The sequence below is a fragment of the Streptomyces fractus genome (assembly GCF_049844455.1).
Classification (GTDB): Bacteria; Actinomycetota; Actinomycetes; order Streptomycetales; family Streptomycetaceae; genus Streptomyces; species Streptomyces fractus.
The window spans coordinates 3,537,954-3,595,469 of the sequence record NZ_JBMYHI010000002.1 but is presented as its reverse complement, the minus strand read 5'-3'; the positions used below and the strand labels follow the sequence as shown (position 1 = coordinate 3,595,469).

Annotated in this window: 50 protein-coding genes (2 of these 50 running past the window's edge); 32 read left to right on the top strand and 18 right to left on the bottom strand. The window is 71.0% G+C overall.

Annotated elements, in window-relative coordinates; genetic code table 11:
• Nucleotides 1-962: the 5' portion of a magnesium and cobalt transport protein CorA gene (locus ACP4E5_RS17970; RefSeq protein ID WP_425829887.1), read on the bottom strand. Its footprint begins 178 nt before the window's first position; 962 of the gene's 1,140 nt are visible here — the first part of the coding sequence; its start codon is at nt 960-962; the stop codon falls past the left edge of the window.
• Between the two features lie 498 nt (nt 963-1,460).
• On the opposite strand from ACP4E5_RS17970, the gene ACP4E5_RS17965 reads away from it, so the two are divergent.
• A complete protein-coding gene (locus ACP4E5_RS17965; protein ID WP_425829885.1) occupies nt 1,461-2,051 on the top strand; it encodes a suppressor of fused domain protein in 591 nt (196 codons plus the stop codon).
• 47 nt (nt 2,052-2,098) lie between these two features.
• On the opposite strand, the gene ACP4E5_RS17960 is transcribed toward ACP4E5_RS17965, so the two are convergent.
• Nucleotides 2,099-3,364: an MFS transporter gene (locus ACP4E5_RS17960; protein ID WP_425829883.1), complete on the bottom strand. Its 1,266-nt coding sequence runs from the start codon at nt 3,362-3,364 to the stop codon at nt 2,099-2,101.
• A 202-nt stretch (nt 3,365-3,566) separates the two neighbouring features.
• On the opposite strand from ACP4E5_RS17960, the gene ACP4E5_RS17955 reads away from it, so the two are divergent.
• The 3 genes from ACP4E5_RS17955 to ACP4E5_RS17945 all read left to right on the top strand — a co-directional run bounded on the left by ACP4E5_RS17955 (nt 3,567) and on the right by ACP4E5_RS17945 (nt 5,827).
• Entirely contained in the window at nt 3,567-4,205 is a 639-nt protein-coding gene (locus tag ACP4E5_RS17955) for a DUF6758 family protein (protein WP_425829881.1), read from the top strand.
• A 94-nt stretch (nt 4,206-4,299) separates the two neighbouring features.
• Nucleotides 4,300-5,163, top strand: coding sequence for a PHP domain-containing protein (locus ACP4E5_RS17950; RefSeq protein ID WP_425841436.1), 864 nt, complete (start codon nt 4,300-4,302; stop codon nt 5,161-5,163).
• 58 nt (nt 5,164-5,221) lie between these two features.
• Complete coding sequence (locus tag ACP4E5_RS17945; protein WP_425829879.1) at nt 5,222-5,827, top strand: MarC family protein; 606 nt, start codon at nt 5,222-5,224, stop codon at nt 5,825-5,827.
• A 76-nt stretch (nt 5,828-5,903) separates the two neighbouring features.
• Here ACP4E5_RS17945 and ACP4E5_RS17940 read toward each other — a convergent pair whose 3' ends face one another.
• From ACP4E5_RS17940 to ACP4E5_RS17930, 3 genes are all read right to left on the bottom strand, one after another.
• The gene (locus ACP4E5_RS17940; RefSeq protein WP_306317966.1) at nt 5,904-6,056 is read right to left on the bottom strand and encodes a hypothetical protein; all 153 of its coding nucleotides are present in this window, start codon (nt 6,054-6,056) and stop codon (nt 5,904-5,906) included.
• A gap of 258 nt (nt 6,057-6,314) precedes the next feature.
• Nucleotides 6,315-7,190 carry an alpha/beta fold hydrolase gene (locus ACP4E5_RS17935; protein WP_425829877.1) on the bottom strand — a complete coding sequence of 292 codons (876 nt, stop codon included), beginning with the start codon at nt 7,188-7,190 and terminating at the stop codon, nt 6,315-6,317.
• 81 nt (nt 7,191-7,271) lie between these two features.
• Entirely contained in the window at nt 7,272-9,632 is a 2,361-nt protein-coding gene (locus ACP4E5_RS17930) for a DEAD/DEAH box helicase (RefSeq protein ID WP_425829875.1), read from the bottom strand.
• Nucleotides 9,633-10,156: 524 nt separating this feature from the next.
• Between ACP4E5_RS17930 and ACP4E5_RS17925 the strand changes: the two genes are divergently transcribed.
• Nucleotides 10,157-10,912 (top strand): ferritin-like fold-containing protein, encoded by a 756-nt coding sequence (locus tag ACP4E5_RS17925; protein ID WP_425829873.1) that lies wholly within the window; start codon nt 10,157-10,159, stop codon nt 10,910-10,912.
• Nucleotides 10,913-10,942: 30 nt separating this feature from the next.
• Here ACP4E5_RS17925 and ACP4E5_RS17920 read toward each other — a convergent pair whose 3' ends face one another.
• From ACP4E5_RS17920 to ACP4E5_RS17905, 4 genes are all read right to left on the bottom strand, one after another.
• Complete coding sequence (locus ACP4E5_RS17920) at nt 10,943-11,218, bottom strand: hypothetical protein (protein ID WP_425829871.1); 276 nt, start codon at nt 11,216-11,218, stop codon at nt 10,943-10,945.
• Nucleotides 11,219-11,403: 185 nt separating this feature from the next.
• Nucleotides 11,404-11,631, bottom strand: coding sequence for a DUF3107 domain-containing protein (locus ACP4E5_RS17915; protein ID WP_326013968.1), 228 nt, complete (start codon nt 11,629-11,631; stop codon nt 11,404-11,406).
• A gap of 184 nt (nt 11,632-11,815) precedes the next feature.
• Complete coding sequence (locus ACP4E5_RS17910) at nt 11,816-12,457, bottom strand: TetR/AcrR family transcriptional regulator (protein WP_422474078.1); 642 nt, start codon at nt 12,455-12,457, stop codon at nt 11,816-11,818.
• Between the two features lie 177 nt (nt 12,458-12,634).
• On the bottom strand, nt 12,635-12,853 hold the full coding sequence (locus tag ACP4E5_RS17905; RefSeq protein ID WP_425829869.1) for a hypothetical protein: 219 nt from the start codon (nt 12,851-12,853) through the stop codon (nt 12,635-12,637).
• A gap of 182 nt (nt 12,854-13,035) precedes the next feature.
• Between ACP4E5_RS17905 and ACP4E5_RS17900 the strand changes: the two genes are divergently transcribed.
• From ACP4E5_RS17900 to moeZ, 7 genes are all read left to right on the top strand, one after another.
• Nucleotides 13,036-14,085 carry an alpha/beta fold hydrolase gene (locus ACP4E5_RS17900; protein WP_425829867.1) on the top strand — a complete coding sequence of 350 codons (1,050 nt, stop codon included), beginning with the start codon at nt 13,036-13,038 and terminating at the stop codon, nt 14,083-14,085.
• A gap of 8 nt (nt 14,086-14,093) precedes the next feature.
• Nucleotides 14,094-15,578: a DUF3152 domain-containing protein gene (locus tag ACP4E5_RS17895; protein ID WP_425829865.1), complete on the top strand. Its 1,485-nt coding sequence runs from the start codon at nt 14,094-14,096 to the stop codon at nt 15,576-15,578.
• Nucleotides 15,579-15,778: 200 nt separating this feature from the next.
• On the top strand, nt 15,779-17,890 hold the full coding sequence (locus ACP4E5_RS17890; protein ID WP_425829863.1) for a DUF3492 domain-containing protein: 2,112 nt from the start codon (nt 15,779-15,781) through the stop codon (nt 17,888-17,890).
• Nucleotides 17,891-18,912: 1,022 nt separating this feature from the next.
• Complete coding sequence (locus ACP4E5_RS17885; RefSeq protein WP_425829861.1) at nt 18,913-19,962, top strand: hypothetical protein; 1,050 nt, start codon at nt 18,913-18,915, stop codon at nt 19,960-19,962.
• A 319-nt stretch (nt 19,963-20,281) separates the two neighbouring features.
• Nucleotides 20,282-21,250, top strand: coding sequence for an SDR family oxidoreductase (locus ACP4E5_RS17880; RefSeq protein ID WP_425829859.1), 969 nt, complete (start codon nt 20,282-20,284; stop codon nt 21,248-21,250).
• On the top strand, nt 21,238-21,987 hold the full coding sequence (locus ACP4E5_RS17875; RefSeq protein ID WP_425829857.1) for a spherulation-specific family 4 protein: 750 nt from the start codon (nt 21,238-21,240) through the stop codon (nt 21,985-21,987). Before ACP4E5_RS17880 ends, ACP4E5_RS17875 begins: the two co-directional genes overlap by 13 nt.
• A 63-nt stretch (nt 21,988-22,050) precedes the next feature.
• Nucleotides 22,051-23,229 carry an adenylyltransferase/sulfurtransferase MoeZ gene (gene moeZ / locus ACP4E5_RS17870; RefSeq protein WP_425829855.1) on the top strand — a complete coding sequence of 393 codons (1,179 nt, stop codon included), beginning with the start codon at nt 22,051-22,053 and terminating at the stop codon, nt 23,227-23,229.
• 88 nt (nt 23,230-23,317) lie between these two features.
• Here the strand turns inward: moeZ and ACP4E5_RS17865 are convergent, their stop codons facing one another.
• The 3 genes from ACP4E5_RS17865 to ACP4E5_RS17855 all read right to left on the bottom strand — a co-directional run bounded on the left by ACP4E5_RS17865 (nt 23,318) and on the right by ACP4E5_RS17855 (nt 29,458).
• Complete coding sequence (locus tag ACP4E5_RS17865) at nt 23,318-24,940, bottom strand: alpha/beta hydrolase (protein WP_425829853.1); 1,623 nt, start codon at nt 24,938-24,940, stop codon at nt 23,318-23,320.
• 96 nt (nt 24,941-25,036) lie between these two features.
• Nucleotides 25,037-26,581, bottom strand: a complete 1,545-nt coding sequence (locus ACP4E5_RS17860) for an alpha/beta hydrolase (RefSeq protein ID WP_425829851.1) — start codon at nt 26,579-26,581, stop codon at nt 25,037-25,039.
• A 108-nt stretch (nt 26,582-26,689) separates the two neighbouring features.
• A complete protein-coding gene (locus ACP4E5_RS17855) occupies nt 26,690-29,458 on the bottom strand; it encodes a lysylphosphatidylglycerol synthase transmembrane domain-containing protein (protein WP_425829849.1) in 2,769 nt (922 codons plus the stop codon).
• Between the two features lie 167 nt (nt 29,459-29,625).
• Between ACP4E5_RS17855 and ACP4E5_RS17850 the strand changes: the two genes are divergently transcribed.
• The 6 genes from ACP4E5_RS17850 to nudC all read left to right on the top strand — a co-directional run bounded on the left by ACP4E5_RS17850 (nt 29,626) and on the right by nudC (nt 39,698).
• Nucleotides 29,626-30,000 (top strand): MGMT family protein, encoded by a 375-nt coding sequence (locus ACP4E5_RS17850; RefSeq protein ID WP_425829847.1) that lies wholly within the window; start codon nt 29,626-29,628, stop codon nt 29,998-30,000.
• Between the two features lie 278 nt (nt 30,001-30,278).
• Nucleotides 30,279-32,810 (top strand): ATP-dependent helicase, encoded by a 2,532-nt coding sequence (locus tag ACP4E5_RS17845; RefSeq protein ID WP_425829845.1) that lies wholly within the window; start codon nt 30,279-30,281, stop codon nt 32,808-32,810.
• Complete coding sequence (locus tag ACP4E5_RS17840; protein WP_425829843.1) at nt 32,773-33,624, top strand: RecB family exonuclease; 852 nt, start codon at nt 32,773-32,775, stop codon at nt 33,622-33,624. Before ACP4E5_RS17845 ends, ACP4E5_RS17840 begins: the two co-directional genes overlap by 38 nt.
• Before the next feature lie 63 nt (nt 33,625-33,687).
• Entirely contained in the window at nt 33,688-37,242 is a 3,555-nt protein-coding gene (locus ACP4E5_RS17835) for an ATP-dependent DNA helicase (protein WP_425829841.1), read from the top strand.
• A 10-nt stretch (nt 37,243-37,252) separates the two neighbouring features.
• Nucleotides 37,253-38,665: a dipeptidase gene (locus tag ACP4E5_RS17830; RefSeq protein WP_425829839.1), complete on the top strand. Its 1,413-nt coding sequence runs from the start codon at nt 37,253-37,255 to the stop codon at nt 38,663-38,665.
• A gap of 73 nt (nt 38,666-38,738) precedes the next feature.
• Nucleotides 38,739-39,698: an NAD(+) diphosphatase gene (gene nudC / locus ACP4E5_RS17825; RefSeq protein WP_403850624.1), complete on the top strand. Its 960-nt coding sequence runs from the start codon at nt 38,739-38,741 to the stop codon at nt 39,696-39,698.
• A 17-nt stretch (nt 39,699-39,715) separates the two neighbouring features.
• Here the strand turns inward: nudC and ACP4E5_RS17820 are convergent, their stop codons facing one another.
• Nucleotides 39,716-40,936, bottom strand: coding sequence for an IS110 family RNA-guided transposase (locus ACP4E5_RS17820; protein ID WP_425826047.1), 1,221 nt, complete (start codon nt 40,934-40,936; stop codon nt 39,716-39,718).
• A gap of 311 nt (nt 40,937-41,247) precedes the next feature.
• Here ACP4E5_RS17820 and ACP4E5_RS17815 point away from each other — a divergent pair, with 311 nt between their 5' ends.
• Nucleotides 41,248-41,424, top strand: coding sequence for a hypothetical protein (locus ACP4E5_RS17815; RefSeq protein WP_425829836.1), 177 nt, complete (start codon nt 41,248-41,250; stop codon nt 41,422-41,424).
• A gap of 71 nt (nt 41,425-41,495) precedes the next feature.
• Here the strand turns inward: ACP4E5_RS17815 and ACP4E5_RS17810 are convergent, their stop codons facing one another.
• Nucleotides 41,496-41,750: a mycoredoxin gene (locus ACP4E5_RS17810; protein WP_266713842.1), complete on the bottom strand. Its 255-nt coding sequence runs from the start codon at nt 41,748-41,750 to the stop codon at nt 41,496-41,498.
• A 162-nt stretch (nt 41,751-41,912) separates the two neighbouring features.
• On the opposite strand from ACP4E5_RS17810, the gene ACP4E5_RS17805 reads away from it, so the two are divergent.
• The 5 genes from ACP4E5_RS17805 to ACP4E5_RS17785 all read left to right on the top strand — a co-directional run bounded on the left by ACP4E5_RS17805 (nt 41,913) and on the right by ACP4E5_RS17785 (nt 45,862).
• On the top strand, nt 41,913-44,156 hold the full coding sequence (locus tag ACP4E5_RS17805) for an ATP-dependent DNA helicase UvrD2 (RefSeq protein WP_425829834.1): 2,244 nt from the start codon (nt 41,913-41,915) through the stop codon (nt 44,154-44,156).
• A 163-nt stretch (nt 44,157-44,319) separates the two neighbouring features.
• Nucleotides 44,320-44,643 (top strand): hypothetical protein, encoded by a 324-nt coding sequence (locus ACP4E5_RS17800; RefSeq protein WP_425829832.1) that lies wholly within the window; start codon nt 44,320-44,322, stop codon nt 44,641-44,643.
• Between the two features lie 184 nt (nt 44,644-44,827).
• Nucleotides 44,828-45,196: a WhiB family transcriptional regulator gene (locus ACP4E5_RS17795; RefSeq protein ID WP_425829830.1), complete on the top strand. Its 369-nt coding sequence runs from the start codon at nt 44,828-44,830 to the stop codon at nt 45,194-45,196.
• Nucleotides 45,193-45,516, top strand: a complete 324-nt coding sequence (locus ACP4E5_RS17790) for a hypothetical protein (protein WP_425829828.1) — start codon at nt 45,193-45,195, stop codon at nt 45,514-45,516. Before ACP4E5_RS17795 ends, ACP4E5_RS17790 begins: the two co-directional genes overlap by 4 nt.
• 142 nt (nt 45,517-45,658) lie before the next feature.
• Nucleotides 45,659-45,862: a hypothetical protein gene (locus ACP4E5_RS17785; protein ID WP_425829826.1), complete on the top strand. Its 204-nt coding sequence runs from the start codon at nt 45,659-45,661 to the stop codon at nt 45,860-45,862.
• Here ACP4E5_RS17785 and ACP4E5_RS17780 read toward each other — a convergent pair whose 3' ends face one another.
• A complete protein-coding gene (locus tag ACP4E5_RS17780) occupies nt 45,863-47,227 on the bottom strand; it encodes an ABC1 kinase family protein (protein WP_425829824.1) in 1,365 nt (454 codons plus the stop codon).
• A gap of 67 nt (nt 47,228-47,294) precedes the next feature.
• The gene (locus ACP4E5_RS17775; RefSeq protein ID WP_425829822.1) at nt 47,295-48,461 is read right to left on the bottom strand and encodes a TOMM precursor leader peptide-binding protein; all 1,167 of its coding nucleotides are present in this window, start codon (nt 48,459-48,461) and stop codon (nt 47,295-47,297) included.
• 195 nt (nt 48,462-48,656) lie between these two features.
• Between ACP4E5_RS17775 and ACP4E5_RS17770 the strand changes: the two genes are divergently transcribed.
• The 4 genes from ACP4E5_RS17770 (at nt 48,657) to ACP4E5_RS17755 (ending at nt 52,470) form a co-directional block, all read left to right on the top strand.
• A complete protein-coding gene (locus tag ACP4E5_RS17770) occupies nt 48,657-49,256 on the top strand; it encodes a M48 metallopeptidase family protein (RefSeq protein WP_425829820.1) in 600 nt (199 codons plus the stop codon).
• Nucleotides 49,257-49,370: 114 nt separating this feature from the next.
• Complete coding sequence (locus ACP4E5_RS17765) at nt 49,371-51,008, top strand: TerD family protein (protein ID WP_425829818.1); 1,638 nt, start codon at nt 49,371-49,373, stop codon at nt 51,006-51,008.
• 11 nt (nt 51,009-51,019) lie between these two features.
• Nucleotides 51,020-51,700, top strand: a complete 681-nt coding sequence (locus tag ACP4E5_RS17760; RefSeq protein ID WP_425829816.1) for an AIM24 family protein — start codon at nt 51,020-51,022, stop codon at nt 51,698-51,700.
• Nucleotides 51,701-51,717: 17 nt separating this feature from the next.
• Entirely contained in the window at nt 51,718-52,470 is a 753-nt protein-coding gene (locus tag ACP4E5_RS17755) for an AIM24 family protein (protein WP_425829814.1), read from the top strand.
• 71 nt (nt 52,471-52,541) lie between these two features.
• Here the strand turns inward: ACP4E5_RS17755 and ACP4E5_RS17750 are convergent, their stop codons facing one another.
• Nucleotides 52,542-53,066: an NUDIX hydrolase gene (locus tag ACP4E5_RS17750; protein WP_425829812.1), complete on the bottom strand. Its 525-nt coding sequence runs from the start codon at nt 53,064-53,066 to the stop codon at nt 52,542-52,544.
• On the bottom strand, nt 53,063-54,532 hold the full coding sequence (locus ACP4E5_RS17745) for a zinc-dependent metalloprotease (protein ID WP_425829810.1): 1,470 nt from the start codon (nt 54,530-54,532) through the stop codon (nt 53,063-53,065). Before ACP4E5_RS17745 ends, ACP4E5_RS17750 begins: the two co-directional genes overlap by 4 nt.
• A 192-nt stretch (nt 54,533-54,724) precedes the next feature.
• Here ACP4E5_RS17745 and ACP4E5_RS17740 point away from each other — a divergent pair, with 192 nt between their 5' ends.
• The 4 genes from ACP4E5_RS17740 to ACP4E5_RS17725 all read left to right on the top strand — a co-directional run.
• On the top strand, nt 54,725-55,837 hold the full coding sequence (locus ACP4E5_RS17740) for an SDR family oxidoreductase (protein ID WP_425829808.1): 1,113 nt from the start codon (nt 54,725-54,727) through the stop codon (nt 55,835-55,837).
• Between the two features lie 111 nt (nt 55,838-55,948).
• Nucleotides 55,949-56,413: a molybdenum cofactor biosynthesis protein MoaE gene (locus tag ACP4E5_RS17735; protein ID WP_425829806.1), complete on the top strand. Its 465-nt coding sequence runs from the start codon at nt 55,949-55,951 to the stop codon at nt 56,411-56,413.
• A gap of 103 nt (nt 56,414-56,516) precedes the next feature.
• The gene (locus ACP4E5_RS17730; RefSeq protein WP_425829804.1) at nt 56,517-56,681 is read left to right on the top strand and encodes a hypothetical protein; all 165 of its coding nucleotides are present in this window, start codon (nt 56,517-56,519) and stop codon (nt 56,679-56,681) included.
• A 51-nt stretch (nt 56,682-56,732) separates the two neighbouring features.
• Nucleotides 56,733-57,516 carry the 5' portion of a YlbL family protein gene (locus ACP4E5_RS17725; protein WP_425829802.1) on the top strand. The gene runs 305 nt beyond the window's last position, so 784 of the gene's 1,089 nt are visible here — the first part of the coding sequence; its start codon is at nt 56,733-56,735; its stop codon lies beyond the right edge, outside the window.

Here is a 57,516-nt window from a genome sequence, read left to right as displayed (position 1 = left end):
TTGCGCATGTCCTCGTTCTGGGCGACGGAGGCCTGCGCCAGATTGGCCTGGAGGATCGAGTTCAGCAGCTCGTCGAAGCCGATGACCTGCTCCTGCACGCGCTCCAAGTGGTCGGCGACGTCCCGGAAGTACTTCTGGATGTCCGGGTCGATCAGCCGCATCGGCCGCTCGCTGAGCAGCTGCAACGGACGCCGCAGCGGGGCGACGGCCCGCTTGAACTCCAGCACCTCGCGCTTGAGTTGGTAGATCCGGCCCGCGTCCGAGCCGCGCGGGGAGCCCTTGCCGGGCTGCGAGAAGACCTCGGTCTCGACCTCGTCGATGTCGTCCTGCATCGCGTCGGCCACGGCCAGGTACCCGTCGACGACGTGGTCGGCGATCGTGTGCAGCACAGCGCTCGGGCCCTTGGCGAGCAGCTCCGGGTCGTCCTGGAGCCGGTGCCGCAGCGCACGCAGCGAGCCCTGGCCGCCGTGCCGGACCGTGATGAAGAAGTCCCGGCCGGTGAAGCACATGACCTCGCCGGACTCCACGATCTCGCTGGTGGCGGTGAGTTCGGCGTGCTCGACGTAGTGGATGGTCTTGAAGACGGTGAACAGCGTGTCGTCGTAACGCTCCAGCTTGGGCCGCTGGTGGGCGTGGACGGCGTCCTCGACGGCGAGCGGGTGCAGCCCGAACTCGGCGGCGATACCGGCGAATTCCTCCTCGGTCGGCTCGTGCAGACCGATCCAGGCGAAGCCGCCGTCGCGTCGCACCTGGTGCTTCGCCCCACCGGGCGTGAGGCACTCGGAGGACGGGACACGGACCCCGTCGCGGTACACGGCACAGTCCACGACGGCCGAGCAGGCCGCCGCGTCACGCGTGAAGTGGTCCGAGGGGAATGCGGCGCGTGCCTCATTGGCGTACGGGGCGACGCTCTTGCGCAGCGAGGGACGGACGGCGGCTCGCAGGTCGCGCATCATCGACATGGGCAGGCTCCTTCGCGGGCGGGAGTCGCCGCGCGTCGGGTGGAACCACCCGGAATGAGGACGTCCTGGTCAACCGGGAACCGGGACATGCTGCACGTCCACAAAGCGGGAAGCACCGCACCGACACTGGGCGGCTTCGCTGACTGATTCAGATCGCGACGTCCGGGGCGGGCGTCGGTGAGATCAGGGGAACGAAGTGCTCTTCCGGCAGGCGCGGCCAGCACGGGATACGGCTGACTGCGGGTGAGATGAGGCCCTGGGCCCTACAGGCCGGAAGAACCGGTAGTACTGCACGGTCGACTTCGATCCATGACAGCCCCACCTCCTCCGGCCGGTCCCCCGTGGGGGACGAGAAACGGGTCGGTTTTCCGACGGGCTCGCGGGGGCCCTCGGCGGACACGCACTGCGTGTTGTCCCGACCAGCGGCCAAGACTATCAGCCGACCGGCGAAAGCGGGCCCCGTCCTTACCCGTTGAGCGCGATGTCTATGCTCGCGGGATGGCAGAAGTTCTCGCGCTGGTGGAGGCGCGACTCAGGACAACCCTGGGTGAACCGGACGCACGCGCGGCGGTCACCTTCCTCGGCACCGACCGCATCGAGGTGTTGCGCTTCACAGACGCCGACCAGCACGTGGTGCGCTACGCCACCCTCGGCATGTCCGCGTCCCCCATGGCCGACCCCACGGCGGCCCTCGCCGACCCCGTCAAGGGGCCCCGCGCGGAGCTGGTCCTCACCGTCCGCGCCGGCCTCGCCGACACCGACAAGGTGCTGCGCCCGCTCGCGGTCCTCGCGGCCTCCCCGCAGGTCGAGGGCATCGTCGTGGCACCGGGCGCGTCGCTCGACGTGGGCGAACCGCTGTGGCCCGCCGCCCCGTTCACCTCGGCCCTCGTCGCGGAGCCGGGCGGTCTGATCGAGGACCTGGATCTGGACGAACCCCTGGACCCCGTACGGTTCCTGCCGCTGCTTCCCATGACGCCGAACGAGGCGGCGTGGAAGCGGGTGCACGGAGCCGCCGCGCTCCAGGAGAAGTGGCTGAACGGCGGAACGGACCTGCGCGACCCCCTGCGCAAGTCCGTACCCCTGGACTGAGAACCCGTCAGCCGGCCTGAGAACCGGCCGGCCGGCCCGAGAACCGGTCAGCTCGCGTAGACCGAGACGCTGTCCTCGGTGGCGTGCTTCGGCTCCAACTCCTCGGCCTCGTGGGTGAGTGCGCTCCTGCGTACCCAGACCACGACCGCGCCCAGCACCGCCGTGATCGCGGCGACCACGAACGGGATGTGGATGTTGCTCCACTCCTCGATCTTCGGCGCGAAGAACGGGGCCGCCGCGGCGGCGAACCACCGGACGAAGTTGTAGCCGGCGCTCGCCACCGGCCGCGGCGCGTCCGAGACGCCGAGCGCGAGCTCGGTGTAGACGGTGTTGTTCACGCCGATGAACGCGCCGGACAGGATCGTGCAGACGATGGCCGCGGTGTGGTTGCCGTACCCGAGGACGAGCACGTCCACGGCGAGCAGCACGAGCGAACCGCCGAGCACCTTGAGTGAGCCGAACCTGGCCTGCATGCGCGGCGCGACGATCACCGAGAACAGCGCGAGCAGCACACCCCAGGCGAAGAACACCGCGCCCGATTTGTACGGGGTCATGTTCAGCACGAACGGCGTGAAGGCCAGCACCGTGAAGAACGTGTAGTTGTAGAAGAAGGCCGAGATCGCCGCCGACGCGAGGCCGCCGTGGCCGAGCGCCTTGATGGGATCGAGGATCGAGGTCTTCTGCGCGGGCTTCGGCTGCTCCTTCAGGAACACCGTGATGCAGAGGAAGCCGACGGCCATCAGCGCTGCGGTGCCGAAGAACGGGTAGCGCCAGCTGGCGTTGCCGAGCAGGGCGCCGACGAGCGGCCCGCAGGCCATGCCGAGCCCGAGCGCGGACTCGTAGAGGAGGATCGCGGCGGCGCTGCCACCGGCGGCGGCGCCGACGATGACCGCCAGCGCGGTCGACACGAAGAGCGCGTTGCCGAGACCCCAGCCCGCGCGGAAGCCGACGAGCTCGCCGACGGAGCCCGAGGTGCCCGCGAGCGCCGCGAAGATCACCACGAGGGCGAGGCCGACGAGGAGGGTCTTCTTGCCGCCGATGCGACTGGAGACGAACCCGGTCACCAGCATGGCGATGGCGGTGATCAGGAAGTACGAGGTGAAGAGCAGGGAGACCTGGCTCGGTGTCGCTTCGAGGCCCTTGGCGATCGACGGCAGGATCGGGTCGACGAGGCCGATGCCCATGAAGGCGACGACGGATGCCCCGGCGGTCGCCCAGACCGCCTTCGGTTGACGCAGGATGCTGCCCGCACCTGCGTCGAAGGTGTCCCCTTCGGCGGGACCTCCTGTACTGCCTGTACTGCTGTGGCTCATGCCTGCTGCTCCTTCGGGTCCTTGGAGTCCTTCGAGCCGTCCGAGTCTTCCGACCGGATCGTTGGCGTATACGCATAATAAGTTAGAGCAGCTAATTAGTGCAAGCTACATCTACCTGCCCTGGTGGGGTCGCCACGGCGGTGCCCTCCGGACGGGTGATCGTCCTTGACGCGGCGCGGGACGGGGAGGACCGTGGGGCCTTATGAGGGGCGAACCCAGTTGCCCGAAGTGTGGTGGCCGGGTCAGGGCTCCCGGACTCTTTGCCGACTCCTGGCAGTGCGATGTGCACGGGACCGTGCACCCGATGCAGCCCGTGATCCCGCCCAGCGTCGAGGCGCTCGGCGTCGTGGTGCACCGCGCGCGTGTGCCGGTCTGGATGCCGTGGCCGCTGCCCGTCGGCTGGCTGTTCACCGGCGTGGCCAACGCGGGGGACGAGCGGCACGGCGGCCGTGCCACCGCCGTCGCCTGCTCGGGTCCCGGGCCGCTCGGCGGCCCCGGTGAGCTGGTGCTCGTCGCCGAGGAGCTGGGCGTCGGGCTCGGCGCGCGCTACGCGGGGATCGACGGCCCCGACCCCGGCCCGTACATGGAGGTCTCGGGGCCCCCGCAGGCCAAGGTGCTCGCCGCGGGCCGGCCCACCCCGTTGTGGCACGTCTCCGGTGCGCCGGACGACCGGGCGGTCTTCGCCGGCGAGGCGCGCGGCCTGTGGCTGTGGGCGGTCGTGTGGCCGGAGCAGACGGGGATGCTGATGTACGACGAGCTGGTGCTCACGGACCTGCGGGACGCGGGGGCCGAGGTGGATCTGCTGCCGTGCGGGGCGCTGTCGCCGCGCATCATGCCGTAAGGGTTCAGCGCCCGGTTCGGTGGTGACGGGGGTGCGGGAATCCCCGTTATCCTTGAGCGGTCCCCGTCAGCCGTCGAGCCTGGAGTACGCAGCCGTGCGCATCGATCTGCACACCCACTCCACCGCCTCCGACGGCACGGACAGCCCCGCCGAACTCGTACGGAACGCCGCCGCGTCCGGCCTGGACGTCGTCGCGCTCACCGATCACGACACCACGCGCGGGCACGCCGAAGCGTTCGCGGCCCTGCCCGAGGGGCTCACCCTCGTCACCGGCGCCGAGCTCTCCTGCCGCCTCGACGGCGTGAGCATGCACATGCTGGCCTACCTCTTCGACCCCGAGGAGCCGGCCCTGCTCGCCGAGCGCGAGCTGGTCCGCGACGACCGGGTGCCGCGCGCCAAGGGCATGATCGCCAAGCTGAACGAGCTCGGCGTCCCCGTCACCTGGGAACAGGTCGCCCGGATCGCGGGCGACGGTTCGGTCGGCCGCCCGCACGTCGCCACGGCGCTGGTCGAACTCGGCGTCGTCCCCACGGTCTCGGACGCCTTCACGGACGACTGGCTCGCCGACGGCGGGCGCGCGTACGCCCCGAAGCACGAGACCGACCCCTTCGAGGCGATCCGGCTCGTCAAGGCCGCCGGTGGCGTCACCGTGTTCGCGCACCCCGCCGCCGCCAAGCGCGGCCGCACCGTGCCCGAGTCGGCGATCGCGAAGCTGGCGGAGGCCGGGCTCGACGGCATAGAGGTCGACCACATGGACCACGACGCCGCGACCCGCGACCGCCTCCGCGGCCTCGCCGCCGACGTCGGCCTGCTGGTCACCGGGTCCTCGGACTACCACGGCAGCCGCAAGACGTGCGTGCTCGGCGAGTACACCACCGACCCCGAGGTCTACGGGGAGATCACGCGGCGTGCCACGGGCGCCTTCCCGGTGCCGGGCGCCGGCGGACGCGGCGCCTGACGCGCCCCGTAGTCACCTCGACCCACCCTTCCGCACCACTCTCGCAAGGCACCCCACCGTGTTCGACGCTGCCGTTTTCGGATCCCTTTTTCTCACGCTTTTTGTGATTATGGATCCCCCCGGAATCACCCCGATCTTCCTCGCCCTCACCGCGGGCCGCCCCGCCAAGGTCCAGAAGCGCATGGCCTTCCAGGCGGTCTGCGTCGCCTTCGGCGTCATCGCCGTGTTCGGCGTTCTGGGCAACCAGATCCTGGCCTATCTGCACGTGTCCGTCCCGGCCCTGATGATCGCGGGCGGTCTGCTGCTGCTTCTGATCGCGCTCGACCTCCTGACCGGCAAGACGGACGAGCCCAAGCAGACCAAGGACGTGAACGTCGCCCTCGTGCCGCTCGGCATGCCGTTGCTCGCCGGGCCCGGCGCGATCGTCTCCGTGATCCTCGCCGTGCAGGACGCGGACTCGGTGGGCGGCCAGATCTCCGTCTGGTCCGCGATCATCGCGATCCACGTGGTGCTGTGGCTGGTGATGCGCTACTCGCTGGTGATCATCCGCGTCATCAAGGACGGCGGTGTGGTGCTGGTGACCCGGCTCGCGGGCATGATGCTCTCCGCGATCGCGGTGCAGCAGATCATCAACGGCGTGACCCAGGTGATCCAGGGCTCCTGAGGGCGCCGGACCACAGCGAAGCCCCCGTACGCATCGTGCGTACGGGGGCTTCGAAGTGTGTGAGTCGCTTACGCCGTTACGAGGCGGACGACTCTGCCGGGCGGATGTAGAGGCGCTGCCCGATGGCGGCGGCCTGCTGAACGATCCGGTTGACGGAGGCGGCGTCCACGACGGTGCTGTCCACGGCGGTGCCGTCGACATCGTCGAGTCGCATGATTTCGAAGCGCATGGGCTTCTCCCTTCGTCTGGTGATCCTCCTGAAGGAGAACTACTGGTGCGGGGGCTTCTCAGCTTGCTCCCGCGGTACGGCCGGGCGGTTGCCCGGCCGTTAAGAGTGAATTGCGCGGCAGCGGTGTCGCGCGTTCCTGTGGGTACAACGAGTTGTCCGCTGCAAACATTCCCTACGCTAAGGAAATTTTTCGATCGGCTAATTACTCGTGCGTCAGTAGTGCCGCGAGAGGCCCGTGAGGTGCTGTTTCGTGCCGTTCTACGCCGCCGGATGCCGGTCCCAGAAGGCGGCGAGCGCGGCGGCGGTGGCCTGCGGCTGGTCGGTATTGGGGGAGTGCTCGGCCCCGGCGACGACGGTGCGCTCCGCGCCGAGGCGCGCCGCCATGTCGTCGAGGAGCGGCACGGGCCAGGTGTCGTCCCGCTCGCCCGACAGCACATGTGTCGCGAGGCCGAGCGCGGCCAGCTCGTCGACCCGGTCCGGCTCCGTGCGCAGCTGCTCCGCCGTGGCGATGAGCTGGGCCGGGCTGTTCCGCATCCAGCGGCGGCGCAGGTCCTCGCCGTCACCGCGCAGGTCGGCGGCGTCCTCCGGGGCGTCCAGACCCTGGATCGCCTCCCACACCTGGGCCATGTCGAGCGCGGCGAGGGCGTCCTGGAGCAGCTTGGCGCGCTCCTGCTGGGGGCGGGCTACGGCGGCGGGCCCCGAGGACATCAGCGTGAGCGAGGCGAACGGCGCGGGGTCCTCGATGATCGCCGCGCGCGCGACGAGCCCACCGAGCGAGTGCCCCAGCAGATGCACCCGGCCGGCTCCTGCGTCGGCTTGGAGTGCTGCCGTCTGTGCGAGTACGTCGCGTGCCAACTCGCGCTGCTGGTAAGGCCGTTCGTCGCCCTTCGGGCCTTCCGACTCGTACTGCCCGCGGCCGTCCACGGCGACGGTCCGGTAACCGGCCGCGCTCAACGGGGCGTGCAGCTCGATGAAGTCCTCCTTGCTCCCCGTGAACCCGGGAAGCAGCAGGGCGGTCCCCCGAACCGGGCCCTCGGCCGGCTCGCCGGTGAGCGCGGCGAACTCGCCACGGGCGGTGCGGAGGCGGTGCGCACGGGTGCCGGGCGGCGGGGTGAAGGTCGCGGGCCTGCTCATGCGTCGAGATTACGGGCAGCCACCGACAACGAAGGCCCGGACCCCGCGGCAGCGGGATCCGGGCCTTTCGCCGTGGACCGATCAGGCCTCGGGGGCCTCGACCTTCTTGCGCGTACGACGCGGCTTCGTCTCGGTCGCCTCGGCGGCCGGCTCGGCCTTCTTGCGCGTCCGCGCCGGCTTCGCCTCAGCGGCGTCGACGACGGGCTCGGCCTTCTTACGGGTCCGGGTCCGCGCGGCGGGCTTCGCCTCGGCAGCCTCCGCGGTGTCGACGGCGGCTTCAGCCTTCTTGCGCGTACGACGCGGCTTCGCCTCGGTCGCCACGGCCGCCTCGGCGGTCTCGACGACGGGCTCGGCCTTCTTGCGGGTGCGGGTCCGCGTGGCGGGCTTGGCCTCGGCGGCCTCCGCGGTGTCGACCGCGGCCTCCGCCTTCTTGCGCGTACGCGTACGGGCCGGCTTCGCCTCGGTCGCGTCCGCCGCCTCGGCGACGGGCTCGGCCTTCTTGCGCGTCCGCGCGGGCTTCGCCTCGGTGGCCTCGACGGTGTCGACCGCGGCCTCCACCTTCTTGCGGGTACGCGCGCGGGTGGCCGGCTTGGCCTCGGCCGCCTCCGCGGTGTCGACGGCGGCCTCCGCCTTCTTGCGGGTACGGGTCCGCGTGGCGGGCTTGGCCTCGGTCGCCTCGACGGTGTCGACGGCGGCTTCCGCGGTCTTGCGCGTACGGGTCCGCGTGGCCGGCTTGGCCTCGGCTGCCTCGGCCGTGTCGACCGCGGCTTCCGCCTTCTTGCGGGTGCGCGCGGGCTTCGCCTTCGGCTCGGCCTGCTCCGGCTCGGCGGCCGCCGGCACGGCTTCCACCGTCTCGACGACGGGCTCGGCCTTCTTGCGCGTACGACGACGCGGCTGGGCGGGGATCTCCGCCTCGACGGTCTCCACGACCGCCTCGGCGGCGGGTGCCACCGGCGCGGCCGACGGGGCGGAGCCGGCGCCACCGCGCGTACGGCGACGACGACGCGGCGTCCGCGGCTCGGCGGACTCCTCCACGGGAGCGGGAGCAGACGCGGGGGCGGAGGTGGGCGCGGGTGCGGCCGTGGCCTCCCCGGCGCCGACCGGCTCGCCACCGCGCATACGCCGACGGCGGCGCGGCGTGCGCGCCGGGCGCTCACGCTGTTCGCGCTGCTCGCGGTCCCGATCACGGTCACGGTCGCGGTCGCCCCGGCCACCACGGCCGCCGCGCGAGGACGACGCCCCACGGCCACCGGTCTCGCCCAGGTCCTCGATCTCCTCGGCCCCGAGCCCGGCGCGCGTGCGCTCCGAGCGCGGCAGAACACCCTTGGTGCCGACCGGGATGTTGAGCTCCTCGTACAGGTGCGGCGAGGAGGAGTACGTCTCGACCGGGTCGTTGAAGTCCAGGTCCAGCGCCTTGTTGATCAGCTGCCAGCGCGGGATGTCGTCCCAGTCGACCAGCGTGATCGCGATGCCCTTCTTGCCCGCGCGGCCGGTGCGGCCGATGCGGTGCAAGTAGGTCTTCTCGTCCTCGGGGGACTGGTAGTTGATGACGTGCGTCACGTCGTCGACGTCGATACCGCGCGCGGCGACATCGGTGCAGACGAGGACGTCCACCTTGCCGTTGCGGAAGGCGCGCAGCGCCTGCTCGCGAGCGCCCTGGCCCAGGTCGCCGTGGACCGCGCCGGAGGCGAAGCCGCGCTTCTGCAGCTGGTCGGCGATGTCCGCGGCCGTCCGCTTCGTCCGGCAGAAGACCATGGCGAGCCCGCGGCCCTCGGCCTGCAGGATCCTCGCGACCATCTCGGGCTTGTCCATGTTGTGCGCGCGGTACACGTGCTGCTTCGTGTTCGCGACGGTCTGGCCCTCGTCGTCCGGCGCGGTGGCGCGGATGTGCGTGGGCTGCGACATGTAGCGGCGGGCCAGGCCGATGACGGCGCCCGGCATGGTCGCCGAGAACAGCATCGTCTGACGCTTCGCCGGCAGCATGTTGATGATCCGCTCGACGTCGGGCAGGAAGCCCAGGTCGAGCATCTCGTCGGCCTCGTCGAGGACGAGCGCCTTGACGTGCGAGAGGTTCAGCTTCTTCTGGCCTGCCAGGTCGAGCAGTCGGCCGGGCGTACCGACGACGACGTCGATGCCCTTCTTGAGGGCCTCGACCTGGGGCTCGTACGCACGACCGCCATATATGGCGAGAACGCGCACGTTGCGCACCTTGCCGGCGGTCAGGAGGTCATTGGTCACCTGCTGGCACAGCTCGCGCGTCGGAACGACGACGAGGGCCTGCGGGGCGTCGGTCAGCTGCTCGGGCGTGGCCCGGCCGGCCTCGACGTCCGCGGGGACGGTGACGCGCTCCAGGAGTGGGAGGCCGAAACCGAGGGTCTTGCCCGTACCGGTCTTCGCCTGGCCGATGACGTCCGAGCCGGAAAGGGCGACGGGGAGGGTCATCTCCTGGATGGGAAAGGGATTGATGATGCCGACGGCCTCAAGGGCCTCCGCGGTCTCGGGAAGAATGCCGAGCTGACGGAAAGTCGAAGTCTGCGTAGTCAGGGTGTTGCCTCTTCTGTGAGGTGCGGCGCGAGGCGAACGCGGGGGTCGTGACCGTGCCGGTCGGTACACCGGACTCGAGCCGCGGTCTGCGGGGATCGGGTGGACCGGATGGCGCGGGACCACTGCCGACGCTCGAGCGCTCGTGCCGCTGAGGGCCCCTCCTCAGATCCGTACGCCTTGTGACGTACGACCCGGAGGGCTGTCGGGTCGGAGCCGATCGGGCCTCCGACCGGGCATCCTCATTCTTGAGGCCCGTCGCATATACGCGCGCACGCACCTTTTCGGCGCCTTGCACTCGGCGGGCTCATTACCACCATACCCCGGAAACGCGCATGTGCGTTGGCCGAATGGGTCACGTAGCCGTTGTCACACTCCTTGACCAGGGACTTCCGCGACGCGAAGAGCGGGCTATTGTGCGCTTCATGGAGACGCCTGACAACGCCACGCCGACCGCCGACGCACCCCAGTCGAACCAGGGCCTCACCGGTATCGCCGCCCAGGACTGGGCCACCGCGTCCGCGGACGAGAACTACCGCGCCGCCGTCGTCGACCTGCTGGGCGCGCTCGCGTACGGAGAGCTGGCGGCGTTCGAACGGCTCGCCGAAGACGCGAAGCTGGCGCCCACGTTGGCCGACAAGGCGGAGCTGGCCAAGATGGCGTCCGCCGAGTTCCACCACTTCGAGCAGTTGCGCGACAGGCTCTCCGCGATCGGCGTGGAGCCGACCGACGCGATGGACCCCTTCGTCGGCGCCCTCGACGGCTTCCACCGCCAGACCGCGCCGTCGGACTGGCTGGAGGGCCTGGTCAAGGCGTACGTCGGCGACGCGATCGCGTCCGACTTCTACCGGGAGGTCGCTGCCCGCCTCGACTCGGACACCCGGTCGCTCGTCCTCGCCGTGCTCGACGACACCGGCCACGCGTCGTTCGCCGTCGAGAAGGTGCGCGCCGCGATCGACGCCGACCCGCGCGTGGGCGGCCGGCTCGCGCTGTGGGCGCGGCGGCTCATGGGGGAGGCGCTGTCGCAGTCGCAGCGGGTGGTCGCGGACCGGGACGCGCTGTCGACGATGCTGGTCGGAGGCGTGGCCGACGGTTTCGACCTGGCCGAGGTCGGCAAGATGTTCTCGCGGATCACCGAGGCGCACACGAAGCGGATGGCCGCGCTCGGACTCGCCGCCTAGCGGCGCCTTCGGGTTCCGCTGTTTCGGCTGCTACGCGGACGGGGTCAGCTGCTGTCGCGCTCTGCCACGGGTGGGGCGCAGCAGCAGCGAGAGCAGGGCCACGGACATCGCGACCGCGCCCACGAGCGTGGCGATCGCGTGGTCGGGACCCAGCGCGCTGTGGGTGACGAACGCCCCGAACAGGGCGCCCGCGACGCCGGTCGGCAGCACGAGTGTGCGGGACGGCAGCCGGTGCGGCAGACGGTGACCCGCCCCGAGGGCGAGTGCCATGCCGAGCAGTGCGGAGCCGAGAGCTTCGAGAAGCATGGTGCGGATACCTCCCGCGCGGCCAGTAGGTGCACATCGGACGTAGCCGGTCTACCCCTGGCCTCCCGGACGCAACCCTCCGCGCGAGGACCGACCGCGAGTTCGCTGTGAACATGCAAAAGGCCTGATGGCGGCTGTGCCATCAGGCCTTTCACGTTCTGTCCGCGCGTCCCTTCCGGGAGGCTCTACAGCGGGCCGAAGCCCACCTTCCGCGCCGACGGTTCGCCGAGCTCGACATAGGCGAGGCGCTCGGCGGGGACGAGGACCTTGCGGCCCTTCTCGTCCTTCAGGGAGAGGAGCTGGGACTTGCCGGACAGCGCCGCGGACACCGCGCTCTCGACCTCCTCGGCGGACTGGTCGCTCTCCAGAACGATCTCGCGAGGCGTGTGCAGCACGCCGATCTTGACCTCCACGGCCTTGTCCCTCCGACGATCCGTGATGTGCGCGGAACACCGCGCCGTACCCAGCAAACATTAGCCCGGCCAGGCGAGAGTCCCGGCGCCACGGCTGCACGCCAAGAGCGAACAGCCGGACGGGAACAAAGTGCGCCGTGTGGCCGGGGTGCCCGCGCGCGGGCGCGCGCTCAGTGGCGCGCGCTCAGTTGTGCTCCGCGCCGTGCAGCGGGAAGCCCGCGATGCCGCGCCAGGCGAGCGACGTCAGCAGTTGCACCGCGGTGTCGCGCTCGACCGGGCTCGCGCTGGACAGCCAGTAGCGCGCGACGACCTGCGAGACGCCGCCGAGGCCCGTCGCGAGAAGCATGGACTCGTCCTTGGACAGGCCCGTGTCCTCGGCGATCACGTCCGAGATCGCCTCGGCGCACTGCAGGCTGACCCGGTCGACGCGCTCGCGCACCGCCGGCTCGTTCGTCAGGTCGGACTCGAAGACGAGTCGGAACGCGCCGCCCTCGTCCTCCACGTACGCGAAGTAGGCGTCCATGGTCGCCGCGACGCGCTGCTTGTTGTCCGTCGTGGAGGCGAGCGCCGTGCGGACCGACTGCAGCAGGGATTCGCAGTGCTGGTCGAGCAGCGCCAGGTAGAGCTCGAGCTTGCCGGGAAAGTGCTGGTACAGCACCGGCTTGCTGACGCCGGCCCGCTCGGCGATGTCGTCCATCGCGGCCGCGTGGTACCCCTGCGCGACAAAAACCTCCTGGGCCGCGCCCAGAAGCTGATTGCGTCGGGCACGGCGCGGCAGGCGTGTGCCCTTGGGGCGCGCTGCCTCCGTCTGCTCGATGGCTGTCACGCCGCCTCCCAAGATTGTCCGTGCGCGGTGTGCGCCGCGACGCCATCGTACTTTTGAGTAACCCTGATGTGCGCGGTGCGAGCGCAGAATTTCACGGACCGGACTTCTGTGAAAACCGCATGTAGCGAGCCCGATGTCACATCTGTGGTCACAAATGGGTGGATCGTGGCGCACCGCTCACCGGTAGTCGTCCTCGTCGATCGCGACGACGCGGGCCTGCTCCGCGCGGTCCGCCTCGTTCGCGGTGTCCGGGTCGGCCTCCGTGTCGGGCTCGTCGTCCTGCTCGGGCGCGAGGTCCGTGTACTGCTCAGCGGTGTCGGCCTCGGGGGCCTCCACGCCCGCCTCTGCGGGGCGCTGCTCTGCAAAGGTCTCGGGGTCGCTCGGGTCGACCGTCATCGGTGGCTCCCTTCCTCACCTGTCCGTGCGTGGACGGGTGCCCAGATATCGAGCGTAGGAGACACCCGATCGGGGCGCGACGCGATCTTTCTGCCCCGGTGGAGCTGCCGGGCCGTGCGGCGTTTGGATCTGTGACGGCGAACACGCGATCCACTGCGTGATCGTCTCGTAACATATGTCGCATGTCTTCGACCGAGTCGCCGCGCGTGCCAGCCGTCCTCGCCGCCGCGACGCCCACGCCGGGCGCCGTCGAAGTCGCGGAGGGGGAGCACCTGCGATCGGTCGCGCTCCCCGGGCTGACGCTGTCGGTCAGGGCCCGCCCCGGAGCGCGTCAGGGGCTGCCGCCCGCGCTGTACGTGCACGGGCTCGGCGGATCCTCGCAGAACTGGTCGGCGCTGATGCCGCTGCTCGAGGACGTCGTCGACGGGGAGGCCGTCGACCTGCCGGGATTCGGCGACTCGCCGCCGCCGGACGACGGCGACTACTCGGTGACCGGGCACGCGCGCGCGGTCGTCCGTTATCTCGACGCGCAGGACCGCGGCCCTGTGCACCTCTTCGGGAACTCGCTGGGCGGAGCCGTCGCCACGCGCGTGGCCGCGGCGCGCCCCGATCTCGTGCGCACGCTGACCCTGGTGTCGCCCGCGCTGCCGGAGATCCGGGTGCAGCGCACCGCCCTGCCGACCGGCCTGCTCGCGGTGCCCGGCGTCGCGCCGCTCTTCACGCGCCTGACGAAGGAGTGGACCCCGGAGCAGCGGGTGCGCGGCGTCATGGCTCTTTGCTACGGGGACCCGAACCGGGTCACGCCCGAGGGCTTCCGAGCGGCCGTCGAGGAAATGGAACGGCGGCTTCAGCTGCCGTACTTCTGGGACGCGATGGCCCGCTCCGCGCGCGGTGTCGTGAACGCGTACACGCTCGGCGGGCAGCACGGCCTCTGGCGGCAGGCCGAGCGGGTGCTCGCGCCGACGCAGCTCATATACGGAGGGCGTGACCTGCTGGTCTCGTACCGGATGGCGGCCCGCGCGGCGCGTGCCTTCCGGGACTCGAGGCTGCTCACGCTCCCGGACGCGGGGCACGTCGCGATGATGGAGTACCCGCGGACGGTCGCGACGGCGTTCCGGGAACTCCTCGCCGACACCGAAGCGTTGGACAAGAGGCGCGGGAGCGCCAGTAGTGTCGGTGGTGCCGTGAGTGACAAGTCCGGCACCGACGACCACACGACATTGGGGAGCTGAGGCGGCCTGTGGGACGGCATAGCCGCCGAGGATCGGCAGACGGCACAGAGGACGCCGTCGACGTACAGGTGGAGGCCGAGGCGCACGCCCCGTCGCGGCCGGGCACGGGCACCGGGCGCAGGCGAAGGGGGCCCGCCGAGGCGCCGCCCGCGCCGACCCCGCCTTCGGCGTCCGGGCGTGCTCCCTTCTCGGGGCACAGTTCCGCGCGTCCGGGGGCCGGGCCGGTGCGTGGCGGCCACCCCGAGCCGCGGGAGCCGGGCGGCGGCTGGGGCGCGTCCGTGCCGCGGGTCGCGGGCCCCGTCGCGTCGGCGCGCGGCCCCGAGCACGGTGTGACGGTTCCCGCCGATTCGGCGCTGCCGGGGCCGCGGCCCCGGCAGGAGCGACCGGATCAGGGTGCGCGGGATCAACGCGCGGCGGATCAGGGCGCGCGGGATCAGGGTGCGAGTGATCAGGACGCGCCGGTTCAAGGAGCGTCGGTTCAGGGGCATCCGCGGCAGGATTACATCGACGCGTTCGACGGCTCTACGGGTGCGGGTTTCAGCGCCTCCGCGGGTCTCGACACCCCCGCGCGTACGGATCCGTACGCGCGCGTGGCCGAGTGGGACGCCGAGCCGCCCGCGCCGCCGGAGGACCGGACGCCGGTCGAGTCCGGCGGCGGACGCGAGAAGCGTGGCAGAGGCATGACCTTCACGGGCATCGCCGCCGCGGCCGTCATCACCGTGCTCGCCGTGGTCGTCGCGGGGCAGGTCGCCGACAAGGACGGCGACTCCGCGGGTGACGCGCGGGCGCAGGCCGCCGAGGGTGGCCGCCCGAACGGTGGCTCCGCCTCGCGCACGGACCAGCGGGCCGCTCCGAAGGAGACGGCGAAGGCCGCCCCGGCGACGTACGGGCAGAAGATGGCCAAGAAGTACCCGCTCGCGGCGGATCTGAAGGCATCCGGTTCGTTCGCGACGGTCCCCGGGGCCGACAAGGCGCCGGGCAGCGGGCAGAAGTTCCGCTACCGCGTCGACGTGGAGAAGGGGCTCGGGCTCGACGGGGCGCTGTTCGCGCAGGCGGTGCAGAAGACCCTGAACGACAAGCGGAGTTGGGCCCACGACAACGCCCGCACCTTCGAGCGGGTCTCCTCCGGGAAGCCGGATTTCGTGATCACACTCGCGAGCCCCGGCACGACGGCCGACTGGTGCCAGAAGTCGGGCCTCGACACGACGCAGGACAACGTGTCGTGCGACTCCGCCGCCACCGACCGCGTGATGATCAACGCGTATCGGTGGGCCCAGGGCTCGAAGACGTACGACGACGTGCTCGGCGACACCGCCATCTACCCGTACCGGCAGATGCTCATCAACCACGAGGTCGGGCACCGTCTCGGCTTCAACCACGTGACCTGCTCGCAGGACGGCGCGCTCGCGCCGGTCATGCAGCAGCAGACGAAGTTCCTGACATCCGGCGGGATCACGTGCAAGCCCAACCCCTGGGCCTTTCCCAAGGGTTGACGCTACGTAGCTATCCGTAGCCGTTCGGTCTCATAGCGCGACCAAACGTCGCGCGTGCGGGAAAGTTACGCCCGTTCACCCCTTTTGGTGGCGTGATGGACAACCGTCCATCACGCCACCGGCATGTCCGCATACGTTCGTCCCGCTGCGAGCCGCCAACCCAACGGCGGCTCCCTGTACGGGAGATCGGGGGTGTACGCGTGCGCATCGGACTGCTGACCGAGGGTGGTTATCCGTATGTGAACGGTGAGGCCAGACTCTGGTGCGACCGGCTTGTGCGCGGGCTCGAGCAGCACGAGTTCGACATCTACGCGCTCGCCACCAGTCAGGAGCAGGAGGACGCGGGGTGGCTCGAACTGCCGCCTCAGGTCATGCGCGTGCGGACCGCGCCGATGTGGGCGGCGGCGGGCGCCGGGAGCGAGAGCGGCGCGCGCGACGGCGCGTTCGGGCGGCGGGCCCGGCGTCGCTTCGCCGCGTTGTACCGGGAGCTGGTCGAGGCCGTGGTGTCGGCCGGCGCGACGTCGGATGACATGGGGTCGAGCGAGGCGGACCGTTTCGCCAACGCGCTGTACGGGCTTGCCGAACTCGCCCGCGACGAGGGCGGTCTCGGCATCTCCCTGCGTTCCGAGGCTGCCGTACGCATCCTGGAGCGCGCCTGTCGCGCGCCGGGCGCGCTCCGAGCGGTGCGCGCCGCCCGCGTGCCCGATCTGCTCGCCTTCGCCGCGCACGTGGAGCGTGAACTGCGGCCGCTGTCGCTGGACTGGTACGAGGACGGGTCCGGGTTCGATGCAGCGGGCCACTCGTCGGGTCCGGTGGCGGGTTCGGTGTTGGGTTCGGCGTCGGAGGAGGTGTCGGGGGCTTCGGCTTCGCCGTTGGGCACGTCGTCGGGTGTGTCGTCGCGTGCGTCGGCGGGTTCGACTTCGGCTTCATCTTCGGCTTCGTCTTCGGCTTCGGCTTCAGGTTTCTCCACCGGGCTGTCCGGAGGGGGCGGGCTCGCGTCCGTCGATCTCTGCCACGCGGCCTCCGGCGGCGCGGCCGCTCTGCCCGGCCTGATCGCCAAGCGCTTCTACGGGGTGCCGCTGCTCGTCACGGAATACGGGGTGCAGCTCAGGGCCCGGTACATCGCCGCGGGCGACGCCGAGTTGAGCGCGCCGGTGCGCGCGCTCCTCGCCGCCTTCCACGGTCGGCTGGCCGCCGAGGTCTACCGGCAGGCCGCCGTGATCACCCCCGGGAACGCGCACGCGCGGCGCTGGCAGGAGCGGTGCGGTGCCGACCGCGCCAAGCTGCGCACCATTCACCCCGGCATGGAGGCCGGCCACTTCGCCGAGGTGGGTGAGCGGGAAGGGCCCGGCGACCCGGACACCCTCGTCTGGGTCGGGCGCATCGACCCCTCCAAGGACCTCATCTCCCTGCTGCACGCGTTCTCCGAGATCCGCAAGGAGGAGCCGAAGGCCCGGCTGCGCATCGTGGGAGTGCCTGAGGCGGGTTCGGGTCCGGGGGCCGCCGCGGGCGCGGGGCTTGTGGGCGGCGGCGGATGGCCGGCCGACGGATTCGTCTCCGGAAGGGCGCCCGGTGGGCACTGTGGCGGTGGGGCGGACGCCTCGGAACTCGCGGCGGACCGCGAGGCCGCGCTGTACCTCGGGCACTGCAAGGCCCTCGCCGCGCAGCTCTTCCCGGACGAGGCGGAGGGGATCCACGCAGTGGGCGAGAACCCCGTCTCCTTCGAGGAGTTGGGCTCCCCCGAGGCCCCGGACCTCGCCGATGTCTACGGATCCTGCGGTGTCGTCGTCCTGTCCAGCGTCGTCGAAGGCTTCCCGATCAGCCTGGTCGAGGCCATGTTCTGCGGGCGCGCGACGGTGTCCACGGACGCGGGCGCCGTCGTCGAGGTGATCGGTGGCACGGGGCTCGTGGTGCCGCCACGCAACCCGCGCGCGCTCGCCGAGGCGTGTGTGGCGCTGCTGCGCGACCCCGCGCGGCGCGAACGGCTCGGTGCGGCGGCTCGGGCGCGCGCCCTGGAGCTGTTCACCGTTGAGCAGAACATCACGGCATTTCACAGCATTTACCTGGAGATCGTCTCGCGCTGCCCGGTGCGCCGGGAGGTCGTCGACGACGCGGGCACCCCTTTGCCGTTCGCCTACCCGCCGGAGGCCCATGTGCCGGGCCGCTGGACCACGCAGAGCTCGGGCGACCGGGGCGGCGCGTGGCTGGCCGGACGCTCGGGCGGGGCTGCCGGGACGAGTTGGGGAGCCGGTGGTGGTGCGCGGGAGCAGTTGGCAGGGATGACGCAGGGCTGCGGGAAGGCGGACGGATGACCGGGCGTATCAGCGAACGCACGAGTGAGCGTGCCGCGTTCGGCGACACCGATACCGGGGGCGACGCCGATGCGCCCCGAGTACCGGTGAGTGCCGGGGCGTGGGGCGCGGGGTCGGCGGAGGCGCTGGGGTCGCGCGGCGGCGACGGCGAGGCGAACGACGACCCGGCCCCCACGGACCAGGCCGACATGGCGGACCTGGAAACGGGCTTCCTGCGTGACCCCGCCGCGTGGCGATCCTCTGTGTTCGGGGACGGGGACGGTGTCCGGGGCCCCGGAGGCGGCGAGGGAGCTGGCGTCGGCGATAACGGCGGTGCCGGTGCCGGTGTTCGTGCTGATGTCGCGGAGTTCTTTGGTGCCGGGGTCCGTGATGCGGGGTCCCGTGACGTGGGGTTTCGTGATGCGGGGTCCGGTGACGTTGAGCGGAGTGACGTCGAGGCCGTTGGTCTTGAGCCCAGGGACGTTGATCGCGGGGGAGTTGAGCCGCGCGGCAGCGAGTCCAGTGGTGCTGAAACGGCTGGTGCCGGAACCAGTGGCGTTGGCCTCGATGGTGCCGATTCCCGCGGCGCCGATCCCCGTGACGTCGACTCCTGTGCGGAGGCTGACCATCGTGCGGATGGTGCGCGGCTCGTCGGCCCTGCTCGTGACGAGTCCCGTGACGCCGATTCCCGCGGCGTCGACTCCTGTGCGAAGGCCGGCCACCGTGCGGATGCCGCGCGGGTCGCTGGTCCGAGCGGCGACGAATCGCGTGACGTCGATCCCCGTGGCATCGATTCCCGTGCGGAGGCTGACCATCGTGCGGACGCTGCCTGGGCCGTTGGTCCGCGCGGCGGCGATTCCCGTGACGTCGATTTCCGCGGCGACGACCCCCAGGACGCCGATTCCCGCGCGGAGGCCGAGCACCGTGCGGATGTTGCGCGGATCGTCGGTCCGCGCGGTGACGACTCCCGTGACATCGATTCCCGCAGCGCCAACTTCCGGCCCGTTCACCGCCGTTCCGGTGCCGACCCGGTCAAGGGGCTGATGCACCGGCACCGTGAACTGTGCGAGCGGGCCGTCGACCCGTTGGAGATCGCCGCAGGGCTGGAGGCCCATGGCGTTACCGACAGGACCGCCGCGCGCTTCCGCCACAAGGACGTGTTCTCGCTCGCCGAGGAGATGTACGCCCGCGCGTCGAGGGACGGCGACCCGTACGAGCCCGTCGTCGAGGTCACCCGTCCCACCACCGGCGTGCGCGGCCTGTGGGCCGCACTCGCGCTGCTGCCGGGAGCCGTCTGCGCCCTCACACTGTTCGGCCTGCACGCCACGGCGGGCCCCGCTCGGGCGGCCATCGGCCTCGTCGGCGTGCTCGCCGCCCTGGTCGCCCTGCGCGCGACGCTGCGCCACGGGCCGCTGCGCACGGTCGGCGGCCCCTCCGCCCCCTCGGCCCGGCTGTGGTCCTGCTGGTTGCTCGCGTACGCCCTCCTCGGCGACGGCCTCCTCGACGCCGCGCTCGCGGGCGGGCCCGACGAGCCCTGGGCCCCCGCGGCCGCGCCGCTGGCCGCGCTCGCCGTCGCCGTGGCACCGGCCACCTGGTGCGCCCAGCTCTTCTCGGGCGGAGCGCGGCGCCGCCTCGCCACCAGCCGCGGGCTCGCCGAGTTCGCCGCCTCCGTACGCCCGTTGCTCCTCGGGGCCGTGACCCTGTTCACGCTCGCCCTCCTCGCACTCCTCGTGCTGGCCGGGGCCGTACTCGACGAGAAGGTGGACTACGCCGGAGTGGGCGCCCTGGGCGTTCTGCTGCTGCTCGCCCGCCTCCTCGCCGCGCACCGCCGTACCCACGCCCCCGCCGTCGCGCTCGGCGCCGCCGTCGCCGTCGAAGTCCTGGCAGTCGCCACGGTCTTCGCCGCACGACTGCCCGGCTGCGACGTCCTGGGCCTGCCCGTCGAGACCGCGGTCGACGCGGTCGGCACGGGCGTCGTACCGACGGTCGCCTGCGCCGTCGCCGCCCTCGTCCTCCTCGTGCACGCCACCCGCACCCTGACCCGGGCCTCCGCCCACGCGAACGCGGACGACCCCATCGGCTGGGCGCCATGACGGCCACGACCGCGACCCCCGGTATCGCCGGCTCCGTCGAGCACACCGTGCCGCCGCGACCAGCACACGCCAGATGACCGGGACCACCCCATTTCCGCGGGGCCGACACCGCGGAGCCATCCGAAGACCCAGGGCAACCCTCATAAGGAGAACGCCAGATGACCACCCCTCCTCCCGGAGGCGCCGGATACGCCGGATACTCCGGACCTCACGGGCAGCGCGGAAGCCACGACCGGTGCGCCACGCGCGCGGCGCGCGGAGTGCACGGCGCCCTCGGAGCGCTCCGAGGGACCGGAGCGCGAACCCTGGGAGGCACCCGATGAGGGTTCTGCTGATCGGAGCCAACGGGTATCTGGGCCGCTTCGTCACCGACCGCCTGCTCGCCGACCCCGCCGTGCAGCTCACCACGCTCGGGCGGGGCGACGACGCCGACGTCCGCTTCGACCTCGCCACCGGCAGCCCTGGCGCCCTCACCCGCTTCCTGGACGCCGTCCACCCCGGAGTGGTCATCAACTGCGCCGGCGCCACCCGCGGCGGTGCCCGCGAACTCACCCGGCACAACACCGTCGCCGTCGCCACCGTCTGCGAGGCCCTTCGGCGCAGCGGCTGCGGCGCCCGCCTCGTGCAGATCGGCTGCGGCGCCGAGTACGGGCCCTCGCAGCCCGGCTCGTCCACCGCGGAGGACGCGGTACCCCGGCCCGGCGGTCCGTACGGCGTCAGCAAGCTCGCCGCCACCGAACTCGTCCTCGGCTCCGGCCTCGACGCCGTCGTCCTGCGCGTCTTCTCGCCCGCGGGCCCCGGCACCCCGGCCGGCTCCCCGCTCGGCCGGCTCGCCGAGGCGATGCGCCGCGCGATGCAGGCCGGTGACGGCGAACTGAAGCTGGGCGGACTCGGCGCACAGCGCGACTTCATCGACGTACGGGACGTGGCGCGCGCCGTGCACGCCGCATCGCTCTCCGCCGCGCAGGGCGTCATCAATATCGGCTCGGGCCGCGCCGTGCGACTGCGTGACGCCGCCGCCGTGCTCGCCCGCGTCGCCGGATTCGCCGGGTCCCTCCACGAACTCGACGGCCCCGCCGTCGGGATGCGGACATCCGTCGCCCACCCCCGCTCCGAATCCGACCACGGGATGCCACCGTCCCCGGCCGCGTATCCGTACCCCGACGGCTGCGGCAGCTGGCAGCAGGCCGACGTGCGCACGGCCCGCGACCGGCTCGGCTGGCGTCCCCGCATCAACCTCGAAGAGTCCCTCGCCGACATCTGGATGGAGGCGGCATGCCGTATCTGACCCCGACCGCGACCGGCCTGTCGAGCACCGACGTACGACTCGGCTTCGGCATCCCCGGTTTCGCGCACCCCCTCGTCGCACCCACGGAGTGGGCCGAACTCACCCGCCCCGCAACGCCTTTGCACTGGGTTGTTCTGAATGTCGCCAATGGTCCGGGATCCCGCCCCGACCAGCACTGCCTGGAGGCGGTGGGGCGACTCCGGCAGGCCGGGGTGCGTGTCCTTGGTCACTTGGACCTGACCTATGGCGCCCGAGCCTTCGGTGAACTCGTCTCCGACGCGCACCGCTTCCTCGACTGGTACCAGGTGGACGGCTTCTACTTCGACCGCTGCCCCACCGAGCGGGCCGCGCTCCCCGAGGTCAGGCGTGCCACCACGACCCTGCGCGCCCTCGTCGACGACGCGTACATCGTGTTCAACCACGGCACCCACCCGTACCCCGGATACGCCGAGAGCGCCGACCAGTTGGTGACCTTCTCCGGCCCCTGGAGCGACTATCGCTGGTCCCAGGTCGCCGAGTGGACCGCCGACTATCCGCACGAGCGGTTCTGCCACTTCGTCCACGGAATGCCCCTCGGTCACCTCGAGGAGGCGCTGCGCATCGCGCGCTGGCAGGGCGCGGGCACGATCTACTTCACCGATCGCACGGACCGGGGCGGCTCGACCGACCCCTGGGAGGGGATGCCCGGTTACTGGGACGAAATCGTCTCGCGCATCGGACGCGGTGTCTCGGAATGAAGGAGGGCGTGGCAGTGTTACAGACGGAACAACCGTACGTAGATACCGACCAACGGAGTCCCCGTGTCGCTGCCACCCCTGGTCGAGCCAGCTGCTGAGCTCACCGTAGACGAGGTCCGCAGGTACTCCCGCCACCTGATCATCCCCGATGTCGGGATGGACGGGCAGAAGCGGCTGAAGAACGCCAAGGTGCTCTGTGTGGGCGCCGGTGGCCTTGGCTCGCCGGCCCTCATGTACCTGGCCGCTGCGGGCGTGGGCACGCTCGGCATCGTGGAGTTCGACGAGGTCGACGAGTCGAACCTCCAGCGCCAGATCATCCACAGCCAGGCCGACATCGGCCGGTCCAAGGCGGAGTCCGCGAAGGACTCCGTCCTCGGGATCAACCCGTACGTGAACGTGATCCTTCACGAAGAGCGGCTTGAAGCCGAGAACGTGATGGACATCTTCAGCCAGTACGACCTGATCGTCGACGGCACGGACAACTTCGCGACGCGCTACCTCGTCAACGACGCGTGCGTGCTGCTGAACAAGCCGTACGTGTGGGGTTCCATCTACCGCTTCGACGGCCAGGCCTCGGTCTTCTGGTCCGAGCACGGGCCGTGCTACCGCTGCCTGTACCCGGAGCCCCCGCCCCCCGGCATGGTCCCCTCCTGCGCCGAGGGCGGTGTCCTGGGCGTGCTGTGCGCGTCCATCGGCTCCATCCAGGTCACCGAGGCGATCAAGGTCCTGGCCGGCGTCGGCGACCCGCTGGTCGGCCGCCTGATGATCTACGACGCCCTCGAGATGCAGTACCGCCAGGTCAAGGTCCGCAAGGACCCCGACTGCGCGGTCTGCGGCCCGAACGCGACCGTCACCGAGCTCATCGACTACGAGGCCTTCTGCGGCGTCGTGTCCGATGAGGCGCAGGAGGCCGCCGCCGGTGCCACGATCACTCCGAAGCAGCTCAAGGAGTGGATCGACGACGGCGAGAGCATCGAGATCATCGACGTCCGCGAGCCGAACGAGTACGAGATCGTCTCCATCCCGGGCGCCAAGCTGATCCCGAAGAACGAGTTCCTCATGGGCACGGCCCTGGAGAGCATGCCGCAGGACAAGAAGATCGTCTTGCATTGCAAGACGGGTGTCCGCAGTGCGGAAGTTCTCGCCGTGCTGAAGTCCGCGGGCTTCTCGGACGCCGTGCACGTCGGCGGCGGCGTCATCGGCTGGGTCAACCAGATCGAGCCGGACAAGCCGGTCTACTGAGCCTCGGCTCGGCCCCTGTGAGCTGATCGGACGGGCCTCGCGCACAGTGCGCGAGGCCCGTCCGCCGTATCGGGGCGGACGTTCGCCGTCAGGGGCACACCTTGCCGTCGCGCGGTATTCGACCCTCCAGGAGATACGCGTCGACCGTCGAGTCCACGCAGGCGCTGCCGACGCCGTACGCCCCGTGCCCTTCGCCCTTCCACGTCAGCTCGATGCCGACGCCGGCGCCCAACTCCTCGGCCATGCGGCGCGCCCCTTCGTAAGGCGTCGCCGGATCGCGGGTGTTGCCCACGACGAGAACCGGCGCCGCACCCCGCGCGCTCACATCCGGTTCGTCCCACTGGCCCGGGACCGGCCAGCCATGGCACCAACCCGCCGTGTCCCAGCCCATGTACGGCCCGAACACGGGCGAGAGCTCCCGGAACTTCGCCAGCCGCTCCTTCGTCTGACGCACCGTGGGGCGCGCCTTGTCGTCGAGGCAGGAGATCGCCCGCTGAGAGTGACTCGCGGTGCCGTAACGCCCGCTCCCGTCACGGTTGTTGTACGAGTCGGCGAGGGCGAGCAGGGTCGAACCGTCGCCCCGCTCCGCGTCCCGCAGGCCTCGCGTCAGAGCTGCCCAACTGGTCTTGCTGTACAGGGTGACCGCGATGCCGGTCGTCGCGAGTGATTCGTTCAACTCCCGGCCGCCCGGGGTCGGCAGAGGTTTCGCGTCGAGCCTCTTGAGGAGCGCGGCGATCTCGCGCGTGCCCTCCCGGGGATCCTTGGCGCGTGACCTGAAGTAGTCGTCGAGGGCCCGCTGGAATCCGCGGGCTTGGCTCTCGGCCTGCCCGACGCGTCCCGCCGTCGGATCCACGACGCCGTCCAGAGCGAGCCGGCCGACCTTGTCGGGGAACAAGTGGGCGTAGACCCCACCCAGTTCGGTGCCGTAGGAGACGCCCATGTAGTGCAACTTCTTGTCACCGAGGACCTGACGCGTCAGGTCCATGTCGCGCGCGGCCTCGATGGTCGACACATGGGCGAGCAGTGCTCCGGCCTGCCTGCCGCAGCCCTTGCCGAACGCGACGGAATCCTGGAGATACGCCGTCTCCTCCGCCGTGGTGTCAGGCGTGAGGTCGATGGACTCGGCCGCCTGCATGCCTTTGTCGCTCCGACAGCGCAGCCCGCGGCTCGCCGAGACGCCGCGCGGATCGAACCCCACCAGGTCGTACCTCTCACGCAGCTTCGCGTACTGCGGGGCGAAGGCCGGCAGCAGATCCACCCCGGAAATTCCGGGGCCGCCGAAGTTGAACAGCAGGGAGCCGATCCGGTCGCTCCGGTCGCCTCGCGCCTCGGTCCGGATGAGGGCGAGGTCGATCGTGGGGCCGGACGGCTCGGCGTAGTCGAGCGGGGCCTTGAGCGTCGCGCACTGCCAGTCGGAGCCGGGCGCGCGCGAGCCGGCCTGCGCACGGCACCGGCCCCAGTCGAGGCGCTGGTCGGTGAGTGAGGACGGGAGGGCGGGGGAGTCGCTCTCGCCCGGCGCCATGTCGGCGGGTCGTGAGGCGGATGCCGACGGTGGCTTCGGATCGCTTCTGTCGTCGCGCTCGCCCGAGCCGCCGCAGCCCGTGACCGGCCCGACCGTCAGCACGACGGCCGCGGCCAGGGCGAACGCGCGGACGCCCCTTCCCCAGCGTGCGTGTGCGCCCGCGGACGCACACGAATCCTGTGCCGCCATGGCACCTCCCCCCTCAACTGCCCCCGTTCGAAAGACAGTCAAGCCATCGTAGGAGCGCCCACGGACATCCGGCTCGGCCTGTGGACAACTCCTGGATCACTTGCAGACCGTTCCCTCGTTCGGGGGTTTCCCGCTGAGGAGGTAGGTGTTCACGGCGCCGTGCACGCACTTGTTTCCGCTGTCGTAGGCCCCGTGCCCCTGGCCGTCGTACGTCAACTCGACGCCCACGTCCCCGCCGAGCGCGTCGACCATCTTCTTCGCCCCCTCGTACGGAGTGGCCGGGTCGCCGGTGTTGCCGACGACGAGGATCGGGGCGGAGCCGGACGCGCTGACGTCCGGGTGCTCGGCGGCCCCGCCGACGGCCCAGCCGGAGCAGTTGAGCATGCCCCACGCCAGGTAGTCGCCGAACATCGAGGACGCCTCGCGGAACTCCGGCAGCTTCGCCTCGACGTCCTTCGTCGTGTAGCGGGGCTTGTCGTCGGCGCAGTTGATGGCGATGTTCGCGGCCTGCATGTTGCTGTACTTGCCGTCCTCGTTGCGCCCGTTCATCGAGTCGGACAACGCCATGAGGATCTTGCCGTCACCGTTGTAGGCCTGCTGGAGGCCCTCGGTCAGGTACTCCCAGAAGTCCTGCGAGTACAGGGCCTGCGCGACCCCGTTGGTCGCCGCGGTCTGCGTGAGGTCGCGCGGGAAGATGCCCGGGATCGGCTTCTCCTCGAGTTCGTCGAGCAACTTGGCGATCTTCGTCTTGACGTCCTGCGGAGTGTCCCCGACGGGGCAGCCATCGGCCTGGGACGTGCAGTGCTTCGCGTAGTTGTCGAGGGCGAGCTGGAACCCCTTCGCCTGGCCGAGCGCCCCCTCCTCCGGGTCCTGTGTGGGGTCGACGACGCCGTCGAACACGGCGCGGCCCAGCTTCTTGGGGAACAAGTGGGCGTAGACACCGCCCAGTTCGGTGCCGTAGGAGATACCGAAGTAGTGCAGCTTGTCGTCGCCGAGGACCTGGCGCATGAGATCCATGTCGCGGGCCGCGTCGGTGGTGCGTACGTGGGGGAGGACGGTGTCGGAGTTCTTCTCGCACGCGCCGTTGAATGTCTTGATGTTGTCGACGAGCTTCTTCTGCTCCGCGGTGTCGTCCGGCGTCGAGTCCTGCTGGAAGTACTCGTCGAGCTGCTTGTCGTCCTCGCACTTGATGCCCGCGCTGCGGCCCACCCCGCGCGGGTCGAAGCTCACGAGGTCGTAGCGAGTGCGCAGCTTGGCGTACTCGGAGCCGAAGGCCGGGAGAGTGGTGACCCCGGAGCCGCCGGGACCGCCGAAGTTGAAGATCAGCGAACCGATGCGCTTGTCCTTGTCTCCGCTCGCCTTGGCGCGGATCAACGCCAGGTCGATCGTGTCGCCCCGGGGTTCGTCCCAGTCGAGCGGCGCCTTCATGGTGGCGCACTGCCACTCGGCGCCGCCGGGAAGCGGGGAAGGCGCCTCGCCGCCGCCCTGGGACTCCGCGGGTGCCGGGCAGTCCTTCCAGCTCAGCTTCTGGGACGGAAGATCCACGTCGTCGTCCGTGTCGCTGCTGCACGCCGCGAGCGATACGGACAGCAGGGTGGCGGCGGTCAGGGCAGCGGTACGGGACCAGGACGGATTGGGCATGCGTCCATCCTGCGGCGGCGGGGTGCGGGGCGCTCGGGCTGAAGGCTGTGCGAGTGAGGTCCTCGCTACCCGTAGGACGTACACGTCGCCTGCTCCCTCAGAAGGAGCCTAGAGGGCGCCCTTCCTCGTCAGGTGGTTGAAGAACAGCCAGCCGGGGAGGACGGGCAGCCACAGTGTGAGCAGCCGGTACAGCAGGACCGCGGGCGCGGCCACCTCCTTGGGCAGGCCGACCGCGATCAGACCCACCGTCAGGGTCGCCTCGACGGCACCCACACCACCCGGCGTCGGGGCGGCCGAGCCGAGCGCGTTACCTGCGAGGAAGACCACCGCGACGCTGGCCAGGCTGATCGACGTCTGGGTCTCGTCCCCGAAGGCGCGGATCGAGGCGTCGAGGCACATCACGAAGCAGGCGGTCAGCAGCAGCATGCCGCCGATGCCGGTGAGCAGCTTCCGCGGCCGCTGGAGCACATCGAGCATGCGCGGCACGACACCCGCGAAAAGTGAGCGCACGCGCGTGACGACGAATTTCCGCAGGAACGGGATCGACGTCATGACCAGGACGAGCACCGCGACGGTCAACAGGCCCGCGATGACCGTGCGGGACGGCGACAAGGAGGGCGTCTTCTCCGTCCCTGTCAGATAACCGAAGGTCAGCAGCAGCAGGATGTGGCTGCCCATGCCGAACAGCTGCGAGGCGCCCACACTCGCCACGGCGAGCCCCGGACGTACCCCCGAACGCTGCAGAAAACGCGTGTTGAGCGCCACGCCACCGACCGCCGCGGGCGCCACGATCTTCACGAAGGAGCCGGCGACCTGGGCCGCGACGGCCCGCATGAAGGGAACACGTTCCGGCACGAAGCCGAGCAGGCTCATCGCGGCGGCCACGTAGCTGAGCGCGGAGAACAGCACCGCGAGGCCGACCCAGCCCCACTCGGCCTCGCCCACGATCGCCCCGAAGTCGATGTGGGTGAGCTGCGACAGCAGGAAGTACGCGCCGATCGCACCGGCGATGAAACTGATCAGCGTGCGCGGCCTGATGCGCTCCAGGCGGGCCGGTTCGACGGGCGCCTGGGGCCGGATGCGCAGCACCTGGTGGCGGATCTGGGTCAGCAGATCCTCCTCGCGGGCCTCTTCCACGGCCTCGTCGATGGCCCGCTTCTCGGCCTGCCGTTCCGCCTTCTCGGATTTCTTCTCGGCGCGTACCGACACCTTTCCGGCGTCCTCGGCGGTGGTCTCCTCGATGCGCGCCTGCTTGGCCTTGCTGGACGCCTCCAGGACGGCCTCGCGCTCGCGCTGGGCACGCTCACGCCCGAGCTTGCGCAGCGTCGCCCTGGTGGAGCGGGTGAGCGCGATCGGCTGCAGCAGCGGCAGACAGTCGGCGATCGCGTCCGGGCCGAGGACTCCCACGGCGGACGCGACGGTGCGCTCGGCGCCCGCCCGAAGCCCGAGCGTCGTGAGCAGCTGGGCGATGTCCATGCGGAGCACGAGCTCACCCGCGGCGATCTCGCCGCCGCGCAGATCCGTGAGGATCACGGTGCCGGAACGATCCACCAGAATCGCGTCGCCGGCCAGCCTGCGATGGGCGATCCGCCGTGACTGGAGAGCCTGGACCTGATGCCACGTGTCGCGCATCAGCTCATCGGTGATCTCGGCGTCGGGCAGCGAGTCCAGGGACCGGCCGCCGACGTGCTCGTAGACGAGCATGACGGCATCGGGGCCGAGCTCGGACGTCGCGATCAGCCTCGGTGCGTTGGCCCCTGCGGCGATCGCCGCGTAGGCGAGCAGCGCCTCCTGCTCCAGGGCCTGGCGCAGCGACTGGAGGCTGCGGCGCTGCGTGATGCCGCGCAGCGTCAGACGTCGCCACACGCGGTAGAAGAATCCCTGCGCCTGCTGCTCCCGGTCCACCACGGTGACGTCGAGCGGTGGTCCGTCCTCCAGGGTGACGAAGTAGCGCCGCCCCCGGTCGCCGTTCTCCGTGGTGCCCTCATGGGCTTCCTCACGGGAGGCGCTGACGGGGTGGAAGCCGACGTGGCGCAGGCCCGCGAGGAGCGTCTGCCCTGTAGGGCGCACGTTCGGGGAGCCGACGGCGTACAGCGTTCCGTAGGCGACGGTCCAGCCGATGAGGACCGTCAGGATGATCGAGAACGGTGTCGTGTAGCCGGTGACGAGCATCGCGAAGGCGTCGAGCAGCAGGACCACCCACAGCACGACGCGCCACCGTGGTCGCCGGGACATGCCGACGGCCGTCATATAGGCGATGACGGGCGCCAAGTAGCCGTGCACCGGGTCGGTCAGCGCGTGGATGTCGCCGGGCGAGACAGTGGTGAGCGCTTCCTGGATGGACTGCGGGGCGCCCTTGGCGACCCAGAGGTCCGTCGCGAGCGTCACTCCGTGCGCGAGGACCGCGGCGAGCACTCCGTCGGCGATCCGCAGGCCGTCCCGCTTGATGAGCCGCTCGATGGCGAACGCGACCGGCACCAACAGGATGGCGATGCTCGACGCGAGACCCGCGAACTTGGTCAGCAGGTCCGGTGCCTGGCCGGTGCCCTTGTCGATGTCCTGGGCGAAGCCCGAGGTCGTGCCGTGCGCGAACGCCGCGATCGCCAGGATCACGACGATGGCGAGCAGGCCGACGAGGAGCCGCATGAGGTCGGAGGGTCGGTGTACGCGCGCGGGGAGCAACGGTTCGTCACCGTCCACCTGCTCCGCGTGTACCTCCCCCTCGGCACAGTCGGGGTCGTGCAACGGTTGCTCGGGCTTCGCTTCGGCGGCCTGATCGGCCGCTTCGTCAGGGCGCGCCGGTGCCACAGAGGTGCCCTCCGCCTTGTCGGGGTGCACGCTCTGCTGCTCCGTGGTCTCTTCTTGATCTCGTATCACCAGTCACCGCCCGCACGATGGTGGCATGCCGCACCGTCATAGGGGGGCATCAGGGTGCATTCGAGGAGGCGGGATCCTCTGGCGGGCGTCGCCGTCCGTGCCTGCCCGGGCCGCCTCCTGTACGCCGTTTCGTACGTCGCTCCGCGCTGTCGGTGGCGTGCGGCAGGATGGGTCGGATGAGCAAGGAGAGCGAACCGGCGGGAGAGCTTCCCGCGTACGCGGAGCGGGTCCTGGACGTCGCGGAGCTGATCCCGCGCGGGCGGGTCATGACCTACGGGGACGTGGCCGAATGGCTCGAGGAGGGCGGGCCCCGCCAGGTGGGGCGGGCGATGGCTCTCTACGGAGGCGCGGTTCCGTGGTGGCGTGTGGTGCGCGCCGACGGGCAGCTCCTGCCGGGGCACGAGCTGCGCGCCCTCGAGCGCTACGGGGAGGAGGGCACGCCCTTGCGCGAGGCCTCCCGGGCCGCCGAAGGGCACCTGCCACGCCTCGACATGAAGCGCGCGCGGTGGGACGGCCGGGAGGGTACGGAAGCTCACAATTGACAGCTTCGGCCATCCCGCGCGCGGGTGGGGTGCCGGTGGCCCGTATGGGGGAAGCGGGGCATGTGGGGCACTTCGGCGGCCCCGTGTCCGTTGGTGAGACCGGGCACATCTGTGCCCGAGGGAGTGCGGGAGAGGCGCCGGAAGCCCGGCTTCCGCCACACTCGACGGCGTAGCGTCGACGGCACCGTCGATGGCAGACACCTCCTTCACCCCATGGCCACCGCTTGGCGCGGACGGCACTTCGACCACCAGCACACCCACCAGGACCAGCGATCCACGTGAGCTCCTCCTCGTCCACCCGGCACCTGTCGCAGCATCAGGTTCGACAGGGGCTCCCCGGTGCGTACCGACTGGTGCGTACCCCGCCGGCTCCGGTGGACCCCCCTCGTCTGGACGCACATCAGCGTGCGGTGGTTGACCATGCCCACGGGCCGCTCCTCGTCCTGGCCGGCCCCGGCACGGGCAAGTCCACGACTCTCGTGGAGGCCGTCTCGGCGCGCATCGCCAAGGGCACCGACCCCGAGCGCATCCTGGTACTCACGTTCAGCCGGAAGGCCGCGGTCGAACTGCGCGACCGGATGGCCCAGCGCATCGGCGCCGCACACGCCCCACAGGCGACGACGTTCCACTCGTTCTGTTACGCCCTGGTCCGTGCCCACCAGGACGCGGACCTCTTCGTCGAGCCCCTGCGGCTGCTGTCGGGCCCCGAGCAGGACGTCGCCGTAAGGGAACTGCTGGCGGGACAGATCGACCTGGAGCAGGCGGGGCTCGCGCATGTGCGCTGGCCGGACGAGCTGCGCGCGTGCCTCACCACGCGGGGCTTCGCCGACGAGGTGCGCGCGGTCCTCGCCCGCAGCCGTGAGCTGGGCCTGGGGCCGGCCGCCCTGGACGCCTTCGCGCGCCGCATCGGCCGCCCGGACTGGCGGGCTGCCGCCACGTTCCTTGCCGAGTACCTGGACGTCCTCGACGCACAGGGCGTGCTCGACTACGCGGAACTGGTGCACCGCGCCGTGCTCCTCGCGCGCCGCACGGAGGTCGCGGACCGGCTCGCCACGCAGTACGACGCCGTGTTCGTCGACGAGTACCAGGACACCGACCCCGCCCAGGTGCGGCTGCTGCACGCTCTCGCGGGCGGGGGGCGCACGCTCGTCGCCTTCGGCGACCCGGACCAGTCGATCTACGCGTTCCGGGGCGCGGACGTGAACGGCATCCTGGACTTCCGTGACGACTTCCCCCAGGCGGACGGCGCCCCCGCCCCGGTCGAAGTGCTCACCACGTCCCGGCGTTCCGGTGCCCGTCTCCTGGAGGCGACGCGCCGCATCACCCAGCGGATGCCCCTGACCCGGCTGCCCGCGCACAAGGTGCGTGCCCACCGTGAGCTGTCGCCCGTACGCGACGGGGGCAGGGCCGAGGTCTACACGTACCCGACGTCCGGTACGGAGCTCGACAACATCGCGGACATCCTGCGGCGTGCCCACCTGGAGGACGGCATCCCGTGGAGCGACATGGCCGTCCTGGTGCGCGCGGGCTCGCGCAGCATCCCCGCGGTGCGGCGCGCGCTCACGGCGGCCGGCGTCCCCCTCGACATCGACGGCGACGACCTGCCGCTGCGCCACGAACCGGCGGTCACGCCGCTGCTGACGGCCCTCAAGGTGGTGGCCCGGGCAGCCGCCCCGGACACCCCGGACACCCCGGACACCCCGGACACCTCAGAGAATGCGGATACTCCAGACGCTCCGGAAGGCGAGTATCGGCTCGACACCGAGACGGCTCTCGAACTCCTGGCCTCGCCGCTCGCCGGCATGGACACGGCCGATCTGCGCCGCCTCGGGCGCGCGCTGCGCGAGGAGGAGCGCGCGTCCGGGAACGCGCTGCCGCCGCCCTCGGACGAGCTGCTCGCGCGCGCCCTGATCGAGCCCGAACGGCTCGCCCTGCACGACCCGGCGTACGCCCGCGGCGCGCAGCGTCTCGGCGCGCTGCTCGCCACCGCCCGCCAGAAGCTCGCCGACGGCGGCACCGCCGAGGAAGCCCTCTGGGAGCTGTGGAACGGCACCTCCTGGCCGGGGCGGCTCGAACGTGCCGCGCGCCGAGGCGGCGCGGCCGGGCGCAACGCTGACCGCGACCTGGACGCCGTCTGCGCCTTGTTCGCCGTCGCCTCGCGCGCGGAGGAGCGCACCGGAGGCCGTGGCGCCCGCAACTTCCTGGAGGAACTGGAGGCCCAGGACATCGCGGCCGACACCCTCGCCGGACGGGCCGTGCGCCCCGACGCCGTGCGCCTGATGACCGCGCACCGCTCCAAGGGCCTGGAGTGGCGGCTCGTCGTCGTCGCGGGCGTCCAGGAAGGGCTGTGGCCCGATCTGCGGCGCCGCGGCTCACTCCTGGAGGCCGACCGCATCGGACGCGACGGCCTCGCCGAACCACTCACCCCCGGGGCGCTGCTCGCGGAGGAACGACGTTCTGTTCTATGTCGCCGCCACGCGCGCGAAGGAGCGGCTCGTCGTCACCGCGGTGAAGGCGCCCGCGGACGACGGCGACCAGCCGTCCCGGTTCCTGACCGAGCTGGGCGTGGAACCCAAGGACGTCAGCGGGCGCCCGCGCCGCCCTCTGGCGGTGGCCGCGCTCGTCGCCGAACTGCGCGCCACGACGGTGGACCCACGCGTCTCCGAAGGGCTGCGAGAGGCCGCCGCGCGTCGCCTCGCCCAGCTCGCGGCGCTCAGCGACGACGACGGCAGACCGCTCGTACCGTCCGCCCACCCGTACCGCTGGTGGGGCATGTACGAGCCGACCGAGAGCAAGGTCCCGCTGCGTGACCGGGACAAGCCCGTCGTCCTCTCAGGAAGCGCCCTCGACCAGCTGGCCAACACCTGCGCCCTGCAGTGGTTCCTCGGCCGCGAGGTGAAGGCCGACGCCCCCGCGACCGCGGCCCAGGGCTTCGGCAACGTCGTGCACGTCCTGGCCGACGAGGTCGCCTCCGGGCGCACCCCCGCAGACCTCGACGTCCTCATGGAGCGCCTGGATTCCGTGTGGGACTCCCTCGCCTTCGACGCGCCCTGGAAGTCGGCCCAGGAGAAGGAGAACGCCCGCGCCGCGCTCGAACGGTTCCTTCAGTGGCACGTCATGGACCGCACGGGCCGCACCGCTGTCGCCAGCGAGCACGACTTCGATGTGACGCTCGAGGCGGGCTCCTACGAGGTGCGTATTCGCGGATCCATGGACCGTGTGGAGCGAGACGCCGAGGGCCGCGCCTACGTGGTCGACTTCAAGACCGGCAAGCAGGCACCGAGCGCCGCGGACGTCGCCCGCCACCCACAGCTCGCCGTGTACCAGCTCGCCGTGAACGAAGGTGCGGTGGACGACGTCTTCGACGGGGCTCGACCGCACCCCGGAGGAGCGGAACTGGTGCAGCTCCGGCAGGGCGCCGCCAAGAAGGACGGCGGCGAGGCCCTGCCGAAGGTGCAGGCGCAGGAGCCCCTCGAAGGGGAGTGGGTCGGCGACCTCCTCGCCACCGCGGCCGGCAAGGTCCTCGACGAGCGCTTCGTACCGACCACCGGGCAGCACTGCACGCACTGCGCGTTCCGTGCCTCGTGCAGCGCGCGTCCGGAGGGCAAACACGTCGTCGAGTGACGTGCGCCTCGACTGAGCCGGAACAGACCGGCGCTGTCAGTGGTGCCGGTTAGCCTCGATGAGGTGACCACGCGCCTCACCGACCCCGAGCAGCTCAAAGAGCTGCTCGGCATCCCGTTCACCCCGGAGCAGACGGCCTGCATCACCGCGCCGCCCGCCCCGCAGGTGATCGTGGCCGGAGCGGGCTCCGGGAAGACGACGGTGATGGCCGCGCGCGTGGTCTGGCTGGTCGGCACCGGCCAGGTCGCCCCCGAGCAGGTCCTGGGCCTCACGTTCACCAACAAGGCGGCCGGGGAACTGGCCGAGCGTGTCCGCAAGGCCCTGATCAAGGCGGGCGTCACCGACCCCGATGCCATCGACCCGGACAACCCCCCGGGCGAGCCCGTGATCTCCACGTACCACGCCTTCGCCGGCCGTCTGCTGACCGACCACGGCCTGCGCATCGGGCTCGAACCCACGACGCGGCTGCTCGCAGACGCCACCCGCTTCCAGCTCGCCGCGCGCGTGCTGCGCGAAGCGCCCGGCCCCTATCCCGCCCTCACCCGCTCCTTCGCCGACCTGGTCAGCGATCTGCTCACCCTGGACGGCGAGCTGGCGGAACACCTCGTACAGCCCGGCAAGCTGCGCGCGTACGACCATGAGCTGCTGCGCGCCCTCGAAGGCGTCAAGCTCAGCAACGCAGACCTGCGCAAGGTGCCCGAGGCGGCCGCCGCGCGCCTGGAGCTGGCCGAGCTCGTGGGGCACTACAGGGACGCCAAGCGCTCGCGGGACCTCCTCGACTTCGGCGACCAGATCGCCCTGTCGGCGACGCTGGCCGACACGCGGCCCGAGGTCGGCGAGATCCTGCGCGACGAGTTCCGCGTGGTCCTGCTCGACGAGTACCAGGACACGTCCGTGGCCCAGCGGATCCTGCTCGCGGGCCTCTTCGGCGGGGGAACGGGCCACGCGGTGACCGCGGTCGGCGACCCCTGCCAGGCGATCTACGGCTGGCGCGGCGCCTCCGTCGCCAACCTGGACGACTTCCCGCGCCACTTCGCGTACGCGGACGGCCGCCCGGCCACCCGCTTCGCGCTCAGTGAGAACCGGCGCAGCGGCGGCCGCCTGCTCGACCTCGCCAACGGGCTGGCCGAGCCGCTCCGGGCGATGCACGCGGGCGTGGAGGCTCTGCGCCCCGCCCCCGGAGCCGAGGCCGACGGTGTCGTGCGCTGCGCCCTCCTGAGCACGCACAGCGAGGAGATCGACTGGCTCGCCGACTCCATCGGCCACCTCGTCGCCACGGGTACGGCGCCCGGTGAGATCGCCGTGCTGTGCCGCACCGCGACCGACTTCGCCGAGATCCAGGGCGCCCTGGTCGCCCGGGACATCCCCGTCGAAGTGGTCGGCCTCTCCGGCCTGTTGCACCTCCCGGAGATCGCCGACCTGGTCGCCATGTGCGAGGTCCTCCAGGACCCCGGTGCCAATGCCTCCCTCGTACGACTTCTGACCGGCCCGCGCTGGCGCATCGGCCCGCGCGACCTCGCCCTCCTCGGGCGGCGTGCACGCTTTTTGGTCTCCCACGCGCGCGGGGGAGAGGACGACGATCCGGACCGGCGCCTGGCCGCGGCCGTCGAGGGGGTCGACCCCTCCGAGGTGATATCGCTCGCGGACGCGCTCGACACGTTCCTGGAGACGTCGACCGACGCCGGAGAGGACGACGACGGGCTGCCGTTCTCGTCGGACGCGCGCGTGCGCTTCGCCCGGCTCGCCACCGAACTGCGCGAGCTGCGCCGCTCGTTGTCCGACCCCCTCATGGACGTGCTGCACCGTGTCCTGGCGGTCACCGGCCTGGAGGTCGAACTCTCCGCGTCCCCGCACGCGTTGGCGGCCCGCCGGCGCGAGACGCTCTCCAACTTCCTCGACATCGCCGCGTCCTTCGCGGCGAACGACGGGTCCGCGACGCTGCTCGCCTTCCTCGGATTCCTGCGCACCGCGGCGCAGTACGAGAAGGGCCTCGACAACGCGCTGCCCGGCGGCGAGGACACCGTGAAGGTGCTCACCGCTCACAAGTCCAAGGGCCTCGAATGGGATGTCGTCGCCGTTCCCGGCCTCGTCAACGGCACGTTCCCGAGCACCCAGGGCCGTGAGAAGTGGACGGCACAGGCCAAGGTCCTGCCTCACGAACTGCGCGGTGACGGCGCGACGTTGCCCGCGATCGAGACGTGGGACTCCAAGGGCATGAAGGCGTTCCACGCCGACATGAAGGACCACCAGCACACCGAAGAGCTGCGCCTGGGATACGTCACGTTCACGCGCCCGCGCTCCCTGCTGCTCGGATCCGGGCACTGGTGGGGACCGTCCCAGAAGCGCACGCGCGGCCCGTCGGACTTCCTCCAGGCGCTGTACGAGCACTGCGCCGCCGGTTACGGCGAGATCGAGGCCTGGGCGGACGAACCGGCGGAGGACGAGGAGAACCCTGCCCTCCAGGAGAACTCGGTCGAGCACGCCTGGCCGCTGCCGCTGGACGAGGAGGCGCGGGCGCGGCGCCGGGCCGCCGCCCACACGGTCCTCGCCCACTTGGAGCGCACCGCGGGGCCCGAGGCCGCGCACGCACACACACAGACCCACCCCGCCGCCCTCGACGAGCCGCCGTTCGAGGACCCCGACTGGCCCCCGCCGCCCGAGGACGACGAGCCTCCCTACGACCCGTACGAGGACGACTACGTCCCGGACGAGGGCGATCACGGCCTCTACGAGAACGATCACGACTCCTACGAAGGCCATCACGACTCTTACGAGGGCGACGCGCCCCCGGCCGGTGCCCACGCGCGCGTGGGCGAGCCCGAGCCGGCGGCCCCGGTCGTGCCGCACCCCGCTCCCGCCCCGGAAGCCGAGCTCACCCCGGAGGAGGCACGCACCATCGCCTCCTGGGACCGTGACCTGGAGGCACTGTCGGGCGAGCTGTTGCGCGCCCGCGCCGCCGTGCGCGATGTTCCCGTCCCGCACACGCTCACCGCGTCCCAGCTGCTCCGGATGGCCGCCGACCCGGACGCCTTCGCCCAGGAACTCGCGCGCCCCATGCCCCAGCCGCCGCAGCCGGCGGCCCGCAGGGGCACCCGGTTCCACGCCTGGATCGAAGCGCGCTTCGAAGAGCTGCGGCTGCCCATGCTCGACCCGGAGGAGCTGCCCGGCAGCGACGCCGAGATCGCGGACGAGCGCGACCTGGAGGCACTCAAGGAAGCCTTCGAGCGCACCCCGTACGCGCATCGCTCGCCCTACCGGGTCGAGACGTCCTTCCAGCTGGCCATCGCGGGCCGCGTCGTCCGCGGCCGCATCGACGCCGTCTACAAGGAGGGCGACGGCGACGGGGCGACGTACGAGATCGTGGACTGGAAGACGGCCCACCGGAAGTCCGCCGACCCCCTCCAGCTGGCCGTCTACCGGCTCGCCTGGGCCGAGCAGCAGGGCGTTCCCCTGGAAGCGGTGAGCGCCGCCTTCCTGTACGTACGCACCGGGGAGACGGTCCGGCCGCGTCGGTTGCCCGGCCGGGAGGAGCTGGAGCGGCTCCTGCTGGAGGACCCGCAGCAGCCGGTGGAGCCCGTGGAGGAACCGCCGGACGAACACGTTCGGGCGGGCGGATAGGCTCGTGGCCATGAGCAAGCCCGTTGACACTGCCGTCAGCACAGTCCGTGCGTATGTCGAGAACCACCGTGAGGCGTTCCTCGACGACCTCGCCGCGTGGCTGCGGATCCCTTCCGTGTCCGCCCAGCCCGATCACGCACCGGACGTGCGGCACAGCGCCGAGTGGCTTGCAGCGAAGCTCGCCGCGACCGGCTTCCCGACCACGGAGGTGTGGGAGACGGCCGGCGCCCCCGCCGTGTTCGCGGAATGGCCCTCAGGCGACCCCGAGGCCCCCACGGTCCTCGTCTACGGGCACCACGACGTGCAGCCGGCCGCTCGCGAGGACGGCTGGGACACCGACCCCTTCGACCCGGTCGTCGTCGGAAACCGCCTCCACGCGCGCGGGGCGGCCGACGACAAGGGACAGGTGTTCTTCCACACACTTGGCGTGCGCGCCCACCTGGCCGCGACCGGCCGCACCGCCCCCGCGGTCAACCTCAAGTTCCTCATCGAGGGCGAGGAGGAATCGGGTTCCCCGCACTTCCGCGCCCTCGTGGAAGAACACAAGGAGCGCCTGGCCGCGGACGCCGTGATCGTCTCCGACACCGGCATGTGGTCCGAGGACACCCCCACGGTGTGCACCGGCATGCGCGGCCTCGCCGACTGCGAGATCGAGCTGTACGGCCCCGACCAGGACATCCACTCCGGCTCGTTCGGCGGCGCCGTCCCGAACCCGGCGACCGCGGCGGCCCGCCTCGTGGCCGCGCTGCACGACGAGCACGCGCGCGTGGCCGTCCCGGGCTTCTACGACGGCATCGTGGAGCTCACCGACAGGGAGCGCGAGCTCTTCGCGGAGCTTCCGTTCGACGAGGAGCAGTGGCTGCGCACGGCGAAGTCCCGCGCCACCCACGGAGAGGCCGGGCACAGCACCCTGGAGCGCATCTGGGCCCGCCCCACCGCCGAGGTCAACGGCATCGGCGGTGGTTACCAGGGCCCCGGCGGCAAGACGATCGTGCCGTCCTCCGCGATGCTCAAGCTCTCCTTCCGGCTGGTCGCCGGGCAGGACCCGGACCACATCGAGAAGGCCGTCACCGCCTGGGTCGCCGAGCAGCTGCCCGCGGGGATCCGCCACACGGTCACCTTCGGGTCCGCCACCCGCCCCTGCCTCACACCGCTCGACCACCCGGCTCTGAAGTCCGTCGTACGTGCCATGGGGCAGGCCTTCGAGCAGAAGATCCGCTTCACGCGCGAGGGCGGCTCGGGCCCCGCGGCGGACCTTCAGGACGTCCTGGAGGCGCCCGTGCTCTTCCTCGGCATCTCCGTCCCCTCCGACGGCTGGCACGCCCCCAACGAGAAGGTCGAACTCGACCTCCTCATGAAGGGTGTCGAAACAACCGCCTACCTATGGGGCGATCTCGCGGAGAGCTGGGCAGATGCACACTGACTGAGGCGCCCGCACCCACCTCGCCGAACCGCCCGCCGAACCACCCTTTCCACCGGGGGAGTTGGAAGCACTCGTGACCACCTGGACCGACCGAACCGCCGATCTCGCCGCAACGCGACCCCTCTCGCTCTCCGCGCCGAGCGGAATCGACCGCGCGGCGCACCACCGCCTCGACGAGGCCTGGCTCGCCGCCGCGTGGAGCCATCCCACGACCCGCGTCTTCGTGGTCTCAGGTGGTCAGGCGCTCATCGACGAGACACCGGACGGCACGACGGAACTGGTCATGACCCCGGCCTTCGAGGCGCCCCTCACCGAGGCGCATCGCTACTTCCTGGGCACCGACGAGGACGGCGTGAGCTACTTCGCGCTCCAGAAGGACACGCTTCCCGGGCGCATGGACCAGTCCGCCCGCCCGGCCGGCCTGCGCGAGGCGGGGATGCTCCTCTCGCAGCGGGACGCGGGCCTCATGGTGCACGCCGTCGCCCTGGAGAACTGGCAGCGCCTGCACCGTTTCTGCTCCCGCTGCGGCGAACGCACCGTCATCGCCGCCGCGGGCCACATCCGTCGCTGCCAGGCCTGCGGAGCCGAGCACTACCCGCGCACCGACCCGGCCGTGATCATGGCCGTGACGGACGAGCAGGACCGCATCCTGCTCGGCCGCCAGGTGCACTGGCCCGAGGGACGCTTCTCGACGCTCGCCGGCTTCGTCGAGCCCGGCGAGTCCATCGAGCAGTCGGTGCGGCGCGAGGTCTTCGAGGAGGCGGGTGTCGTCGTCGGTGACGTCGAGTACGTCGCCAGCCAGCCCTGGCCGTTCCCGTCCAGCCTGATGCTCGGCTTCATGGCGCACGCCACGTCCTTCGAGATCAACGTGGACGGTGACGAGATCCACGAGGCACGCTGGTTCTCCCGCGAGGACCTGCGGGCCGCCTTCGATTCCGGCGAGGTCATGCCTCCCTACGGGATCTCGATCGCTGCCCGGCTGATCGAGCTCTGGTACGGCAAGCCCCTGCCGAAGCCCAGCGACGCGCTGTGAGTTCCCTGAGTCAACCTCTAGGCGGTTTTGGGCATGTCGAGCGCCGGTTTGATCTTGTTGTTGGCTTGATGGATCTCGGGGTCGTAGCAGGTGCCGGTGCGCCAGCAGGCCCAGATCACACGGAGCCACGAGCGGGCGAGGATGCGGGCCGAGTGCGGGTGGCGTTTCTTGGCGGTCCGGGCGTCGTTGTAGATCTTTGCGGCCCAGTCACTGCCGTGTCGGCTGTTGTCGGCGTAGGTGACGATGGCCTGCCGGGCACGTCTGTTGGTCGCGTAGCGGAAGGTCACCACGCGGGACTTTCCGGATGCCCGGGTCACCGGGACGACGCCGGTCTCGGCGATGAACTGCTCGCTGGTGCGGGAGCGTTCGAGGATCGGGCCGAGCTCACCGATGATCTGGCCGAGATTGACCGTGCCGATGCGGGGCATGGTCGCGAGGAGTGGCGCGTAGGGGTGGGTGGCTACCGCGTCCGCGATGGACTTGTCCAGGGCCTGGATGGTCGCGCGGATGCCCCGCACGAGCTGGACCTGGGTGCGTACCAGCTGTCCGACGACGTTCTTGCTGAGGCGGGAGGCCGCGGTGGGAGCGGAGCGCAGGCGCCCGATCAGGACGCTGCCGGGGCGCTTTCCCGAGTATCCCTGCCGTTTGCACCAGGCTTCCAGTCGTCCGGCGGTGAGCTCGGCGGCCGCGGACGGGGTGGGGTATCGCTCCAGGAAGGTCAGCGCGATATCGCTGTCGAGGCTGGAGAAGACGGCCTTGCCGCCGGGCCAGTGTGCGTCCAGGAGGGCCGCGAGCTGGTTGACAGCCGCGATGCGGGCCTCGACGTGATCGGCCCGCTGCCGAGTGAGGGCCTGCAGGTCCATGGTGGCCTGCTCGGTGGGCTCCAGGCGGGGCAGGAAGTGGCCGTCGGTGCGCAGGTAGTCGGCGAGCTTGAGGCTGTCGCCGGCGTCCGTCTTGGCCTTGGATGCGCCCCATCGCGGGCGCATCGCGTGGAAGGCGTTGGGATGCACCGGCACCACGGGGTGCCCGGCGGCCAGCAGCCTGTCCACGGCCAGGCCGCGGGTAGTCTCGATGGCCACCGGAAGGTCCGCCGGGGCACCGCACTTCGCCAGCTTGGCCAGCGTCCTGGCGATGCCGTCCTCGGTGTGCGAGAACTCCCAACGGTCAACCCTCGCACCAGAGTTGTCCATGACCGTCACGTCGTGGGTCTCGGTCGCCCAGTCCCAGCCGATGTACACGAAAGAAGCACCTCTGTGTCGTGCGCCAAGGACCTGCCCGGTGGTGAGGACGTCTGCCGGGAGCTCATTAATCGGCCCTCTGCGGGGCGTGTCCCTGAAGCCGATCAGACGGCCTCGGCCCGGCGGGGCTGGCATAACTCACAGTGGCCGTCGAGCAGCTCGCGACACAAGCCATGCACCCACCGGGACCGAGAGGTCACAACCCTACTCGTGAGGGCTGCAGAAGGGATGGTCCTCTAATGAGCGATCTGCGGGCCCGCTGACCTCGTGCGAGGGTGGTCCCAGGAGCCCTGACGCAAGGGGGCAGGACCATGGCAGGCTCTGCGGAACAGCGCAGGCGCGAAGAGGAAGCGGCGGCCCGGCGGCGCGAGTGGGCGCTCAGGCGCCGGGGCAACCAGGACATCACCGGCAATCGAGCGGCGAACCTGCTGACGATGATCGTCTTGCTGGCCTTCCTCGCCGTGCTGGTCGTGCTGCTGGTCGTCTGACCCGAGCCCGGACAGCGGAAAGCCCCCGTACCCGTGGGCGGGCGGGGGCCATTCGCTCGGGGCCGGGTGGCTCAGGCGGCCATGGCCTGCTTGACCTGGGCCAGCGACGGGTTCGTCATGACCGACTCGGAGCCGCTGTCGGACACCACGAGGAGCGTGGGGACCGTCTGGTTCCCGCCGTTCGCCTTCTCGACGAACGCCGCGGATTCCGGGTCGTGCTCGATGTTGACCTCGGTGTACCCGATGCCCTCACGGTCCATCTGCTTCTTCAGCCGCTGGCAGTAGCCGCACCACGTGGTGCTGTACATCGTCACAGTGCCCGGCATTTCCTCGCGCTCCTTAGGTGGCTGGCGGTGCGTGTTCGCAATGAGTCGAACGTACGCGACCCGGCGACCATTCCCGCACGTCGAACGCATTGGTACGACTAACGGTCGGCGCCTGTGGACAACGCGACGCATCCGTCCCCGCGGACCTGGCAGCATGGCGGGGTGACAGCAGCAACGCACTCCACCCTGTTCCCGCAGGATCCCGGCCGTGGCCAATATTCGGCTCCGCCGAGTGACGCCGACGCGGTGCTCGAGGGGCTCGACCCCGAGCAGCGCGCCGTGGCGACGGCCCTGCACGGTCCGGTGTGTGTGCTCGCGGGCGCGGGCACGGGCAAGACGCGGGCGATCACCCATCGCATCGCGTACGGCGTCCGCGCCGGGATCCTCCAGCCCAATACCGTCCTCGCCGTCACCTTCACCAACCGTGCCGCCGGTGAGATGCGCGGCAGGCTCAGGCAGCTCGGCGCCGTGGGGGTGCAGGCCCGCACCTTCCACTCCGCTGCCCTGCGCCAGCTCCAGTTCTTCTGGCCCAAAGCGGTCGGCGGCGAGCTGCCCCGGCTCGTCGACCGCAAGATCCAGCTCGTCGCCGACGCCGCGGCCGCCTCGCGCCTGCGCCTGGACCGCGGTGAGCTGCGCGACGTGACCGCGGAGATCGAGTGGTCCAAGGTCACGCAGACCGTCCCCGGTGACTACGCCGCGGCGGCGCACAAGGCGGGACGCGAAGCGCCCCGGCATCCCGCGGAGATCGCCCAGATCTACTCCGCGTACGAAACCCTCAAGCGGGACCGCTCCGTCATCGACTTCGAGGACGTCCTGCTGCTCACCGTGGGCATCCTCCAGGACCGGCAGGACATCGCCGAGCAGGTCCGCGCCCAGTACCAGCACTTCGTCGTCGACGAGTACCAGGACGTCAGCCCGCTCCAGCAGCGCCTGCTCGACCTGTGGCTCGGCGAGCGCGACAGCCTCTGTGTCGTCGGTGACGCCAGCCAGACGATCTACTCCTTCACCGGCGCCACCCCCGACCACCTGCTGGGCTTCCGCACGCGCCACCCCGGTGCCACCGTCGTCAAGCTGGTCCGTGACTACCGCTCCACGCCCCAGATCGTGCACCTTGCCAACGGTGTCCTGACCAGAGCGAGCGGTCGCGCCGCCGAGCACCGCCTGGAACTGATCTCGCAGCGCGAGGCGGGCCCCGAGCCCGCCTACGTCGAGTACGCCGACGAGCCCGCCGAGGCCGAAGGCGCCGCGCGCCGCATCCGGGAGCTGATCGACTCCGGGGTGTCGGCCGGCGAGATCGCGATCCTGTTCCGGACGAACGGGCAGTCGGAGATCTACGAACAGGCACTCGCCGACGCGGGCGTGCCCTACCAGCTGCGCGGCGCCGAGCGCTTCTTTGAGCGGGCCGAGGTGCGCAAGGCACACCACGAGCTGCGTGCGGCGGCCCGCTTCGGGGACAACGACGCGGGGCTCGACGAGGCCGTCGATTTGCCCTCCCAGGTCAGAGCCGTCCTGTCCGGCGCGGGCTGGACCACCGAGCCGCCCGCGGGGTCCGGTGCCGTGCGCGACCGCTGGGAGTCGCTCGCCGCCATCTACCGGCTCGCGGGGGACCTCGCGAGAGCCGAGCCCACCGCGACCCTGAGCGCCTTCGTGGCGGAACTCGACGCGCGGGCGAGCGCCCAGCACGCCCCGACCGTGGAAGGCGTCACCCTCGCCTCGCTGCACGCGGCGAAGGGCCTCGAGTGGGACGCGGTGTTCCTGGTCGGCCTCGCCGAGGGCATGATGCCGATCACCTACGCCAAGACCGACGAGCAGATCGAGGAGGAGCGGCGGCTCCTGTACGTCGGGGTGACCCGCGCGCGCCGCCATCTCGGTCTCTCCTGGGCGCTGTCCCGCTCGCCGGGCGGCCGCCCGAACCGCAGGCCGAGCCGCTTCCTCGACGGGCTGCGGCCGGGGTCGACGGGGTCGGTCGGGCGCGGGGCGATCGCGGGACGTGGCGGCATCGAGTTCGGAACCCCTGCGGGCACCCGCGAGTCGCCCGCCACCACCCGCCCCAGGGGCGACCGGAAGGTGGCCCGCTGCCGCGTGTGCGGGCGCACCCTCGAGGCCGCCGAGATGAAGCTGATGCGCTGTGAGGACTGCCCGTCGGACATGGACGAGGGGCTGTACGAGCGACTGATCGAGTGGCGCGGTCGCACGGCGGCGGGTCTCGGCCAGCCCGCGTTCTGCGTCTTCACCGACAAGACCTTGATCGCCATCGCCGAGACCGCCCCCGAGGACGCGGCCGAACTGTCCCGCATCCCGGGCGTCGGGCGCCGGAAGTTTCGGACGTACGGATCCGACGTCCTGGCTATTTGTGCAGGTCAGGCGATTGATGATCAGTTCGACGAGGAGACGGGCGACGACTGAGGCGAACTCGTCGAGAAAATAGTTTGCGCAGGCCCCAACAATCCCCATAGGTTCTAAAGCACGAAAGCAGAGGCCTTCTCGGAGGCCCTGGTTCCGTGTTGTACTTGAATGCCGTCGGATCGGTTCGCACCGATCCCAGAGACGCCGAGAGGAGGCGATTCCAGTGATCAGCATCAACGCCAGCTCCATCAGCACCGCCAAAATGACCGATCTCTCGGTCGTCGCTTCCTGCCTGCTCGGCTCCTCGAACCCGGGCACCGGTCTGTCTGGCGTCTCCGCCATGCGTCCGGAGTCCGGCGTCTCCCTCGCGGGTCTTCCCATCCGCGAGCGCAATGAGCGACCGACCAAGGCACCGGAAGCAGTAGCGACGGCACAGGCTCAGGCCTATGCCTTTGCGGCGGCCGGTGCCGGATTCCGGAAGCAGACGACGCAGCACCACACGATGTGGGCCTTCCGTGGGCTCAAACCCTGGAGTGATCCAGCCTGACGAGATCAGGCAGGCGCCTTCAGGGCCGCGGAACCCCACCCGGGATCCGCGGCCCTTCTGTTTTCCCGGAAGATCCAGCGATCTTCCGAGGGACCAGAGCGCAGGGGCCTCGGGACAAGAAAAGAACCCGGTACCACCGCCACCCGGCCCACCGGCCGGACGACCAGACGAGGAAGAAGACACCGTGCAACTCGAAGCGCACGCCCCGTCCGTACCGCCTTCAGACCCTCTTTCCCCGCCCGTGTCCACGGAGGACTCCACCTTGAACCCGCTGACCGCGCTCACCGCGCTCGACGACGCCATCGAGAACCTCGACGTGCCCGTCCCCTGCCGTGCCTATGACCCCGAGGTCTTCTTCGCGGAGTCGCCGGCGGATGTCGAGTACGCCAAGTCCCTCTGCCGTACCTGCCCGCTGATGGAGGCCTGCCTCGCCGGCGCCAAGGAGCGGCGTGAGCCCTGGGGCGTCTGGGGTGGCGAACTGTTCGTCCAGGGCGTTGTCGTCGCCCGGAAGCGGCCGCGTGGCCGCCCGCGCAAGAACCCGGTCGTGGCATGAACACCCCCGGAACGATCGACCGCCCCCTGACGCACGACCCCAAGAAGCAGGCCCCGATGAAGCCGTCCACGAGCGAGCCCGCAGGCTCCGCGATCCCAGACTTCACCACCGCCGGCGCGAACGAGTCGCGCCAGAACAGGACCCGTCAGATGCAACTCATCCCAGAAGCCCTGGCTCGTGCGCATATGCACGAACAGCTGCGCGCGGCCGAGAGCGAACGCCGGGCCGTGCGCCTGGTCACCGCCCGCCGGATGCAGCGCCGTGCCGAGCGCGCTTCGCTGCGCGCCCGGCGTGCGCTCGCCATGGCCGTCATGCAGTGACGCAGTAACCGAACCGTCGACCCGATGCGTCGGCACGCGCCGCGACAGTGCGGCTGCTCCCTCGGGGGCCGGTCCGAAGCGGACCGGCCCCCGAGGCGTGTGGCGCCCGGCGTTCATCGGCTCATCGCGTTATCGTCGCCGAGTGACGTCTCTTCCTGGCGGGGACTCCGCGCAGCAGCCGGACCACGAGAGCCTCGCGTGCGCGCGGTGTGGCACGACGGTCCGGGAAGCACCGCTGACATGGACGTTTTCCGTCGAGGGCGGTACCCGGCGGTACTTCTGCGAAGCCTGCGCCCGGGAGAACATCAGGGCCATCGAGGGGCGGCTCGACTCCGACTGGTGGTGATCAGGCCTCCGCCGCCGGCCAGTCCTCGACCTCCGCCGCGTCCTCGGCCGCAAAGCCCGGCACCCATGCCTCCAGCTCGTCCCGCAGCCGCACGGTGGCCCCGAGCTGGCAGAGCACCCCGATCGTGCTGAGCGTCACCCGATGTATCAGCAGATACGACGGCGGCAGGTTGAGCTGCTTGCCGAGCTGATGGGCGGGGGAGCGGGGGTCGGCTATCCGGGCGGCCTGATTGCGCATCCAGGAGCGGGTGAACGTGAAGGCGTCGACGCGGGCGGGCTCGATGATCGGCAGCAAGTAGTCGAGCACCGCGTCCGGTTCGAGCTCGATCGACTCCTTGACGAAGCCTTCCTCGCGGAGCAGTTCGTAGACCGCCTCCGCCTCCCCGTCGAGCGTTCTGCGCAGGGAGGCGCCGATCGGCTCGGGCAGGCCGCCGGGCAGCCGATCGACCGTGCCGAAGTCGAGGACGCCGAGCCGCCAGCCGCCCTTCTCGTCGGGCAGCAGCCGGAAATTGCCCGGATGGGGATCTGCATGCAGCAGGCCCGTGCGCGCGGGCCCCGAGAACAGGAAGTGGGCCAGTAGCTGACCCGCGCGATCGCGCTCGTCCTCGCTGCCGTTGTCGATGATCTCGGCGAGCGGTGTCCCGTCGATCCACTCCGTGACCAGCACCTGCTCGCGCTGGTGCACCACGTGCGGCACCACGACGTCGGGGTCGTCGTCGAACTCCTCCGCGTGCGCCCGCTGGGCCTGCGCCTCCAGCGCGTAGTCCAGCTCCTCCGAAACCCGGTCGCGCAACTCGGTGATGAGCGGCTTGATGTCCATGCCCGGGATCAGTGGCCCCAACAGGCGTGCGAAGCGGCTCAGTTGGCCGAGGTCCGACAGCAGTGCCTCGCCCGCGCCCGGGTACTGCACCTTCACGGCGACCTCGCGGCCGTCGTGCCAGACGGCGCGATGCACCTGCCCGATCGACGCGGCGGCGGAGGGCTTGTCCTCGAACTCCAGGAACAGCTCGCGCCATTGCTCGCCGAGCCGCTCGTCGAGCACCGCGTGCACCGTGCGCGTCGGCATCGGGGGCGCGGCTTCCTGGAGTTTCGTCAGAGCGGCTCGATAGGGGCCCGCGACGTCCTCCGGGAGGGCGGACTCGAAGACGGACAGCGCCTGCCCGAACTTCATGGACCCGCCCTTGAGTTCACCGAGTACCTTGAACAGCTGATCCGCCGTCCGCTGCTGCAGTTCCCGCCCGACGAGCTCGGCGGACTTGCCACCGATGCGTCTGCCGATGCCCCAGGTCGCTCGACCCGCGAAGCCGATCGGTAGCGCTGCCAGCTTGGCGGTACGGGTAACCGCCTTCCGGGGAAGATCAGACATACACCCCTCCAAATGCCGAACAGCCATGCCGCGCATGCCCGGGTGCCGTGGTACCGACAGCCATTGCCTACCCCGCCATTGTGTCGTGCGGCACGGCGTCCACGGAGACCTCCTGCCCGTTACCTCTCTCACCCGCACCGCACGGGCACTGCGGATGTGGCCATACCGGGCGGGCATGCCAGTCAAGGCCCGGCGCGGCCGCCTCCCAGCGCGCTCCCGTGCTCGACGGCAACTCCCCGTCGAGGAAGGCCAGTCCATGTGCCGCGGCGAGGCCCGCGACAGCGGTGGCAAGGCCCAGGTCGCAGGCCTGCACCTGACGGCCGGCAGACCCCGAACTCCACTGGGCGAGCAGCCGGGACCAGGCCGGATCGCGGTCCGCGCGCCCGAGGAGCAGACAGTGCGCGCAGCCGGTCCCGCCGGGCAGCACCAATGGCCCGACCACGCCGGTGGCCTCGACGACGCCCGCGTACAGGTGGGGAATACCGGCTGCCAGCAGGTCCTCGACCGCGGCCGGGTCGGGGGAGTGGACCGCGAGTCCGTCCCGCGGGGCAATGATCACGAGGGAGAGCGGGGGCTCCTCGGGGTCCGGCTCCGAAAGACGCGCGGGATTCGATGCGCGCCGGTCGGGGCGCGGTGGCCTGGCCGGCGCCATCGAGCGCACCACCCGCCGTGCGGACACGTCCCGGCGCTCGCCCGTCGCCTCCACCGGATGTCCGCCGGGCGCCACGTCCCATGGTTCGACGCATCCGCCGTCCCGCACGTCGACATGGCCGACACCCGCGGACGCAAGCACCGAGGCGATCACCGTGCCCAGCCGTCCGGCGCCTCTTACCTGGACCCGCATCACGCGCCGGGCGGTCAACTTCAGTATCGCTTCGCCCGGTTCGGATGTTGTGACCGTCAACGCGGCGTGGTCGGGGCGGAGCCGGTCCATTGCGTTCTTCTGTTTGCGCAGTTCAGCGCCGGGTGTGCCGCCGCCGGTCGCGTCGTCGAGGAGTCCCGCTCCGCTCAGCCGCTCCAGGAGCGCGTCCACATGCCCGTCCGGAAGGCCCATCCTCCGGGCCTCTTCCCGCAGGAGCGGGACTCCGCGGGTGCCGTCGAGCAGTGCCAGGAAGCTGCCGGTGGCCGTGTCGACCGGGCCGAGTACCACCGCGTGCGCCGGCGTGAGCCCGAACTGCACCGTGTTCAGGTCGTGCCAGCCGCGCCGCAGGGCCGGCTTGAGGATCGGATGCATGGCTGTCCCCCGTGCTGTGTCGACGGCTCCGTTCCCGTCGATCGACCGCCAGCATGCCCGGACTGCCGGAGCCGTGCGGAAAGTTGTCCACAGGCTGTGGGTGATAGTCGTACTAATCGAGGGGCGGGTCGCGGGGCCGCACCGAAGACTTCCGGAGGCGGGACTTCCGCCCGGTCCACCGGGTAACGTCGGGGCGTGTCCGCCGACCCACTGCACCGTGCCACGAACACGCAGCGCAGCACGACCAGCCCGCCCCCCTCAGGCGGCCTGGGGGCGAGCGCGGTCGAGGTGCGCAGAAGCTCCCGGCGTCGCAGGACCGTCTCCGCGTACCGAGAGGGCGATCGCACGGTGGTGCTCATCCCGGCCCGCATGTCGGAGGCCGAGGAGAAGCGTTGGGTGGGCGTCATGCTCGACAAGCTCGCCGCGCAGGAGAGCAAGCGGGTGCTCGGCGACACCGAGCTGTCGGAGCGCGCCGAGCGTTTGTCGGACCAGTACCTCAAGGGTAAGGCCCGCCCCGCTTCGGTGCGTTGGGTCACGAACCAGAACACCCGGTGGGGTTCATGCACTCCGGCGGAAGGCAGCATCCGGCTCTCCCACCGGCTGCAGGGCATGCCCGAGTACGTCGTCGACTACGTACTCATCCATGAACTCGCACACTTGTTGGTCCCCGGCCACGGGCCGCGGTTCTGGAGGCTCCTGGAGGCGTACCCGCGCACGGAGCGGGCGCGCGGGTATCTCGAAGGCGTGGTCGCGGCCGACCGGCTCCCGCATCTGCCCGCCGCGCGCGGCGACTGATCGTCCTTCAACGAGGCTTCTGTACCAGGGGCGTACCGACTTCTCCCGTTGTCGGTGATTGCGGATAGCCTGACGCGACGCAATAACCATCGGGATGGGGGACGGTCGTTACGCATGGCCAGGGAATTCCAACGCGGCCACAAGGCCAAGATCAGTGACCTCACCGCAGGCACGGATCTGTACGTGGGTGTACAGATCACCGGCCCCGGACTGAGCTTCGACATCAGCTGCTTCGGCCTCGACGCCGAGGAGCGGCTGTCCGACGACCGGTACTTCGTCTTCTTCAACCAGCCGAAAACGCCCGAGGAGTCCGTCCAACTGCTCGGCGCCCAGGCCGGTGACACGGAGTCCTTCCGCGTCACACTCGAGAAGATTCCCGCGACCATCCAGAAGCTTTCGTTCACCGCGACCATCGACGGTGCGGGGCAGATGTCGCAGGTCGCGCCGGGATACATCCGTATCGTCGCCGGTGGTGAGGAAGTCGCGCGGTATTCCTTCCAGGGTGGTGAGTTCTCCACCGAGCGCGCGGTGATGCTGGGCGATTTCTACCTGAAGGACGTGTGGCGGTTCGCCGCTGTCGGACAGGGCTTCGACGGGGGCCTCGACGCGCTGCTGAAGAACTTCGGTGGCGAGGTCGCCGAGGAGGAGCCCGCCGCCGCGCCGGAGCAGTCCGCGGCCCCCGGCTTCGCGCCTCCCGCCCAGGCCACCGCACCGCCGTCCTTCGCGGCCCCGCCCGCGCCGGCTCCGGCACCCGCTCCGTCGCAGCAGAACCCCGCCCCGGCGCAGGCCCCCACGCCCCCGCCGGCTCCGCCTGCCCCGGCGCCTTCGGTGCACGCGGCGCCCACCATCGCCGCACCGCTCGTCACGCCGCCCGGCACGGTCCCGCCGCCGCCCCCGGCGCCGAGTGCTCCGAACCCGTACGGCCAGCAGCCGCAGTTCGGCCAGGTTCCAGGCCAGGGCGGCGCATCCCTGCCGCCCGGATACGGCCAGCAGCCGCAGACGCCGCCCGCTCCGCAGGGCTTCGGTCAACCCCCGGCCGCCCCCTCACCGCAAGGCGCTCCGCAGGGCATCCCGCAGCAGGCCGCCGCGCCGGGCGTGGCCGCCGCCCTGGAGAAGTTCCGTGAGGCTCCGACGGGGCAGCGCTGGACGCTCCAGAACAAGAAGCTGATCCGGGTCGACCTCGGAGCCAGTGGTGACCAGCCCGTCCTCGCCCGCCAGGGCAGCATGGTGCTCTACCAGGGCAAGGTCGAATTCAGCTACAAGGGCGCCGGGTTCGCGGGCCGCATCGTGGGCAACGCCACCGGGCAGGAGATGCAGCTGATGCGCTGCACCGGTCGCGGCCAGGTCTTCTTCGCGGAAGAGGCCACCCACGTGCACCCCATCGAGCTCCAGGGTGACGCGATCTGCGTCTCCGCGGAGAACGTCCTCGCGTTCGACGAGAGCCTGCAGCACGAAGTGCGCAGGATCGAAGGGCACGGCATCCCCGGAGGCGCCCTGTTCGTGCTCCAGTTCCAGGGCACCGGGACGGTCGTCGTGAAGACCCACGGCACGCCCGTCGTGCTGCCGGTCACGCCCACCACGTTCGCCGACTCCAACGCCGTCGTCGCCTGGTCCGCGGCCGCGCAGGCGATCGTCTCCAACCAGGTCCGCATGCGCCGCAACGCCTATCCGGGCGACAGCGGCGAAGGCGTCAACCTGCAGTTCCGGGGCGCACCCGGCAACTTCATCGTCGTCCAGCCGTACGAGGTCTGAGGGAGCCCGTCATGAACCAGCCGCTCGCGGGCTTCGCCCCGACACCGGTAGCCGCCCGCATGGAGAACCACGGCAGCAACATGCTGAAGGTCGCCATGCAGACCGGAAACGACCTCTTCGCGCGCGTGGGCTCGATGGTCGCCTACGAAGGGTTCGTCCAGTACGAGCCCAACCCGCCCGCCGTACGCCAGATCGCCCGTGACTGGATCACCGGTGAGGGCGCGCCCATCATGAAGTGCTCCGGCGACGGCCTGCTCTACCTCGCCGACTACGGCGCCGACGTCGTCGTCATCAACCTCGGCGGCGAGTCGATCTCCGTCAACGGCACCAACCTCCTCGCCTTCGACGCACACCTCCAGTGGGGCGTCGAGCGCGTCAAGGGACTCGCCAAGTTCACCGGCCAGGGCCTGTGGAACATCACGGTCGGCGGCCAGGGGCACGTCGCGCTGACCTCCCGCGGCACCCCCATCGTGGTCGACTGCGGCCGCGGCGAGGACGAGACCTACGTGGACCCCGACGCGCTCATCGCCTGGTCGCCGAGCCTGAAGGTCAAGGGCAAGCGCAGCTTCAGGGCCGGCTCCCTCATCGGGCGCGGCAGCGGCGAGGCCTACCAGATGGGCTTCTCCGGGGAAGGCATCGTCGTCGTACAGCCCAGTGAGGACAGCACCGACCGCCTCCGAGTCCGGGGCTGAGGGGGAGCGAACACACCATGCAGAGTCCGCTTTTCGCGTACACCGAGCAGCAGACCCAGGAGCGCTACACGGTGCAGAACCCGCAGATGCTGCGGGTCGCCCTGGAAGGCCACGACGACATCCTCGCCCGCAAGGGCGCGATGGTCGCCTACCAGGGGCTGATGGAGTTCGACGGCGAGTACCAGACCTCCGGGCAGCAGCGCGCCCGCGCGCACACCGGCGAGGGCCTCAGCCTGATGCGCTGCCACGGGCAGGGCGTCGTCTACCTGGCGAACCTCGCCCAGTACATCCACGTAGTGGATGTCGAACAGGACGGCCTGACCGTCGACAGCAGCTACGTGCTGGCGATGGACTCCTCGCTGCACCACGAAGTCGTCGCCGTGGACAGCCAGTTCGGCATCTCCGGCTCCGGCAAGTACCAGCTCAACATCACTGGCCACGGCAAGGTCGCGCTGATGACATCCGGCCAGCCGCTGATGCTCCAGGTCACCCCCGACCGGTACGTCAACGCCGACGCGGACGCCATCGTCGCCTGGTCCACCGGGCTCCGGGTGCAGATGCAGGCGCAGACGCATTCGTCCGGTGTCTGGCGGCGCCGGGGCAACACCGGCGAGGGCTGGGAGCTCAGCTTCATGGGCAGCGGTTACGCGCTGGTCCAGCCCAGCGAGCTGCTGCCACCGCAGCACGCGGCCGGCGGGGGCCTCGCCGCGCAGTACGGGATGGGACAGCAGGGCGCCCGCGGCCAGAACCAGGGCAACGTCTGGAGCTAGGGCCCACGTGACGGGCACGCACACGGGTAAGGGGCGAGCGCCCATGGCGCTCGCCCCTTACCCGTGCCTCTCTAGAGCCGTGCCCGCGTGGCCTCCACCAGGCGGACGACGGAGGCGTCGGCGACGTCCGCCACCTCGTCGTAGCCGAACCAGCGCAGGTCCAGGGACTCGTCACTGATGGCTTCCGTGGCGTCCGCCGGGGCGAGCGCCGCGTACTGCACGTCCAGGTGCTGGGTGCACGGCCCCGGAATCGGGTGCCGGTCCAGGCGGACCGGGCCGCCCTCCAGGAGGGTGAGGCCGGGGATGCCCGACTCCTCCGTCGCCTCACGCAGGGCCGCGGCCCGCAGCGTCGGGTCGCCCTGCTCGCAGTGGCCGCCCATCTGAAGCCACATCTGAAGCTTCTTGTGGAGCGTGAGCAGCACGCGCCCGCGCGCGGGATCGACGACCAGGGCGCTCGCCGTGATGTGCCCCGCGGTGCAGAGCTTCCACAGGCCGTGGGCGCCGTGCTCCGACAGGTGGTCCAGGTAGGCCTGGCGCAGTTCCGGCTGGTCCTCGTAGCTCTTGAGCACGAGGACCGTGTCGTCGTACAGGCTCACTTGTCGGAGTCGCCCTCGCCCTTGTCGTCCTCGTTCTCGGTCTCGTCCTTCTTGAGGTTCGGCTTCTCGGTGGAGCCGCCGCTCGCCGCCTCGCCGAGCATCTTGTCGATCTCGGAGAAGTCCAGCTGCTCGTCGCGGTGCACGAAGCCGTCCGGGTCGTCCAGGTCGGACGCCGTCGGCAGCATGTCCGGGTGCGCCCACAGGCCGTCACGCCCGTCCACACCGCGCGCGTCCGTGAGCGAGGCCCACAGGCGCGAGGCGTCACGCAGGCGCCGCGGACGCAGCTCCAGGCCGATCAGCGTCGCGAACGTCTGCTCCGCGGGACCACCGGTCGCGCGGCGGCGGCGCAGCGTCTCCCGCAGCGCGTCGGCGGACGACAGGCGCGGCTTCGCGGCCGCGTGGACCACCGCGTCGACCCAGCCCTCGACGAGCGCGAGAGCCGTCTCCAGGCGGGCCAGAGCGGCCTTCTGCTCCGGGGAGTCCTCCGGCTGGAACATGCCCTGCTGGAGCGCTTCCTGGATCTGCTCGGGGTTCTGCGGGTCGAACTGCCCGACGACGTCCTCCAGCTTCGAGGTGTCGACCTTGATCCCGCGCGCGTACCCCTCGACCGCACCGAACAGGTGCGAGCGCAGCCACGGCACGTGCGAGAACAGCCGCTGATGAGCGGCCTCGCGCAGCGCCAGGTAGAGGCGGACCTCCTCCATGGGGACGCCGAGGTCCTTGCCGTACGACTCGATGTTCAGCGGCAGCAGCGCGGCCTTGCCGGCCGGGGCCAGCGGCAGGCCGATGTCCGTGGACCCGACGACCTCGCCCGCGAGCACGCCGATGGCCTGCCCGATCTGCTGGCCGAACATGGCGCCGCCCATGGAGCGCATCATGCCGATCAGCGGGCCCGCCATGGCCTGCATCTCCTCGGGCAGCACGTCACCCATGGCCATGCCGACGCGCTCGGCGACCGGGTCGACGAGCTCCTTCCACACCGGGAGGGTCGCCTCGACCCACTCGGCGCGGCTCCAGGCCACCGCCGAGTGCGCGCCCGAAGGCAGCGACGTCGCGTCGTCCAGCCACAGGTCGGCCAGGCGCACGGCCTCCTCGACCGCGGTGCGGTCGGAGGGGCCCACGCTGGTGTCCTTGACGCCGTCCTGCGTGCCCTGCGAGACGGTCTGGCGGGCGATGTCCTTGGCCATGTCCCAGTTCACCGGCCCGCCCTCGTAGGAGAGCATCTGGCCGAGCTGCTGGAAGGCCGCCCCCAGATCGTTCGGATTCATCGAGCCGAACATGGCCGCGAACGGGTTGTCCCCGCCTTCGCCGCCCGGGCCGCCCGCGCCGGGCAGGCCCGGGAACCCGAATCCGAACGGGCCGGCCGGTCCCTGACCGCCACCGCCCTGCTGGTCCTTCTTCTTGCCCTCGTCGCCGTCTTCCGGCTCCTCCGGCGGAAGGCCGAAACCGAATGGGGTGTCACTCACGGGATTCCTCGGCTGGTTGGGCCGCCGGTTTCTGGGCCCGGCGGCGACTGCCCGACTACACACCCAGCGTAGACACCATGACCGGATCGGGCCTCAGTGCTTCGCCGACTCATGGCCTGCGGCAGGATGGATGCCTCCTGGTACGTACGCGTCATACAGGTACGTACTGAAGACAACCGCTGGAGACGCCCGGTGAGTTCCCCAGATCCGCAGGTTCGCGCAGCGCGAAACCCATCATCCCGTCCAGCCGCCCGCGGTCCCGTCGTCGCGGTCACCGGTGCCGCGTCCGGCATCGGCGCCCTGCTCACCGAGCGGCTCGCCGCGTCGGACGAGATCAAGCAGGTCCTCGCCATCGACGAGCGGCGCGGCGAGTGCACGTCAGCGACCTGGCACGTCCTGGACGTGCGGGACCCGGCCATCGCCGAGAAGCTGCGCGGCGCGGACGTCGTCGTGCACCTGGCCCTCGACCTCGACCTGGAGTCCGACCCCGCGGCGCGCACCGCGTACAACGTGCGGGGCACCCAGACGGTGCTCACCGCCGCGGCCGCCGCAGGCGTGCACCGCGTCGTCCTGTGCACCTCGACGATGGTCTACGGCGCCCTTGAGGACAACGAGCTTCCGCTCGCCGAGGACGCGGAACTGCGCGCCACCGCGGAGGCGACGGGCGTCGGCGACCTCCTGGAGGTCGAGCGACTCGCCCGGCGCGCCCCCCGCGCACACCCCGGCCTGAACGTCACGGTGGTGCGCCCCGCGGTGCTCGTCGGCGGCACGGACACGGCGCTCACCCGGTACTTCGAGTCGCCGCGCCTCCTCGTGGTGGCCGGTTCGCGGCCCGCCTGGCAGTTCTGCCACGTGGACGACCTGTGCAGCGCCCTGGAGCACGCGGCCCTGGAGAAGGTCGACGGAGAACTCGCGGTCGGCTGCGACGGCTGGCTTGAGCAGGAGGAGGTCGAGGAGCTCAGCGGCATCCGGCGCATGGAGTTGCCCTCCGCCGTCGCCCTGGGCGCCGCGGCCCGGCTGCACCGGATCGGCCTGACGCCCTCCCCGGCGGGCGACCTCGCCTACACGATGTACCCGTGGGTGGTCAGCGGCAGCCGGCTGCACGAGTCCGGATGGCGGCCCCAGTGGACCAACGAGGAGGTCCTCGCGGAACTGCTCGAGGAGGTCGCGGGCCGGCGCACCGTCGCGGGCCGACGCCTCGGCCGCAAGGACGCGACGGCGGCCGGTGCCGCGGGCGCGACCGTCGCCCTGCTGGGCACGGCGGCCGTGGTGCGGCGGGTGCGGAAGGCGCGACGGCGCATCTGAGGACCGAGCACCTGAGGACCGCGCACCTGTAGGAGGCTCCAAGCCGGTACGCGCGCGTGCCGGTCGAAAACGCTATTCACGGTTGTCGGCGGCGTGCGGCACGATGAGGGCATGGCACCCATCGAGCACGAGCACCCCGGCGAGCTGACGGCACAGGACCCGATCAAGCTGCTCGCCGTCCGAGAGACGCCGCTCTCCGTCGACGAGGTCTTCCGGGCCGTCGGTGACGACGCGGCGGGCGGCACCGCGCTGTTCGTGGGGACCGTGCGCAACCACGACGGCGGGGCCGACGTGGAGAAGCTGGGCTACTCCTGCCACCCCACCGCCGAGGCGGAGATGCGGCGCGTCGCAGAGAAGGTCGTCGCCGAGTACCCCGTGCGCGCCCTGGCGGCCGTACACCGAGTCGGCGATCTGACGGTGGGTGACCTCGCCGTGGTCGTCGCCGTGTCCTGCCCGCACCGCGGAGAAGCCTTCGAGGCCTGCCGCAAGCTCATCGACGACCTCAAGCACGAAGTGCCCATCTGGAAGCACCAGACCTTCTCCGATGGGACGGAGGAGTGGGTGGGAGCCTGCTGAGGCTCCAGTTGCGTAACCGCCCCCCTGCCGTGAGCGTTGGGACTGCGGATGGTTAATCTGCTGATACGTCAGTGGCAGTCGCTCATGGGGTCGGGAGGTCGGCATGGCAGCGCTCCTGTGGTTGCTCATTCCGGTTGTCGCTGCGGTGGCCGCCGGGGTCTGGGGCATCTGGGCCGGCCGTCAGCGCCACAAGACCGGTGACGTCACGGAACTCAGTGGTTACGCGCGCTTTCGCGAGGCGATGGAGAAGTCGCACCAAGGGACCTGACGGGCCCGGCCCCACAGGTGCGTCGACAGACTCGTCCCGTACTGTCGTTCCATGCCACGCCGCACTGCGACGATGCTCGCCTCGACCCTGATGCTGATCGCGCTCTTGTGCGCGGGGGTGCTCATCAAAGTGCCCTACGCGGAGATGTCGCCGGGACCGACGGTGAACACCCTCGGGGACCACGGCGGCGAGCCCGTCATCCAGATCTCCGGCCACAAGACGTACGAGGCGTCCGGCCACCTGAACATGACGACGGTCCGCGTCACCAGCGCCGACTACAACATGAACCTGGTGTCGGCCGTCTACGGGTGGCTCGCGCACGACAGCATCGTGGTGCCGCACGAGACGCTCTACCCGGACGGCCAGACCGAGCAGCAGTCCTCGCAGCAGAACGCCGAGGAGTTCAGCCAGTCCCAGGAGAGCGCCAAGGTGGCGGCGCTGCACGAGATGGGCATCCCCGTGAAGTCCTGGGTGATCGTCTCCAGTGTCGTCAAGGACAGCCCCGCGCAGGGCAGGCTGCACGCCGGTGACGTCATCAAGTCCGTCGACGGCACCAAGGTCACCAAGCCCACCGACGTCGCCAAGCTCGTCACCCGGCACAAGCCGGGCGAGAAGGTCGTCTTCACGGTCGTGCCCGTCAAGGAGGCGGCCGCAGCCGAGAAGGCCGGCAAGGAGGCGACCCGTACGGAGAACGTGACGATCAAGACGGAGAAGGCCGAGGACGACCGCGCGATCGTCGGCATCCAGGCGGGGACCGACCACACCTTCCCGTTCCAGATCGACATCAAGCTCGCCGACGTGGGCGGCCCGAGCGCGGGCCTGATGTTCTCTCTCG

Bases quoted from the DNA above. Each gene is read 5' to 3' on its own strand.
- ACP4E5_RS17925 (WP_425829873.1), top strand. From the start codon at position 10,157: ATGGAGACGCCTGACAACGCCACGCCGACCGCCGACGCACCCCAGTCG.
- ACP4E5_RS17755 (WP_425829814.1), top strand. From the start codon at position 51,718: ATGCAGAGTCCGCTTTTCGCGTACACCGAGCAGCAGACCCAGGAGCGC.
- ACP4E5_RS17885 (WP_425829861.1), top strand. From the start codon at position 18,913: ATGCACCGGCACCGTGAACTGTGCGAGCGGGCCGTCGACCCGTTGGAG.
- ACP4E5_RS17920 (WP_425829871.1), bottom strand. From the start codon at position 11,218: ATGCTTCTCGAAGCTCTCGGCTCCGCACTGCTCGGCATGGCACTCGCC.
- ACP4E5_RS17810 (WP_266713842.1), bottom strand. From the start codon at position 41,750: ATGCCGGGCACTGTGACGATGTACAGCACCACGTGGTGCGGCTACTGC.
- ACP4E5_RS17955 (WP_425829881.1), top strand. From the start codon at position 3,567: ATGAGGGGCGAACCCAGTTGCCCGAAGTGTGGTGGCCGGGTCAGGGCT.
- ACP4E5_RS17775 (WP_425829822.1), bottom strand. From the start codon at position 48,461: ATGCATCCGATCCTCAAGCCGGCCCTGCGGCGCGGCTGGCACGACCTG.
- ACP4E5_RS17905 (WP_425829869.1), bottom strand. From the start codon at position 12,853: ATGACGGTCGACCCGAGCGACCCCGAGACCTTTGCAGAGCAGCGCCCC.
- ACP4E5_RS17900 (WP_425829867.1), top strand. From the start codon at position 13,036: ATGTCTTCGACCGAGTCGCCGCGCGTGCCAGCCGTCCTCGCCGCCGCG.
- ACP4E5_RS17840 (WP_425829843.1), top strand. From the start codon at position 32,773: ATGTACGAGCCGACCGAGAGCAAGGTCCCGCTGCGTGACCGGGACAAG.
- ACP4E5_RS17730 (WP_425829804.1), top strand. From the start codon at position 56,517: ATGGCAGCGCTCCTGTGGTTGCTCATTCCGGTTGTCGCTGCGGTGGCC.
- ACP4E5_RS17760 (WP_425829816.1), top strand. From the start codon at position 51,020: ATGAACCAGCCGCTCGCGGGCTTCGCCCCGACACCGGTAGCCGCCCGC.
- ACP4E5_RS17935 (WP_425829877.1), bottom strand. From the start codon at position 7,190: ATGAGCAGGCCCGCGACCTTCACCCCGCCGCCCGGCACCCGTGCGCAC.
- ACP4E5_RS17850 (WP_425829847.1), top strand. From the start codon at position 29,626: ATGGGTCGGATGAGCAAGGAGAGCGAACCGGCGGGAGAGCTTCCCGCG.
- ACP4E5_RS17830 (WP_425829839.1), top strand. From the start codon at position 37,253: ATGAGCAAGCCCGTTGACACTGCCGTCAGCACAGTCCGTGCGTATGTC.
- ACP4E5_RS17940 (WP_306317966.1), bottom strand. From the start codon at position 6,056: ATGCGCTTCGAAATCATGCGACTCGACGATGTCGACGGCACCGCCGTG.
- ACP4E5_RS17880 (WP_425829859.1), top strand. From the start codon at position 20,282: ATGAGGGTTCTGCTGATCGGAGCCAACGGGTATCTGGGCCGCTTCGTC.
- ACP4E5_RS17815 (WP_425829836.1), top strand. From the start codon at position 41,248: ATGGCAGGCTCTGCGGAACAGCGCAGGCGCGAAGAGGAAGCGGCGGCC.
- ACP4E5_RS17865 (WP_425829853.1), bottom strand. From the start codon at position 24,940: ATGGCGGCACAGGATTCGTGTGCGTCCGCGGGCGCACACGCACGCTGG.
- ACP4E5_RS17860 (WP_425829851.1), bottom strand. From the start codon at position 26,581: ATGCCCAATCCGTCCTGGTCCCGTACCGCTGCCCTGACCGCCGCCACC.
- ACP4E5_RS17790 (WP_425829828.1), top strand. From the start codon at position 45,193: ATGAACACCCCCGGAACGATCGACCGCCCCCTGACGCACGACCCCAAG.
- ACP4E5_RS17780 (WP_425829824.1), bottom strand. From the start codon at position 47,227: ATGTCTGATCTTCCCCGGAAGGCGGTTACCCGTACCGCCAAGCTGGCA.
- ACP4E5_RS17765 (WP_425829818.1), top strand. From the start codon at position 49,371: ATGGCCAGGGAATTCCAACGCGGCCACAAGGCCAAGATCAGTGACCTC.
- ACP4E5_RS17875 (WP_425829857.1), top strand. From the start codon at position 21,238: ATGCCGTATCTGACCCCGACCGCGACCGGCCTGTCGAGCACCGACGTA.
- ACP4E5_RS17735 (WP_425829806.1), top strand. From the start codon at position 55,949: ATGGCACCCATCGAGCACGAGCACCCCGGCGAGCTGACGGCACAGGAC.
- ACP4E5_RS17930 (WP_425829875.1), bottom strand. From the start codon at position 9,632: ATGACCCTCCCCGTCGCCCTTTCCGGCTCGGACGTCATCGGCCAGGCG.
- ACP4E5_RS17960 (WP_425829883.1), bottom strand. From the start codon at position 3,364: ATGAGCCACAGCAGTACAGGCAGTACAGGAGGTCCCGCCGAAGGGGAC.
- ACP4E5_RS17965 (WP_425829885.1), top strand. From the start codon at position 1,461: ATGGCAGAAGTTCTCGCGCTGGTGGAGGCGCGACTCAGGACAACCCTG.